Origin of the sequence: Bifidobacterium italicum (assembly GCF_002286915.1) — a bacterium.
GTDB classification, from domain to species: Bacteria; Actinomycetota; Actinomycetes; order Actinomycetales; family Bifidobacteriaceae; genus Bifidobacterium; species Bifidobacterium italicum.
In genome coordinates this window covers 1-57671 of the sequence record NZ_MVOG01000002.1, presented here as the reverse complement: position 1 = coordinate 57671, position 57671 = coordinate 1, and the positions used below count along the sequence as shown (strand labels likewise).

The window sequence follows — 57671 nt, the reverse complement described above, 5'->3', positions numbered from 1 at the left end:
GCCGCAATACGGCACGCAAACGCTGCCTGCGGGCGCCGACCTCGGCGTGCGCGCCGAATCGCTCGGATTCGCGTACGGGGAGGACGACGCCAAGCCGGCGTTGCATGACGTCACGTTGACGATGCCGGCGCGCTCGCTGACGGCGATCGTCGGCGAATCAGGATCGGGAAAATCAACGTTGGCGGCGCTCGTCGCCGGCGAACTCGAAGGATATACGGGCTCGCTGCGGTTCGTCGACGGCGGCGCGACGGTCGAGCTGCGCGACTGCAGCGAGGACGCATTGATGCGCGCCGTCTCGATCGTCGGCGCCCGCAGCCATCTGTTCGCCGGCACGCTGCGCGACAACCTGCTGATGGCGAAGCCGGACGCGACCGACGAGGAACTGCGGCGCGCGCTCGCGGACGCCCACATCCTCGATTTCATCGACGCGCAACCCGACGGATTGGACATGCGGATCGAACAGGACGCGGCGAACCTCTCCGGCGGACAGCGCCAGCGTATCGCCGTCGCGCGCGCACTGCTGCGTGACACGCCGATCATGATCTTCGACGAGGCGACGAGTTCGGTGGACGCGGACAGCGAACGGCTCATCATGGAGACGGTGCACAAGCTCGCCGAACACAAGACGGTGCTGCTCATCACGCACAGGCTCGCCGACGCCGTCGCCGCCGACGACATCGTCGTGTTCGCCAACGGCAGCTGCGTGGAGCATGGCACCCATGATGAGCTCATTGCCGCCGACGGCGTGTATGCGACGATGTTCCGCGCGCAGCAGGACGTCGAACAGGTCGGCAAGCGCAAGGAACACGCCGGCATCCGGTACGCGCGGAACTTGACGGCGCCGTCGCGTGCTGCGGAATCCGACGGTCCCGACGACCTCGCGGCGGCGACGCAGGCGGCGAAGAAGGACGCGCCGCACGAGGAGATGTCGACGATGCGTCTCATCGGGCGGCTGCTCGGTCAGGTCGGCTCGCTGCGGCCTCTGATGATCGTCGCCTGCATCTTCGGCACGCTCGGGCACCTCGTCGCGACCTTCCTGCCGGTATTCGGCACGATGGCGCTGTTCGCGGCCTTCGGCAGGCCGGTGTGGGGGATGAGCGCCGGGTGGGCGCTCGCATTGATGGTCGTCTGCGCGTTCATCCGCGGCGCGATGCGCTACTGCGAACAGTACATGAACCACAATCTGGCGTTCCGGTTGCTCGCATTGTTCCGCGCGAAGATGTTCGCGGCGCTGCGCAGGCTCGCGCCGGCGAAGCTCGCCGGCAAAGGCAAGGGCGACCTCGTCTCGATGGTCACGACCGACGTGGAACTGCTCGAGATCTTCTTCGCACATACGATCTCGCCGACCGTCATCGCAATCTCCACGACGCTCATCTACACGGTCGCGCTGTTGTGCCTCAGCCCGTGGTTCGCGCTGCTGCTCGTCGTGGCGCATCTGCTCATCGGAGTCGTCGTGCCGAAGCTGTTCGCCGGGGCGCTGCACGGCGTCGGCGGCCGCATCCGCAAGGAATCAGCCAGATTGGACGACATGGTGCTCGACGACATGCACGGCCTGGAACAGATCATCCGCTTCGGCCGAGGCGAAGCGCGGCTGTCTCGGATCGAACGCAGTTCGCGTGCGCTGGGGGCGCAGCGCGTCGAGCTCAGCGCGCGCAACGCGACCTACGGCGGACTCGACCACGTCATCATCGTGCTCGTCTCGGCGGCCGCGGCGTTCCTGACGCTCGCATTGGCGCTGACGACGAACGCCGATATGACTACCGCAGTGACGGCGCTCGTGCTCGTCGTCAGTTCGTTCGGGCCGACGCTCGCATTGAGCGCGCTGCCGGCTAGCCTGACGCAGACCTTCGCGTCGGCGCGGCATCTGTTCGCACTGATGGATGAGACGCCTGCGGTCGTCGAACGCGGCACGCTCGCGCCACAGTACGACGGCGTGCGGATGGATGACGTGACCTTCGCGTATGACAGTGCCGCGTCGCCGGTGCTCGACGACGTGACGCTCGACGTGCCGGTGTCGGGCATCCTCGGTCTGCAGGGACCGAGCGGACGCGGCAAGTCGACGATGCTCAAGCTGCTGATGCGTTACTGGGATCCGCAATCGGGCGTCGTCACGCTTTCTGGGGACACGCTGCCGACCGTCGACGCGCATGCGCGACGCAGGCTGCAGACGATGATGAGCCAGGAGACCTATCTGTTCGACGGCACGATCGCCGACAATCTGCGGATCGCGGCGCCGGAGGCGAGCGATGGCGAAATTCGCGAAGCGTTGCGCAAAGCGTCCGTGCTCCGGCTCATCGACACGTTGCCGCAGGGCGTCGATACGCCAGTCGGCGAACTCGGCGGACGGCTTTCCGAAGGCGAACGCCAACGCATAGGCCTCGCGCGCATGTTCCTGCGCGACGCGCGGCTCTATCTGTTCGACGAACCGACGAGCCGGCTCGATTCGCTCAACGAGGCATACATCCTGCAGTCGATCAACGGCTTGGTCGAGGAGAGCGGCGCCGCCGTCGTGCTCGTCTCGCATAGGGAATCGACGATGAAGATCGCCGACGAGGTGCGGGTGATGTGAGGACGTGCCTCACCGAACGGTGAAAAGCGCTGAGGGCGGCCCGTGCAACGCACGGGCCGCCCTCAGCGGTATTGGCTGCAATCACAGACTCAGGAAATACTCGTGGATGCGGGTGTCGTCGGTGATCTCGGGATGGAAGGCGGTCGCGAGGATGTTGCCCTGCTGCAGCGCGACGGCGTTGTCGCCGGTGCTCGCCATGACATGGGCCTTCGGACCCATCTCGGCCACGAAGGGGCCGCGGATGAACACAAGCGGGAAATCGCTGATGACACCGCTGGAATCGCCATTGGCGGCGAAGGTCTGCACATCCTCGGTCGTGGCGAACGACCCGAGCTGACGGCCGTACGCGTTACGACGGACGGTCGCGTCGAGCACGCCGAAATAGACGTTCGGGTCGTTGTCGAGCCGTTCGGCGAGCAGGATCATGCCGGCGCAGGTGCCGAAGGTCGGCTTGCCGGCCGCGATATGCGCGGCGATCGGGTCGAACAGACCGGTGGAACGCAGCAGCTTGCCCTGCGTCGTGCTCTCGCCGCCGGGAAGGATGACGCGGTCGATCGAATCGTCGAAATCCTCGGCCGCGCGCAGCAGCTTCCACGGCGCGCCGAGACGATCGAGCATCGCGGCGTGTTCGGCGAAAGCGCCCTGCACGGCGAGGATGCCGGTGACGCCATGCGCCACGGCATCGACGTCGTCGGAATGCTCTTTGGAGATGTAGGAAACGTCAACAACCATGGAGGACGCCCGTCACTCGCCGCGGGCGGCCATGATCGTTTCGATCTCGTCCTCGTTGATGCCCACCATCGCCTCGCCGAGGTTCTCGGACAGGCGGGCGAGCAGGTCGGCGTCCTGCCAGTTCGCGGTCGCCTGCACGATCGCGGCGGCGCGCTTCGCCGGGTCGCCGGACTTGAAGATGCCGGAGCCGACGAAGACGCCTTCGGCGCCGAGCTCCATCATCAGCGCGGCGTCGGCCGGGGTCGCGACGCCGCCGGCGGCGAAGTTGACGACCGGCAGACGGCCGTTGTCATGCACGAACTTCGCGAGCTCATACGGCACAGCGAGCTGCTTGGCGTACTCGTAGACCTCGTCGTCGCGCAGCGAGACGAGCTCGCGGATCTGCTTGTTCATCGTGCGCATATGGCGGACGGCCTGGATGACGTCGCCGGTGCCCGGCTCGCCCTTCGTGCGGATCATCGAGGCGCCCTCCTCGATGCGGCGCAGCGCCTCGCCGAGGTTCTTCGCGCCGCAGACGAAGGGGACGGCGAACTCGTTCTTGTCGATGTGGTAAACGTCGTCGGCGGGAGAGAGGACCTCGGACTCGTCGATGTAGTCGATCTCGATGGCCTGCAGGATGCGCGCCTCGGCGATGTGGCCGATGCGCGCCTTCGCCATGACGGGAATCGAAACGGCCTCCTGGATGCCCTTGATCATCGCGGGATCGCTCATGCGGCTCACGCCGCCGGCCGCGCGGATGTCTGCCGGAATGCGCTCGAGCGCCATGACGGCGCACGCGCCCGCGTCCTCGGCGATGCGCGCCTGCTCGGGCGTCGTGACGTCCATGATGACGCCGCCCTTGAGCATCTGTGCGAGGTTCTTGTTGAGTTCGTTTCTCGTGGTTTCCATCGATGACCTTCTTGGGTTGTAGATGCATGGTACGCCGTCGAAGGTGCGCGGATGTGCGCGGACTACGGCGTGGGAATCCTCTTCGGCGTGCGCTGGCGCGCGGCCTCTCTCGAGAGATAGCACATGAATGTGCATGAGTCGGGGCAGTGTTCAGCAGATGAACAGGTGCATGGGTGCGTGTGTGCGAATGGGCGCACAAGTGCATAACTCGATATTTCGGTTGGAATATCGAGTTATGCACTGACGGGTGAGGGGAGAGATGGTCTGAGTGCGAAGGGAATGATCGAAAATCATTGATTTTGTGAGTAATTGGCATGATTGGCATGTGCCATGTCCGCAAATGTGCGTATTGATGGAGCCGGTATGCATGCCACGCCGGCACATGAACGCATAGGTCGGGAATACAGGACATCTTTTGGGTTATGCGAAGCGAGGCAGCCGGGGAATATGCAGACATGAGTAGGCGGGGAAGGCGGGAAAGGGGTGCGGCCCCGGAGGGGCTGCACCTATCGGGTCAACGTCGGGTGAACCATCTTCTCATCTGATCGCTCATGACGATTGTGAAGAGCAGCACCGTAATCCAGTTTTTATCTGCATACGATGCGAGCACAACCACGATGATGATTGTGATGACATCATCCGTCGCTGGACCCTTTCCTCGTTATATTGGTTGTGCTGAATTGGGAATCGGTTCACTTCGGAATCTTGTGGCGCGCACTTGAAGCTTCATTCCGTTGGATTCTTGATTCAGTGGGATATCTCCTTTTCGGTATCCCGTTCGATGTCGACCGGCCGCCGCGTTCTTGCTGGAGCGCGGCGGCGGTTGTTTTTATCAATCTTGGCATATACATATAAACGCATGAATCTGGGGTGCTGGGCATCTTCTGATGCGTGCGGATATCCACATCGTTGTGCACATATGGTGTGGGGATCGGCGAAGGAATCCACATTCCCACAGAGGGATGGAAACGGTTTGTATGGGGAAATCTCCGGACGTACGGTGGGCGGGCCCATAAGGGTTAGGCAAAGTCGGAAGACCTTGGAAGGAGAGGGGATGGGAATCACCACATTCGGCGCCAATGAAGAATATGCGGATGATGGATATCCGTGGGATGCCGTTCCCATGGATTCGCCGGTGGATGAAGGTCTTGTGCAGCGCGGATACGGGAATCGGCGGTCGTATCCGATGCTGCGCGCCAATCTGCGGGAGCGTACTTCGCAGATGATGCGCCGCTGCAAGGACGCTGATCTTCCATACGCGTACTGCAAATCGACGGCGTTGAGATTGCTCGGGGTGGAGACGCCCGAAGATCTGGCGGGGCCGGGCAACGCTTGGGACAATGCGGCGCCGCGCAAACCGGGACGGCAATCGAATCGGCGGCCGAACGCGGATGCGCTGCACGTCATCGTCCGTAAGGCGTCCGAACGGCGCACGTTGCCGGGTGTGCGCATGCATGTGTGGAACGGGCTGGCCGATGATTGCGTGCAGATACTTGCGAACGGCATATGCTGCCTGACGCCTGCGGCCGCGTGGGCGTCGGTTGCGATGGACGCGACGATGCTGCAGCTCATCCAGATCGCGGAGTCGATGGAACGCTACGGGTTGGCGACGCTCGACGAACTGCGCGTATTCGTGGAGGCGCGGCGTTTCCACGGCAAGCATCGGTGCCGGGTTGCGCTCGCAATCGCGAAACCCGGCAGCGCGTCGGTCAAGGAGACCGAACTGCGGGTGCGGCTGGAATTGCGCGGTCTTCCGGAGTTCGCGATCAACTTCGCGGTGCCGGGCGCCGCATACGATTCACGCGTGGAGCAGACGGTGGACCTTGCGCTCGAGCGGTATCGCGTCGGGCTGGAATACCAAGGGGATCAGCATCGTTCGGACTATAGGCAGTACCGGCGTGACCGTGACAAGCTCGGCGCGTTGGCCGCGTTGGGCTGGCGGGTGTTCGAGGTGACGCAGGATGATTTGAATTCCGAGGAAGCAATGGATCGGCTCGCGATGCGCATCATGTGCGTGATTGCGTCGCAGGCCGGCGGTCAGCCGCAGATCACGCGGTTGACCTATGCGCGGATCGCGGATCCGCGGCGCGCGGGGAGGAAGGGTGTGTGAGTGCATATCTATGGGTGTGTGAGTGCATATCTCAATATTATTTTGACTGACATATTGAAATATGCACAGGTTGGGATGGGTGAGTGGGCTGTGAGAGTTTTGGTCAAGGTGAGAAGCTCACAAATAGACACAGAATGAGCGCGTGGATTGTTCAAGATGCACCATATTTGCTCATGAATCCCTGACGTGGATGGAATAGGAAGGCATACCTGTTGCATATGTCGAGATTGCGGAGGAAATACCGAGTTATGCAAAGAAGGTGAGCGACAAGAGGGGGAAGAAGGGTATCAGAATGGTTTTTAGGAAATGAAGATGCACATAGCTCAGAATGAAGATTGAAATACTGAGTTATGCGCGGTATAGGTGAAAGGAATTAAGATGTAGGAAACCGGAGGGTGCATAAATCAGGTTCAGGCATGAAGTATTGAGTTATGCAAGGATTGGGAATGTGGGGCAGTATGAAACAAGAAGCGCGGAGGTGACATGGCTGGCATACTGCCGCAAATACTGAAATCAGGATTGAAGTGTTGAGTTATGCAAGGTATGGGCGAAGAGGAATTGAGGGATGGTGGGTTGAGACTGCGCATAGCTCGGAATCAGGTTGGAAATACTGAGCTATGCAGAGTAGGAGATGGGGAGATGGGGGGTATTGGCAATCAAGGCTGCGCATAACTCTGGATTAAGATGGGAATATTGAGTTATGCAGGAAAACCAAGGAGATGCCCTAGGTGCAGTAAGGTGGACTGCATGAGCATTCCGTTGATTCTTGCCTCCAAGTCCCAGCCGCGCCGTGATGTGCTGTTCAACGCAGGCATCTGCCCGACGATCCGCGTGTCGCATGTCGACGAGGACGCCGTGCTCGAACGCAGGGCTCAGGACCAGGGCGTGAGCGTGGATGAACTGCCGATCGCCGACAAGGTGTGCACGTTGTCCCGTGCGAAGGCGATGGCCGTCTATGAGATCTACCGCAACGTCGTGCGCACGGCCTCGGAGGCCACAGGCGAACGCGTCATCGGCCGTCCGCTCGAAGTGGCCTCGGAGCAGATGGTGGTCGACGCGGGGTCGCCGGCCGCCGAATACACGGCCGAAGCCATCGCTTCGGCGCAGACACGCGATTTCTCCGGCGTCGACATCCCGACCGAATGCGAGCCGATCGATACGACCGGCGGTCTCGCCGACCGCAAGGTCGGCCCGCTCATCCTCGGCTGCGACTCGATGTTCCTGCTCGACGGCCATGCGTACGGCAAGCCGCACACCGAAGCGGTCGCGCGCGAACGACTGCGGGCGATGAGCGGCGCGACCGGCGAACTGTGGACCGGGCACACGTTGATCGATTTCGCGACCGGGCGCGTCGAAACTGCGGCGAGCATGGCGACGCTGACGTTCTGCGAGTTCACCGAGACGATGATCGACCGTTACATCGCCTCTGGCGAGCCGCTCGAGGTGGCCGGCTCGTTCACTCTGGACGGTCTCGGCGGCGCGTTCATCGATTCGATCACCGGCGCGCCGAGCGGCATCATCGGTCTGAGCCTGCCGCTGGCGCGCGAACTCGTCGAACGCATGGGCATCGAATGGACCGACCTGTGGAACGTGTCGCGCGACGAACGATTCCAGGAATCCTCGGCGAAAGCTCCGAAGACGAACGTGCGCCAGCCGGGCGACGGCTGGGTCGAATGCGCATGCGGAAGGCGGCATTGGGGGACCAACGGCGCCGCCGGGGTGCTGCTCGCGCGCCGCGACGCGGCAACCGGCAACGTCACGCACATCGTCATGCAGCATCGCGCCGAATGGAGCGCCGAAGGCGGCACGTGGGGCATCCCCGGCGGCGCGATCGCCGACGGCGAGTCGACGCTCGAGGGCGCGCTGCGTGAGGCCAACGAGGAGGCGAACATCACGCCGGAGGACATCGAGGTCGTCGGCTCCTACTGCGAGGACCACGGGCCATGGTCCTACACGACGGTGTTCGCGTTCGAGAAACCGGGGCATGCCGTGCATCCGAAGGCGAACGACGACGAAAGCATGGAGATCGAGTGGATCGCGATCGACGAGGTGCCCGACCATAGGCTGCTCACGGCGATGCGCACCGACTGGCCGCGGTTCCGCGCACGACTCGACGCGCTCGCCATCGAATACCAAGGACGCTGATGGCCGCCCCGGCGATGACGGGGCCGGCGATTTGCGTTCGGGGACGGGAACGCGTAGACGTAATGGCATGACACGCAGACGCTCCCAGCATTTCGGCCGCAAGTACCTCAACGGCGCCGGCCTGTTCGAACGTATGCTCATCCTGCTCGTCATCCTCGTCGTCATCGGCGTGACGATCGGACTCGTGCTGCCGCGAGTCAGCCCGAGGTTCGCCGAGATGACCGGCAGATACCGTGCGACGGGCACGGCCGCGCAGACGCTCGCCTCGCTCACCGTCGACGACCATCCGTCGTCGCGCGGCTACGACCGCGAGAAATTCGGCTACCGGCAGACCGACGCCGACGGCAACGGCTGCGACGTGCGCGACGACGTGCTGGGCCGCGACCTCGACGACGTGCGTTACACGAAACGCGGCGGCTGCAAGGTCCAGTCGGGCGTCCTCGAAGACCCGTACACCGGCGACGAGATCCGTTTCCGACGTGGCAAGGACACGAGCGCCGCCGTGCAGATCGACCATGTCGTGGCATTGCAGAACGCCTGGCAGTCGGGTGCGAGCGCCTGGAGCGTGAAGAAACGCTACGAATTCGGCAACGACATGTACAACCTCATCGCCGTGGACGGCGCGGCGAACCAGGAGAAATCCTCGGCCTCGGCCGCCTACTGGCTGCCGGAGAACAGCGGGTACCGCTGCGCATACGTCGCGCGGCAGATCGGCGTCAAGGACAAGTACGGGCTGACGGTCACCACGCAGGAGAAACGCGCGATGCTCGCCGTGCTGCACAGCTGCCCCGGGCAGGCGGTGCCTGAGGAATGACGACGACGATTGAGCGAGCCGCGAACAGACGTCGATTCGTTATGTTGGCCCTCTAGGACTGCTTGATAGGACGAGACGACGAGGAGCGGCGATGGCACGGCGAAGCGAAACGAAACCGGATGGCACGGCGGATGGCGTTCAGGAGCCGGTGGACATCGATACGCTCGGACTCGACGCGGAGGCCGCGCAGGACATCGCCATCGCGCGCAAGGACGAAGGCAGGCCGGAGAAGGCGACGCATGCGCTCGCCAGCATGCTCGGGCCGGCCTTCGTCGCGGCCGTCGCCTACGTCGACCCCGGCAACGTCGCCGCGAACCTCACCTCGGGCGCGAAATACGGATACATGCTCGTCTGGGTGCTCGTCGTCGCGAACTGCATGAGCGTGCTCATCCAGTATCAGGCGGCGAAGCTCGGCGTCGTGACCGGCAAAAGCCTGCCGCAGATCCTCGGCGAGCGCATGGGCGCCGCGGGGCGCTTCCTGTTCTTCATGCAGGCCGAGGTGATCGCGATCGCCACCGATCTGGCCGAGGTGATCGGCGGCGCGATCGCGCTCAACCTGCTGTTCGGCATACCGATGCTGCTCGGCGGGTGCATCATCGGCGCCGTCTCCACATTGCTGCTGTTCCTGCAAGGCGGCGAAACGCACAAGATCTTCGAGCGGCTCGTCATCGGACTGCTGCTCGTCATCACCTTCGGTTTCATCGCCGGACTGTTCATGGATCCGCCGAACCCCCTCGCGGTGGCCGAAGGACTCGTGCCGCGCTTCTCGGACGGCGCCTCGGTGCTGATGGCCGCGTCGATGCTCGGCGCGACGGTCATGCCGCATGCGATCTACCTGCATTCGACGCTCGTGAACGACCACTTCGGTACAGGCGTCGACCGGCCGAGCGTGCCCGAGATGATGCACGGCAGCCGCATCGACGTCGTGTGGGCGCTCGCTATCGCCGGCAGCGTGAACATCGCATTGCTCGTCATCGCGGCGAATTCATTGCACGGCATGGGCGGCACCGACACGATCGAAGGCGCGCAGCATGCGATCACGCAGGTGCTCGGACCAGCCGTCGGCACGATCTTCTCGATCGGACTGCTCGCGTCCTCGCTGTCCTCCACGTCGGTCGGCACCTATGCGGGCTCCGAGATCATGAAGGGGCTGCTGCGGGTGAAGGTGCCGATGTGGGCGTGCCGCATCGTGACGCTCGTGCCGGCGCTCGTCGTGCTCGCCTTCGCGAACAATCCGACCGAGGCGCTGATCATCGGTCAGGTCGTGCTTTCGATCGGCATCCCCTTCGCGATCATCCCGCTGATGCGCTACACCCATGACCGCGAGATCATGGGCAAATACGCCGACGGCACGGTCAAGCACATCGTCTGCCTCGCCGTATGCGCCGTGATCGTGCTGCTCAATCTGGTGCTCATCGTCCTCACGGCGATGGGCAAGGCGTAGTAGCGGCCTGAGGTCAAGTTATCCTTGTGGGCGGCCCGACCTTTGCGGAGGAAATGGAAGTAGGAGCCGGATTCCCTGTGCATCATGGGGGCCGGCTCCTGCGCTATGCGGATACGGCCTTGCCGTCCTTCTCACGGCGCAGCGCGCGGCGGACCGCGTCGCGGGTGGAGCCGGCGTCCTCGCCCTTGACGCCGAAGACGACGAGCAGGATCATGACGAAGTTGATGATCGCGCTGATGCGCAGCGCCCATTCGATGCCGATGATGTTAGCGGCGATCTCGGTGCGTCCGGAGGACATCTGCGCCGCGGCGATCGAGTACATCGTCAGGATCATGACCGGCGAGCCGATCGCGCCGGCGATCTGCCGCACCGTGTTCGTGACCGCGGAACCCGCGGAGACCTCGGCCGGCCTGAGGCAGTTGAGCGACCATGTGGTGACCGGCATCATGACGAAGCCCATGCCGATCTGCCGGATGAACTGGCAGATCGAGATATACCAGATCCAGGTGTGCATGCCGATCATGCTCATCATCACGGTGCCGAGGCACAGCAGCATCGTGCCGGCCATCGCGACCGGACGCGCGCCGAACCGGTCGAGCGCGCGGCCGCCGAAGAACTGGGCGATCGCCTGCGCGATGGCGCCGGGCAGCATGACGAGACCGCTGATCGTGGCCGTGTAGCCGCGGCAGTTCTGGATGTACAACGGAATGAGCACGACGAGCGAGCTGAACGCGAAGAAGCTCAGCGACGCGATGAGCGTACCGACCGAGAAATGCGCGTTGCGCAGCACCGACAGGTCAAGAAGCGCCGGCCGGCTCGCGTTGCCGGCCTTGAAACGCTGCTCGCTATGGATCTGGCGCAGCACGAACCAGATGATGCCGGCGACGCCGACGACCATCGGCAGCCAGACGACCGGAGCCGCAAGCGGATAGGCTTGGATGTTCGTGAAGCCGAACATGAGGGCGCCGAAGCCGATGATCGACAATCCCACCGAGAAGAAATCCGCATGCGCCGTCTTGTCGGACGCCCCGAAGTTATGCAGTCCGCAGGCTGCGAGCACGATCGAGATGCAGCCGATGACGGTGAGCGTCAGGAAGATCGAGCGCCATCCGTTCATATCGGTCTGCAGACCGCCGAGCGTCGGGCCGATCGCCGGAGCCACGGCCATCGCCATGCCGACGACGCCCATCGCCATGCCGCGCCGGTCCAACGGGAAGATCGAGAAGACGGTGATCTGCAGCACCGGCCACATGACGCCGGTGCCGGCCGCCTCGAGGAAACGCCCGAACAGCGCGAGCGGGAAGGTCGGGCTGAGCCACGCGAGCACCGATCCGACCGTGAACACGACCATCGACGTGATGACGATCTGCCGTGTGGAGAAACGCCGCGTCAGATACGCGGTCAGCGGCACCATGACGCCCATCGTCAGCTGGAAGATCGACGTCATCCATTGGCCGAGAGTCACCGAGATGCCGAAGTCGTCGACGAGTGTCGGCAACGCGGCGCTCAGCTGCAACTGGGTGAAGTTGCCGACGAACGTGATGAAGGTCAGGATGGCGAGCGAGACGAACGCCGGACGCGTCAGATGGCCTCCCCGGTACGCGTGTTCGCGGGTGAGGACGGCGGACAGACCGGCGATCCCGCGGTGCGCGGCCGTATCCGGTTCCGGTTCGTGGTGCACCTCGCGCGTGTACGGACGTCCGGGGCGGATGGCCGGTGCGCCTCCTCCGTCGCCGGGTTGTTCGTGCTGTGGGTGCTCCTGTTGTCCGTGTGCTGCCATGCGTTCCTGGGTTCTCGTCGGATGCGGCGCTCGCGCCGCGGTTTGCTCAGTCTTCTGCGGTGGTGTCGTCTTCGATGGTCGTGATCGTCGTCGAGGCCGTGATGTCGTCGACGACCGGGGTCTCACCGGTGGGGGTGTCGTCGGCCGACAGCGCATCGTCCTGATGCTGCGGGCTGTATTCGGCGACGTTGAGCACGGCGATGCCGTCAGCGGTGCGTACGAAGACGTTCGCGCGGCCGCCGATTTCCTCGATGCCCTCGAGCAGGTGCGAGATCGGCTCCGTATCGAGCACCGGCAGCACCTGCGCGACGCCCTTCTCATCGATGACGCGCAGCGTCTCGTCGAGTTCGCCGGTGGCGAGGATCTCGTCGATGCGGCGTTCGAACTGGTGGAGCTCGTCGTCCTCGATGGTGTCGTCGCTCTCGTCCTGCGTGGTCACGGCGTCGATCTCGCCGGTCTGGATGTCGTCCTGCGCGTTCGACGTGACGATCGTCGTCTCCTCGATCACGTCGTCGGCCCCATCCTCGACGTGTTTCGTATGTTCTGCCATCGTGGCCTCCTTCGAATCGGCATCCGCCGGCATGCGTGGAACGCAGGCTCGCGGGCTGCGGAGGTCGCGCGGTGCGTGATCTCGCATGGACGCGTGGAATCGGCGGGATGCTCGGCGTGGTTGAGATACCTCGTCTCAATATTAGACGGAAGGCATTCCCTATTCACTGTTCGAGAAACGGCGACGGGGCGGCTTCGTCGCCGGATCCGGCGCTGAACATGGTTCGCGTTATGATGAATGTTCGTATGCGCGGGGACTCGTGATCCGTGCCGTGATGCGACGTCGTTTACGCATCAGATGACCATGTCATTATCATCAGAGGGAGAATGATGAGCGGAACGCAGAGCGACGCGCAGCTGGCTCAGCAGGTCGACCGTCAGTCCGCCAAGGTCCTGCAATGGCGGTTCGTCATGAACCTTGCGCTCATGGTGTTCGATGCGCTTGTGTTCTTCTGCGTGAATCTGGGCGTCATGGCGATGTACAAGGAGATGTACGTCTTCACGACGCGCCTGCAGTGGAACGTCACGATCAACCCGTATCTGTACGCGGCGGTGTGCGCGGTCATCTGGGTGTTCTGCGCACGCGTCGCCGGCGTCTACCATCGTCATGTGTTCGCCGACGGCTACCAGCTCAACGTCCTGCTGCTCAAAGCGACCTGCATCAGCTGGATCAGCATCTGCGCCGTCAACTACATCATGCAGACGACCATCTCATTGGCCGACGTCACCGTGACCTGCCTGTGCGTCTGGGTCGTCGAGATGATCGTGCGCATGATCGCGAGGATGTTCCTGACGGTGCGCCACCGCAAAGGCGAATACGCCTATCCGACCGTCATCGTCGGCTCGCCGGAGGGAATCGGCCAGATCCTCAAGTTCCTCAACCAGCGCAAGCAGCTCAACTACAAGCCGGTGCGCGTCTGCCCGATCCGCGTGAACCCGGCCACCGGTCTCATCGAAGCCGATCCGGACCGCAACCTCCTCAAGGCCGAGGTGGAGGAGTCGTGGGGCGAGTTCATCCAGCCGATCACCTACGGCGACGACCTCGCCGCGCGCATCGCGCAGACCGGCGCGCAGACCGTCATGGTGACCGACGTGCTCGACCGCTTCTCCGACAACCTGAGCACCTTTGCCGTGCAGATGGAGGCCCTCAATCTGGAGATCGCGCTGATCACGTCGGCGCTCGACATCGCCGAACATGCGACGCAGATGCGCAACATCCAGGGCATGAGCATCATGACGATCAGCCTGCCGCAGTATTCGCCGGCGTCGCGCATCAAGAAGCGTATCTTCGATCTGGTCGTCTCGTCGATCGCGATCATCCTGTCGTCGCCGATCATGCTCATCGTCGCATTGGCGATCAAGCTCGAGGACGGCGGACCGATCTTCTACAAGCAGGAACGCATCGGCCTGCATGGCAAACCGTTCTACATCCATAAGTTCCGTTCGATGCGCGTGGACGCCGACAAGCACCTCAAGGAGGTGCTCGAGGCGAACGGCCAGGAGATGGGCGCACGCTACAAGCTCAAGCACGATCCGCGCATCACGAAGGTCGGCAATTTCATCCGCAAGACGAGCCTCGACGAGTTGCCGCAGTTCTTCGACGTGTTCGCCGGGTCGATGAGCGTCGTCGGACCGCGTCCGCAGCGCGACTTCGAAGTCGAGGAATACGATCAGGTCTACGCGACGCGCCTGCTTGTCAAGCCGGGCATCACCGGGCCTTGGCAGGTCTCGGGCCGCAACGACCTGAACGAGGAGGAAAGCCGCCAGCTCGATGTGAGCTATGTGCAGGACTGGAGCGTCCTCGGCGACGTCGTCTACATCCTGCGCACGATCGGCATCGTCGTGCATCCGCATGGCGCGTACTGAGCACAGCATTCAACCAATCAACCAAACCAACCGAAACTAGAAGAATCGAGAATGAGATGAAAATTGCGGTCGCCGGAACCGGTTACGTAGGCTTGTCCGTGGCGTTGCTGCTCGCGCAGCACAACGAGGTGCATGCGTTGGACATCGTGCCGGAGAAGGTCGAGATGCTCAATGAGTGCACGAGCCCGATCGTGGATGTGGAGATCACGCGCTTCCTCGACGGCAAGCGCGACGGCACGATGTCGCTCGACTTCCAGGCGACGACCGATCCGGCCATGGCCTACACCGGCGCCGACTACGCGGTCGTCGCGACGCCGACGAACTACGACCCGAAGAAGAACTACTTCGACACCTCAAGCGTCGAGGCGGCGATCAAGGCGATCCGCGAATACGATCCGGACTGCTGGATCGTCATCAAGTCGACGATCCCGGTCGGATACACGGCGCAGCTGCGCGAGAAGACCGGCGACGAGAAGATCATCTTCTCGCCGGAGTTCCTGCGCGAAGGCCATGCGCTGTACGACAACCTGCACCCGTCGCGCATCGTCGTCGGTGCGCCGATGGACGATCCGCAGGCCGTCGAGGCGGCGCACGTCTTCGCGAACCTGCTCGCGCAGGGTGCGGCGCCGGAGGAACATGAGCGCGTGAACGCCGACGGCACGACTGGTATTCCTGAACTCGTCTGCGGCACGACCGAGGCGGAGGCGATCAAACTGTTCGCCAACACCTTCCTGGCGCTGCGCGTCGCCTACTTCAACGAGCTCGACACCTACGCCGAGTCCCGCGGCCTCAACACGGCCGAGATCATCCGCGGCGTCTGCCTCGACCCGCGCATCGGCGGCCACTACAACAACCCGTCCTTCGGATACGGCGGCTACTGCCTGCCGAAGGATTCGAAGCAGCTGCTCGCGAACTACGCGGACGTGCCGCAGAACCTCATCGAGGCGATCGTCGCGTCCAACGGCACGCGCAAGGACTTCATCGCCGAGCAGATCCTGTCGAAGATCGAAGGAGCCGAGAAGCCGACCGTCGGCATCTACCGCCTGACGATGAAGTCCGGCTCGGACAACTTCCGCCAGTCGAGCATCCAGGGCATCATGAAGCGCATCAAGGCGAAGGGCGTCCCGGTCGTCGTCTACGAGCCGACATTGGAAGACGAGGAGTTCTTCGGCAGCCCGGTCACGCATGATCTCGACGCGTTCAAGGACGAGGCGACGATCATTGTCGCCAATCGTTGGAACGACGAACTCAACGATGTGACGGACAAGGTCTACACGCGCGACCTGTTCAAGCGCGACTGAGCATCATCTGTCATCCGATGGGCGTTGGCCGTCCCGCGAGGCGGCCAACGCCCATCATGATATCGGGGCATGGGAAGGAGCACGATGGGAAAGATCGGCACGAAACTGCAGTACGTGCGCAGCGCGACGCGCCTGTACGGGCCACGGATGGGGATGACGAGCCTGCTGCATCATCTGGCGCATCGTAATATCGGGGCATATTATGAAAAGCTCGTCGAGGCGTCATGGAACCGCTTCATGAAGGACATCCCCTTCGATGCCGACGCGATCGCCACACTGCCTGCGACCAATGACGGACCCATATGGGTCATGTGGTGGCAGGGTCTGGACGGATCCGAGCCGCCGGTCGTCCGCGCCTGCATCGACAGCATCAAGCGACATGCCAACGGCCGTGAGGTCCGCCTCATCACGAAGGACACGATTGATCGGTACGCGTCGCTGGATCCATCGATCATGCGCAAGGTGCACGAGGGCGCGATCACGCTCACGACGCTGTCCGACATCGTCCGCTTCGCCGTGCTGAAGGAGCACGGCGGCATGTGGATGGACGCGACGATGTACCTGACGGCCGACCTTTCCGATGACATCAGGCGGTATGCGTTCTATTCGATTCCGAATCATCAGACGGCGCCCACACGCAACTGGACCGGCTACTTCATGGGAGGCAAGCCGGGCAATCCGCTGTTCGCCTATATGCTGCAGGCCTTTACCACGCTGTATGCGTTGACGGATCACATCCCCGACTATTTCATGATCGACGTCATGATGTCGGCGGCCTACACGCACATCCCGCAGGTGCGCTCGATGATCGACGCGCAGCCGGTCAACAACCTGCACCGGCTGTATCTGGCGGACAAACTCGCCGATGCGACGGTCGAACTGCCGTCCGACACCTATGCGTACAAGCTGTCCTATAAGAACACGCGGCAAATCCCCGCCGCGCACACGGTGTACGGGGAGGTGCTCGACGGTACGTTGTGAGGCGCGCGGACGAAACGAGGTGGCTGCGTTTGCTAGGTCGGGGAAGCCGGTGCAGTGAGCCATCCGAGTTTCGTGTGCTACGATGGCCATTCGTGATCGTCGCCGATGGTGGTCTGCGACCATGCCGCGGCGCCAAGCTCATGGCGATATGCAGACCGCATACCATGCATTGATTACACTGATGACCTACAGGACGAATACGTCATCGGTGCGCGCAGCAGTGCTAGGTGCTCCCGAAAGGAATCCAGGATGCCTCAGACGAATGTTTCAGTCATCATTCCCACGTTGAACGCGGGAACGATGATTGACGAGCTGCTGACCAGTTTGGAGCATCAGCGCAGGGCGCCCGATGAGATCATCGTCGTGGATTCCTCCTCCGACGACGACACGCGGGAACTGGTGCGCCGCCATCCCGAGGTGCGGCTCATCGTCATCGACCGCAAGGACTTCAACCATGGCGGCACGAGGGACATGGCCCTGCGTGCAAGCACCGGCGATTTCGTGCTGTTCCTCACGCAGGATGCGCTTCCCGAAAGCGACCGCTACATCGATGCCGTGCTGGCGCCGTTCGAGGAGGAACATGTCGCGCTCGTCTACGGCCGGCAGATACCGCGTGCCGACGCGCGCGCGGCGGAGACGCTCGTCCGGCAGTACACCTACGGTCCGCATTCCTTCACCATCACGCCGCAGGACGTGCAACGGCTGGGCATCAACGCGTTCCGTGCATCCGATGTGTGCGCCGCATACCGGCGTACGGCGTATCTGGAGGTCGGGGGATTCGAGAACCCGGTGCTGACGAACGAGGACATGTTCATCGCCGCCCGGCTGCTGCATGCCGGTTGGAACGTCGTCTACGAGGCGCAGGCCGCGGTCGTCCATTCACACAACTTCACCTGGCGTCAGCAGTACAAGCGCAATTATCTTCAGGGCGTGGAGATGGAGAAGCACCGCGACATCCTCGGATCGGCGCCGATCGCCGGCGAGGGGTTCGCGATGGTGCGCCATACGATGAACGGCCTGTTCAGGCAGGGCAGGATCGTCGACATGGGGTCGTTCTTCATCGATTGCGTGTTCCGCTACGTCGGCAACCGCAAAGGCAAGATCGACGCCAAGCGCGCGGCCCGGCGCGCATGAGGGGGACCACGATGCAGGATAGGCGATCCACCCATATGTACATCGTCTCCCATAAGGACTTCACCCCGCCGGATGCGGACGGCTATACGCCGATCCTCGCCGGCGCCGCGAACAACACCGCCTCGATTGCGGTGCGCGACGACACCGGCGACAACATCTCGGCGCTCAATCCCGAGTTCTGCGAACTGACGGCGCAGTACTGGGTGTGGAAGAACGCGGATCTGGGCAACGACAATGTGGGATTCGTGCATTACCGCCGCTACTTCTACACCGACCACCGCAAAACGCAGATCGTCCCCGCCTCGGTGTTCTCGCAGGATCTGGAACGCCATGACGTCATCCTGCCCGAACCGTGGGTGCTGACGAAGACGATCGGCACGCAGTTCGCGCAGTTCCACAACATCGACGACCTCAAGACGGTGCGCGCGATCGTGAACAGGCGCACCCCCGAGTTCGTCCCCGCCTTCGACGCGCTGATGGATCGGCATGACCTGAGCTGCTACAACATGTTCGTCATGTCCGCAGCGCGTTTCGACGCCTACATGACCTGGCTGTTCGGCATCCTCGACGAAGCGCGCGCGACGCTCGACGTCTCGGGATACGATGCCTACAACAGGCGTCTGTTCGGCTTCCTCTCCGAGCGTCTGCTCAACGTCTGGGTGGACGCCCAGCAGCTGGACGTCAAACGATACCCGGTGTACATGCCGGACGAGTCGGCGTGGAAGGCTAATCTGAGATCGCGCGTCAAGTCGATCATGTACCTGCATCATCTGTGACGTTGCACGGCATGGCCGCCCTGACCGATCCGTTTTCCGAACCGTCTTCATGGAACCGCTTTCATAGAATCGAGGAACCGCCGCCGATGCGTTGCGCTGGAATCGTCTCCTTCAATCCCGACCTTGAACGGCTGCGGGCGAACCTGCGCGCCACCGCGCCGCAGGTGCGTCGGGTGTTCGTCTACGAGAACGGCTCCGGGAACGCGAAGGACGTGCGTGCGCTGTGCGAAGGCGAATTCGACAACGTGCAGGTGATCGCCGACACGGAGAACCGCGGCATCGCGTTCGCGCTCAACCAGCTGCTCGCGGCCGCACATGACGGCGGCTACGCGCACATCCTGATGCTCGATCAGGACAGCGTGCCGACGGAAGGCATGTGCGACGAACTCGAACGGCATCTGACCGGCGACGTGGCGATGGTCAGCCCGTTCATCCTCGACCGCAACCGCATGACGATGGCCGAATACCGGGCTATGACGATGCCTGCGCTCGAACGGCTCACGCATGCGGCCAAACACGGCGCGATCACCTCCGGGACGCTCAACGACGTCGAGGCGGCGCTCGCCGTCGGCGGTTTCGACGACGCGCTGTTCATCGATTACGTGGACTTCGACTTCAACGAACGGCTGCTGCTCAACGGCTATGCGATCGTCAAGGACAACCGCGCCTGCCTGATCCACGAGAAGGGCAAATCGGAGAGGACCCCGATCAGGGTGCCGCGCCGGGGAGCCGGCGGCACAATCGTGTGGCAACCGGTGTACAAGCTCGGCTATGGCCCCTCGCGCTGCTACTATCAGGCGCGCAACCGCATCATCTTCTGGAAGAAGTACCATCGGTGGACCGGTCTGGAGGGGCTCACGGAGATTCCTATGCTGATGGTGCTGTCATTGGTGTTCGAAGGCCATCGTTTCGCCAAGCTGCGCGCCTATCTGCGCGGCATCCGCGACGGTGCGCATATGCATGTCGAGGAGTATCGCAAATGACGGACGGCAGCGTCATGGCAGATCCGGACGTTCAGGCGGGCACGCCGGCGGTATCGGTCGTCATACCGATCTACAACCAGCAGGAATACATCGGCGAATGCCTCGAATCGCTGCTCAGGCAGACCTTCACCGATTTCGAAGTGCTCGCCGTCGACGACGGATCGACGGACAAGACGGCCGATATCATCACGCAGTTCGCGAACCGTGATCCGCGCGTCCGTCTCATCGGGCAGCCCAACGGCGGCGTCTCCTCGGCGCGCAACACGGGGCTTACGCATGCGCGCGGCGCATGGATATGCTTCATCGACCCCGACGACTACGTCGCGGACGGGTATCTGCGGACGTTGTACGACGTGTGCGAGGGCACGAAGGACACGCCCGACATCGTGATGAGCACCTGCATCGCCTGCGACGGGGAGCATAAGGCGCGTCAGCGCTTCTTCCCAGAATCGTTCACCGCGAGCACGAGGGAGGAGAAGCAGCCGCTGTTCCATCAGCTGCTCGACGGATCGTATCTGCAGAGCAAGGGATTCGTGACGGCCATCGGCGTGCCGTGGGGCAAACTGTACCGTCATGCGTTCATCACCGGCAACGGCCTGCGCTTCGATCCGCAGCTGTCGCGCATGGAGGACAACCTGTTCAACATCCAGGCCTTCCATGCCGCGCGCCGGATCGTGTATCTGGATTACGCCGGCTACTATTACCGCGTCAGCGACCTGATGGCGCATACCTACGGCGGCATCCTGCAGGGCACCTTCCACCATGCGATCGACGTCAGCGCCTCGATGCTCGACGCATACGGATTGCTCGATGACGAGGCGATGTACCGGGCGTGGAACGCCGAACAGGTGAACCTCTATTTCCAGGAGCTCAAAGCGGCCGCCGCGAGCCAGCCGCATCGGCTGCGTGATGTGCGCCGCGCCTGTGCTCAGTGCATGCGCACGCTGCGCCCGCGTATGCACAGCGTCGACAGGCATGCGTTGTCCCGTGGCGAACGTCTGCGGTATGCGGCGCTGACCGATCCTGTGATGAACGGCGCGATGGCGGCGTTGCTCTGGCTGAAGTCGCTGCGGGGCTGATCTTCCGCCTTGTTCGCTAAGACAACGCCCATCGTATGATGGTGCCCATGTCGATATTGCACAATCTTCCTGACCGGCTCTCCAAGATCGCGTCCGCCGCGAAGAACTGCACGAAGCTGCTGGGACCCGGCATCGCGGCATGGGGCGTGCTGTATCACTGCACGCATTGGTGCAAGGACCGCTACTATGCGATGTTCAACGACGCGCTGTGGCGCAAGGAGATGGCGGACATCCCCTTCGACGCGGCGGCGATGGCGTCGTTGCCGAAGACGAACGACGGCCCGATCTGGGTGGCTTGGTGGCAGGGGATCGACGACCGCACGCCGCCTGTCGTGCGCGCCTGCATCGACAGCATCGTCAGGCATGCGAACGGGCGCGAGGTCATCGTCATCACGAAGGACAACTACAGCGAATACGCGCAGATCGACCCCGTGCTGGTGCGCCGCCGCGAAGCCGGGACGTTGACGATCAACGCGTTCTGCAACGCGCTGCGCGTCATGCTGCTGTACCGTCACGGGGGAGTGTGGCTCGACTCCACGCTGTATCTGACCGGTGACCTGTCCAAGGATTTCGGCAAGTACCCGTTCTATTCGATCAGAGGGAAGCGCGCCGAGTACCCGTGGACGACCTACTGTCTGGCCTCGGTGCCCGGCAACCCGTTCATGAAGTACATCTACGACTGCTTCGTCAAGGTGTTCTCCGTCATCGACGCCGTTCCCGAGTACTTCCTGTTTGACTCGTTCATCTACAACGCCTACACCCATATCCCGCAGGTCAAGGCGATGATCGACGCCGTCCCCGCGAACAACAGCGCCAGTTTCGACATGTCCGAGCAGCTCAATCTGGTCAAGGCGAAGCCGACGCTTCCGGCGGACACCTACATCAACAAGCTGACGTACAAGCTGCACTACGACACGCAGGTGGGCGGCGCGCCCACGCTGTTCCGCCATGTGCTCGACGGGGACGTGTGAGATGGCGGTGACGACGACGACAACGGCGGAGCCGCGCTTCGGCTTCGTGATCCTGCACTACCTCGTCGACGAGGAGACGGTCAAATGCGTCGAATCCATCCGCAGGCACTGCGCGCAGGCGGACGGACGGTACACGATCGTCATCGTCGACAACGATTCGGCGAACGGCAGCTATGAGCGTCTGCTGCGACGCTACGGGCAGGATGGCGACGTCGTGCTGCTGCACAACGACGCCAATGAGGGATTCGCGCGCGGCAACAACAGGGGCTACGGGTATTGCCGCACGCAGCTGGGCTGCGACTACATCGTCACGTTGAACAACGACGTGGTGCTCGCGGACGACGGCCTGATGCGCCGGGCGGTGGCGGATTACGCGGCGACCGGCTGCGCGGTGATCGGTCCGGACATCATCTCGGGCAAGGACGGCGGCCATCAGAACCCGATGTCCGCGGTCGTCGATTCGCCGCAGCAGATCCGCGCGCTGCGCAAGCACATCCGCCGGAACCTGCTGCTGCTGCGCACGCATCTGTACGGCGTGTTCGAACGGCTCAAGGGCGGCGCGGGCCGTGGGCATGACGCCGATGGCGCAACTCCCTCGACGCAGGAACATGCGGGACAGCGCGCATGCGTGCCGGTGAAGCTGCACGGATCGTGCCTGATATTCACACCGGCGTTCCTCGAAGCCTTCGAGGAGCCGTTCGACCCGGGCACCTTCCTGTACATGGAGGAGGACATCCTCGTGCTGCGCTGCCGGCGGCAGGGACTGACGCTGTACTACGATCCTCGCATCGTCGTGCGCCACGCCGAGGACGCGTCGACGGAGGCGCAGGTCAACCACGACCCGCGGCGCAAGCAGATCAATTATCTGCGGCACCATCGCGACTCGTTGCGCGTCGTCGAACGTTACGTCTGAGCCGTGGACCGGCTTCACACGACATCCAAGAGAAATCGATATGGCTTCACAGACCAAACTCCCGTCGCTGACGCGCAACGCGTTGCTCAATTCGATGCGCACCGTGTCCAGCCTGCTGTTCCCGTTGATCACCTTCCCCTACGTGTCCCGCATCCTGGGGGCGGAGAACATCGGCAAGATCAATTACTCACAGTCGATCGTGTCGTATTTCGCGCTGTTCGCCGGCCTCGGCATCACGAACTACGCGATTCGCGAAGGCGCGAAGATCAAGCGCGATCAGGAAAGCCTGACGCGATTCGCCCAGCAGATCTTCACGATCAACATCATCTCCTCGGCGATCGCCTATGTGGCCTTCTTCGTGACGGTCGCCGTCATCCCGAGTCTGCACGCGTACATGGTGCTGCTGTTCATCCAGTGCCTGACGATCGGCTTCACGACGCTGGGCGTCGAATGGCTGTACTCGATCTTCGAGGACTACCTCTACATCTCGGTGCGCACGATCCTCGTGCAGGTCGTCTCGCTGATCCTCATGTTCGCGCTCGTGCACAAGCCCTCCGACTACATCATCTACGCGGCGATCAGCGTGTTCGCCACATCGGCGGCGAACATCTGGGGATTCTTCTATTCGCGCCGGTACGCGAGGCTCGCGCTGACCCGCGCGCCGCGGATCCGGCGCCATTTCAACCCGATCATGACGCTGTTCATGAACAACGTGGCGACGGCCATCTACAGCAACGCCGGCACGACCTTCGTCGGCGCGATGCTCGGCGACGTGCAGGTCGGCCTGTACAGCGTGGCGATGAAGGTGTACGTCATCATCCGGCAGGCCATCAATTCGCTGACGGGCGTCTCGATGCCGCGCCTGTCGTATCTGTCCTCGAACGATCCGAAAGGCTATCTGCGGCTGCTCAACAAGCTGTTCAACGCGGTCATCGTCGTCTGTCTGCCGGCCGCGGTGCTGGTGTTCGCGCTCAGCAGGCCGATCGTGCTGATCATCAGCGGCCCGAAGTACATCGAGTCCGTGCCGATGCTCGAGATCATCGCCTTCGCGCTCGCGTTCACGGCGCCGGGCGTGTTCCTGATGAACGGCATCCTGATTCCGCTGCGCAGGGAGAAGAAGGTCGTCGTCTCGACGGCGAGCGGCGCGGCGATCAACATCGTCATCTACGCGTTGGGCATCCGCGCCTTCGGCGCGCCGGCGGCTTGCGTCAGCATCGTCGTCGCGGAGTGCACGGTGTTCGCGCTGGCGTTGTGCTTCTCATGGGATCAGGTGCGGCAGCTGCGGCTGGGCGGATCGATCATGCACGCCGTAGCGGGATGCCTGCTCGTCCTGCTGTGCAACGCGGTGTTCGCGCGCACCGTGCGCTTTGACAACATCTTCGTGGATTTTGCGGTGCGGGGAACGACATATGCGGTCGTGTACGCGGCGACGCTGCTGGCGTTGCGCGACGAGAGCGCGCTGTTCTTCCTGAGGAAGCTGCTGCGGAAGAGGGGCTGAAGATAGCCCATGATTGTTAGGATGAAAGCCATGACTGATGCGTTTGAACCCAAGAACATCATCGTGACCGGAGGCTGCGGCTTCATCGGGTCGAATTTCGTGCACTACGTCGTGAACAACCATCCCGAGACGCATGTGACGGTGCTCGACGCGCTGACCTATGCCGGCAATCTCGAGAACATCAAGCCGCTGCTCGGCGACCAGGTGGAGTTCGTGCACGGCGACATCTGCGACGCGCAGTTGCTCGACGAGCTCGTGCCGGGCCACGACGCGATCGTGCACTACGCGGCCGAATCGCACAACGACAATTCGATCGCGAACCCGGAGCCCTTCCTCAGGACGAACGTCGAGGGCACGTTCCGCCTGCTCGAGGCGGCGCGCAAATACGACGTGCGCTTCCACCACGTGAGCACCGACGAGGTGTATGGCGATCTCGCGCTCGACGATCCGGCGAAGTTCACCGAGGAGACGCCGTACCATCCGTCGAGCCCGTATTCGTCGACGAAGGCGAGCTCGGACCTGCTCGTGCGCGCATGGCACCGCACCTACGGGCTGCGCACGACGATCTCGAACTGCTCGAACAACTACGGCCCGTACCAGCACGTCGAGAAGTTCATCCCGCGCCAGATCACGAACATCATCGAAGGCATCCGCCCGAAGCTGTACGGCGACGGCCTCAACGTGCGCGACTGGATCCACACCGAGGACCATTCGAGCGCGGTGTGGACGATCCTGACGACCGGGCGCCTCGGCGAGACCTATCTGATCGGCGCGAACGGCGAACGCAACAACCTGACGGTGCTCAAGGACATCCTGCGGGTCATGGGCCAGCCGGAGGACGCCTTCGACTGGGTCAAGGACCGCCCGGGCCACGACCGCCGCTACGCGATCGACTCGACGAAGCTGCAGACCAAACTCGGCTGGCGTCCGACGCACACCGATTTCGAATCCGGACTGCGCCAGACCGTGCAGTGGTACGTCGATAACCCGCAGTGGTGGGAGCCGGCGAAGGCCGCCACCGAGGCGAAGTACAAGGCCCAGGGCCAGTGATAGCCGATGGTGGGCCCCGTCGGCGTGGATGGGGTCCATCTCGGGTCGAGACGGCAACCGTCAACAACAGCGTGGAAGGAACATGATGGAATTCGAAAAGGAACTCAAGGTCACGACGACGAACATCCCCGGACTGCTCGTCCTCGATCTGCCGGTGCACGGCGACAACCGCGGCTGGTTCAAGGAGAACTGGCAGAAGGCGAAGATGACGGCGCTCGGCCTGCCCGAGGACTTCGAACCGGTGCAGAACAACATCAGCTTCAACGCCAAGCGCGGCGTGACGCGCGGCATCCACGCCGAGCCGTGGGACAAGTTCATCTCCCTCGCCACCGGCGAGATCTTTGGCGCATGGGTCGACCTGCGTCCCGGCGATTCCTTCGGGCAGGTCTTCACGACGCGCCTCGACCCGTCGCGCGCGATCTTCGTGCCCCGCGGCGTCGGCAACAGCTTTCAGGCGCTCGAGGACGGCACCGCCTACACCTATCTCGTCAATGCGCACTGGTCGCTCGAGATGAAGAAGACCTACACCTTCGTCAACCTCGCCGATCCGGAGCTGGGCATCCAGTGGCCGATCCCGCTTGAGGAATCGGAACGCAGCGAGGCCGACCTGCACCATCCGATGTTGAGAGACGCCAAGCCGATGGAGCCGAAGCGCACGTTGGTGACCGGCGCCAACGGCCAGCTCGGCCATGCGATCCGCGCCTACGTCGAGGCGCACGGCCTCAAGGGCTACGAATTCACCGACATCGACGAATTCGACTTCTCCGATCCGGACGCCTACGCGCAGATCGACTGGAGCCTCTACGGCGCGATCATCAACGCCGGCGCATACACGGCCGTGGACAAGGCCGAGACCCCCGAAGGCCGCACGCTTGCTTGGAAGGCGAACGCCGAAGGCCCGGCGCTGCTCGCGAAGACGGCGCAGCGCCACCATCTGACGCTCGTCCATGTCAGCTCCGACTACGTGTTCGATGGCACGACCGAACTGCACCGTGAGGACGAGCCCTTCGCGCCGCTCGGCGTCTACGGGCAGTCGAAGGCGGCCGGCGACATCGCCGTGGCGACGGCCGACAAGCACTACATCCTGCGGTCGAGCTGGGTGATCGGCGACGGCCACAACTTCGTCAGGACGATGATGGGGCTGTCCGACCGCGTCGCCGACGACGGCGATGCGCTGAACGAGGTGACGGTCGTCGACGACCAGTTCGGCCGCCTCACCTTCACCGACGACATGGCGAAGGCGATCTTCTTCCTGCTCGACACGGATGCGCCCTACGGCACCTACAATCTGACCGGTTCGGGCGATCCGGTCAGCTGGGCGGCGATCGCCAAGGAGGTGTTCGCCGAGACGAACGGCAACGGCGAGCGTGTGCGCCCGATCAGCACGGCGGAGTACTTCGCGAACGCGAAGGCGCCGGTCAGCCCGCGCCCGACCCACAGCGCGCTCGATCTCGCGAAGATCGAGACGGCCGGATACGAGACGACCGACTGGCGTACGTCGCTGCACGACTACGTGCATGCGGCGAATGCCTGAAAGGACGCATGATGAAGGGCATCATCCTCGCCGGCGGATCCGGCACGCGACTGTACCCGCTGACGACGGTCACGTCGAAGCAGCTGCTGCCGGTCTACGACAAGCCGATGATCTTCTACCCGCTGAGCACGCTGATGCTCGCCGGCATCCGCGACATCCTGATCATCTCGACGCCGAAGGACCTGCCGAACTTCGAACGGCTGCTCGGCGACGGCTCCCAATACGGCGTCTCGCTGCACTACAAGGTGCAGCCGAGCCCCGACGGCCTCGCCCAGGCCTTCCTGCTCGGCGAGGAGTTCATCGGCGGCGACGCCTGCGCGCTCGTGCTCGGCGACAACATCTTCTACGGCAACGGTCTGGGCCGTCAGCTGCGGCGCGCCGCCACGCTCGAACACGGTGCGACCGTCTTCGGCTACTACGTCGACGATCCGGAACGCTACGGCGTCGTCGAATTCGACAAGGACCACAAAGCCGTCAGCATCGTCGAGAAGCCTGAGCATCCGGCCTCGAACTACGCGGTGACCGGACTGTATTTCTACGACGACCGCGTCGTCGACTTCGCGAAGCAGGTGCGTCCTTCGCCGCGCGGCGAGCTGGAGATCACCGACCTCAACCGCATGTACCTCGACGACGGCAGCCTGCATGTGCAGACGCTCGGCCGCGGTTATGCATGGCTCGACACCGGCACGATGGACAGCCTCTTCGAGGCGGGCGAGTTCGTCCGCACGATCCAGCGCGCGCAGAACATGCCGATCTCGGTCATCGAGGAGATCGCCTACGAGAACGGGTGGATCACGAAGGAGCAGCTCGTCGAAGCCGGCCGCAAGTACGGCAAGAGCCCCTACGGGCAGCATCTGCTCGACGTGGCCGACGACAAGATCATGGTCGGTCACGACGACTGAGGTGATGCGCTGACTTCGGCGAGTTCGCCGCGCATGGCTACAATGGCATACCGGCGTGTGCGCGCCTTTTGCGTGGCGCGCCGGCGACATGCCGTCCGTGGGTCAGACGTGGGCGGCGTCAATGCGTTTTCGCATGTTGAGAATGACCACCGAGAGGAATCGTGATGCCCACACATGACGACGAGCATGATATCGAAGCCGTGCAGGACGGCATGACGACGCCGGGCGTCGGCGGCGCCGCGCCGGCGGACGACGCCACGATGGACGACACCGCAGAGCGCACCGACGGCGCGGATACGGCGGCGGCCGAAGCCGGCGGGGACGACAAGGACAAGCCGGCATGGTACCGGCGCGTGCGTTGGTGGGGATGGGTCCTCATCGCGATCGCCGCGGTCGTCGTCGCGTTCATCGGCACGGTCGGCACGCAGGCGCTGCTCGTCAAGCATCACGAGGAGGCGGCGATCGCCGTCGTCAAGGACGCCGTCAAAAACAATCGTCTCAACGACCTCGACGGCGTCGTCGCCGACGTGCAGAAGCAGACGCGCGCCGCGAGGGACATCACGAACGGCGGATTGTGGTCGTTCACCGAGAAGATCCCCGGCATCAAAGGCAGCATGCGCGTCGTGCGGATGATGACCGACGTCGTCGACGAGATGGCGCAGGACACGGCGCCGAAATTCGTCGACGTCGCGCAGCGGATCGACGTCAAATCGATCTACAAGAACGGTCGCATCAACGTCGAGCCCATTATGCAGTCGCTGCCGGAGCTCGACACGGCCGCACAGTCGCTGCAGCGGTACACCGAGGAATTCGACAGGATACCCGAACCGGGCATCGGCGTCGTCGCGAACGCGCTCAACAGCAGCCGCGGCATGCTCGACAAGGCCAATCGGTATCTGCAGGCTGGCATCTACGAATATGCGCCGAAACTGCCCGAATGGCTCGGCTACGACGGCAAGCAGACCTACGCGATTCTCGCGATGACTCCCGGCGAGATGCGCGCGAGCGGCGGCTTGGTCGGTGCGGTCGGCACCGTCACGATCGACGACGGCAAGATTGAGATCGGCGATTTCCAGAGCAGTGCCGCATTCCCCGGATATAAAGTCACGGCGCGCAACCTGTCCGAAGACGAAGCCCGCCTGTACAAGGACGAAGGTCCGATGCGCCTGAACTACGATGCGCGCGACATCGCGAATTCGCCGGATAACGTGCGCGTCGCGCAATACTTCAAAGACATCTGGGATCAGACGGATATGGGCAAGCACACCGAACTCAACGGCGTCATCCTTGCCGATCCGCTGATGGTGCAGAGCCTCGTCAAAGTCCTCGGGGACGTGAAGCTCGCCAACGGAACGGTGCTGACCGGCACGAACACCGCCGACTTCCTGCTGAACACGGCATACAAGGAGTACGCGCCCGAGGACACCGACGCGATGTTCGGCACCGTGGCGAAGGCCTGCGTCAAGCGGCTTATGGGCGATCTGAGCGCGGGGAAGATGGTGGGCCTCGTCTCCGAGATGCTGACGCTCGCACATGACCGGCATCTGTCCGTCTACTCCTTCGACCCGACGTTGCAGCAGATCCTCTGGGAGCGTGGATTGACGTCCACGGTGCCGCTCGACGAGGCCAAGCCGGAGATCGGCATCTACGTCACCGAGAACAACCCGTCGAAGATGGGCTGGTACATCAAGCGCTCCACGAAGATCACGCAACTCGACTGCGGTGAGGAAGGCGCGGCGAAGTACCATGTGGAGTACACGATCCGGAACACGATGACGGATGAGGAATCGAAGACGCTGCCGGACTACATCACCGGCATCAGGTCCGAGTATCCCGACAGCCACGGCACGAGCTTCGAGAAGATCGTGTTCATGCCGCCGGCGGGAGGCTCGATGAGCAACTTCGAGGTCACCGGCAACGGCGCGGATCCGGTCGCCGACTCGCTCAACTTCAGGCTCATCTACACGACGATGACGCAGGTGCAGCCGGAAAGCACCGTCACCTACTCCTTCGATGTGACGGTGTCGCCGGATGCGACGCAGAAGCTCGGCATCGACGAGACGCCGACGACATCGGCGAAGCCGGACGTCACCTACACGAAGCTGTGCCGCGTGCAGTGATGACGACACAGTGACAGTGCCGCTGCGCCATATATGTTGACGGCGCGGATGGGGCGGAACGAATATTCGTTCCGCCCCTGTTTCCTTATTTGCCAGTGTTGATCGCTGGCGGCCTCCCGGCAATGCGCGACACTTCGATTTTTAAAAATACGATATATGGTATATAGTTTAAGGGCAAGCAATCAAAATCACGACGTAAGGAAGTTCGAATATGTCGGTTTTACAAGGTTTTGAGCCTGTCAATCCTGCCAGCACCGCAGGCAGCGCCGTCCTCACAGTGACGCCCCGGTACATGCGGTTCAACAAGAACACGGTGCAGGAATTGGATGCTCCCAGCTATGTGCAGATCCTGACGAACCCCCATACCAAGCAGGTCGCCATCCGTGAATGCGCGGAGACGGACCCCAACGCCATCGAATTCGTCACGCCGAACCGCAAGACCGTGTCGGTGACGCTGAACAGCCCGGTCGTGCTCAACGCCGTGCTCCGGTTCTTCGATTTCCCCGAAGTCGCCGATGATGAGGTCGCCTTCGCGCAGCTCAAGGGCACGCCGTTCCCGGATGACAAGACGGTCATCTTCGATGTGCGCGATTGCCGTCAGGGCGTCATGAAGAAGCGCGGCCGCAAAAAGGGCGTCGATTACAACGCGACGGGGCAGGATTCAACCCCTAGGCACGCCGCCTGATTGTTTTCCGGCCCGTCAATGCCTTCAATAGCCATTGAGGCCCCATGGCATATGCCATGGGGCCTCAATGTTGTTCCGGCGACCGGAGCCGGCGGAACGGATGCTCTTGGGAGCCGGCGCCGGATCAGTACCAGTGGTTCGCCTGCCAGAACGCGTACGCGCCCTGGATCGAGCCGTAGCGGCCCTTGCAGTAATCCCAGAACCACTTGAGCTGCGTCTGGTAGTTCGTCGCCCAGTCGGCGCCATGCGAGGCCATCTTGCTGCCCGGCAGCGCCTGCGCCAGACCGTAGGCGCCGGAGGACGGGTTCGTGGCCGTGACCGACCAGCCGGACTCGTGGGAGATGATGAAGACGGTAGCCGTGAAATCGGCTTCGGTGCCGCCGTTCGCGAGCAGGTAGTCATGCGCCCACTGCTGCATCTCGCCGACCGGGGCGGTCGTGCCGATGCTGTTGTTCGACGCCGGCTTCGACGCGTTGTCCGAATCCGACGAGGAGCCGGCCGACGTATCCGTCGTGGGCTGCGGCTGCGCCGCCGGCTGCGGGTCCGCGGTGCCGACGAGGATGACCTTCTCGACCGGGGCCTTCTTCACCCAAGAGGCGAAGGTGTTCGTCGAGATGACCTTGTCGCCGCTGCGTTCGACGAGGTTCGTCCTCTCGAGGATGCCCTCCTGGCCTTCGGTCTCGACCTTCTCGGTGCCCTTCGGCAGCGACGACGTCTCCTTCTTGACGGTGTTGAACGGGATCTTCGATTCCTCGGTCTCCATCTTCGCGCCGGCGCGGTTGATCGTGATCGTCGTCGATTCATCGACCTTCGTCTTCAGTGACGGTTCGACGGTGTCGCCGCTCTCGAGCGTGATGTCGCCGGCGTCGAGCACCGACTTCACGTCGGTGAAGTTCGTGCCGAGCACGGTGCGCGTCTTGCCGTTGATCGTGACGTTCACGTAGGTCGGCTCGCCATCGAGCGCGTCACGTGCGTTGCCACGGGAGGCCGCATGCTCATCGGAGATCGAGTAGGCGGTCGGCTGTGCGGTGGGGGTGGCGCTGGCATGGGAATAGATGCTTCGCGTGGCCGCACCTCCAGCCACGACCAGACCCACGGCTGCGCACACGGAGGCGATGCGGATCCACTGCCTCCTGGTGAGCGAACGAAGCGTCGGTTGGTCTGCTTTGTGATGGGTAGCCATTGTGCTCCTCAACGTACGTCCGATAATCCTCGGCGGTATTCGCGGCCCCGATCAGGCAAAGGGCGTCGCGGTGCGCGCGGTCTCATATGACCGCCGCCGGAATACACACTGAACAACAGTATATCGCACGCCTTTCGGCGCGGCTCGGGAATGCCGATATCTTCACAGTTCGGACATCGGCTTCCATGATTCGTCGGCGTAGCCGCGGGGGACGGCCGCGGATGCGCCGACGGCGGAACGCCGAAGTCGGGGCGGACAAGGAACGCCCGCCCCGACATGAGGTCGGGACGGGCGCGACGTCCGTGGGAACGGTCGGATTACTTGTCCTCGTTCTCCTCGAGGATCTCATGCGGATCCTCATCGTTCTTCTGCGCCTCCTCGAGCGCGGCCTGCACGTCGAGCTTCTTCGCCTGATCGATGATGTCGTCGAGATCCGGCGCGCGCAGCGCACCCGGCTCCTGATAGATGATGTGGCCATCCTTGACGATCATCAGCGTCGGCACGGCCTGGACGTTCGCCTGCGCGGCGAGGTCCTGGTTCTTGTCGATGTCGATCTTGCCGAAGAAGACATCCGGGTTCGCCTCGCTCGCCTTCTCGAAGATCGGGCCGAAGGCGCGGCACGGGCCGCACCAGGTGGCGAAGAAGTCGAAGAACGCGATCTGATGGTCCTTGACTGCCTGCGGGAAGGTCTCGGTGGTGATTTCCTGAACTGCCATGGTGGTCTCCTTAATGACGTTCGTATTCGATGCGGCTGCTATGCACAACCGCATCGCCTCCTCCAGCATTCCACAAACGCGCGCGAACGCCCCCGAATCAGCCAGCGGGGTAATCGCGGGCGATCCGGCGCGCGTCGGATACCGTCACCCCGCGTTGCGGGGCGGCTCCGACACGCCGCTTCCATGCGGACCCCGCGCGCATCGATAATGGGTACATGCCAGTTCTGAATGACGAAGTGCCGGACGACGACGATTACGACGCGGGGCGTCGCCGAGGCGAGTTCGACCACATCACACCCGAGGACTTCACCCGGGCGCGTGGTTCGGGGCGCGTCACGCCCCCCGGATGGATCGACGAACGCGAACTCGGCCGCGTGCGCCGCGAGATGCCGGTCGCATACGTGGAGGTCGTGCCGGTGCGCGTCGACGACTTCGGCCGCGTGACGAGCATCGGCTCGCTGCTGCGCGTCTCCGACGGCGGCACGGTCGTCGAACGCACGCTCATCGCGGGCCGCGTGCTCTACCATGAGACGATCCGCGAGGCGATCGCGCGCAACGTTGCGAAGGACCTCGGCGACATCGCGCTGCCGGTGCTGCCGCAGGGACTGACGCCGTTCACCGTCGCCGAGTTCTTCCCGACGCCCGGCGTCTCGCCGTACCACGACGAGCGGCAGCACGCGATCGCGTTGTGCTACATCGTGCCGATCGCCGGCGATTGCAAACCCCAGGACGAGACGCTCGACGTCGAATGGGTCGATCCGCGCTCGGACGCCTTCGACGAATTCCTCGGGCAGATGAGCGACGGCCACGACTATATTGTGCGGCAGGCGCTCGCATGGGCGGGGCTGTGACGCGATCGTGACGGCACCGGCGGCGGGCGTGCACGACATGGCGGACGCGGACAAGGAGACGCAAGGATGACGCTGACGATCGAAAACCACATCTACAGGGACGGCGAGGGGATGCCGCTCGTCCTCGTGCACGGATTCCCGGTCGACCACAGGATGTGGGACCGCTGCGCGACGGCGTTGATGGAGACGACGGACGCGCAGGAGCTCGCACAGTTCCCGATCTGGGCGCCCGACATGCCGGGGGCCGGTGCGTCGCCGGTCCCGACGCCGCAGGACAGCGGCGAGATCGCCGCCGATGGGGCGTATCCGCAGGCGCTGGACCTGATCGCCGACGCCTACGTCGAGCTGCTGCACGCGGCCGGCTATGGGCAGGCGATTTGGGCGGGGCTGTCGATGGGCGGATACGTCGTCCTCGACATCCAGCGGCGGCATCCCGAGACGGTCGCCGGCATCGCGCTGCTCGACACGAAAGGCGACGCCGACAGCGAAAAGGCGCGCGAGAACCGTGTGCAGATCGCGCGTGAATGCGTCGAACGGCACACGACCGAACCGGTCATGTTCTTCACCGACGTGCACCCCGGCGATTCGAGCGTCAAGCGTTCGCAGGCCTACATCAAGCAGTTCGGCGCATGGATCCGCGAACAGCAGCCGGCGGGCGTCGCATGGCGCGAACTGATGGCGGCCGGGCGCCCCGACCTCAACGACCAGTTCGCGCGGATCGAGGCGCCGGCGGCCGTCATCTGCGGGCTCGACGATCCGTCGAGCAGCCCGAAGGTCATGCGGCCGATCGCGGACGCGATGACGCACGCCGACGTCGTCGTCACCGAGATCGAGGATTGCGGGCACTTCAGTGCGTGGGAACGGCCGCAGATCGTGGCGGACGCGCTGCTCGACCTCATCGCGCGCGTGCCGCGCGCCGTCGACGAGAACAGGTAGGCCGACGACGAAGGTCGCGGGCCGTGCATGCGGGCGTTGACTGCGGCCTACGGCGGAATATCGGCCGGCGGCGCAGACCGTATCGCGCAACGCGTAGCCTTCGCGGCGCCGTCATACGGCGGCGTGGCCTACAGTGGAGGGGAGGGGGCTTGCCGGCCGGCTGCGGAGGTGACGTCCCCGACGGAGAAGACGACGACCGGAGACGGTCCCGAGGAGATGATGCCGATGTTCTCATCGCTCGCATTGACGCAGGCGCTGCCGTACCTGCCGCTCGCACAGGGCGACATCGATTACGGCGTGGAACGACGCGCCGACCCGCGACTCATCGACGACGTGCTGCGCGAAGCGGGCACGAGCGTCGTGCTCACGCGCGCGGGACTGCTCGCAGTGCCCTTCGGGCAGCGCGCGCTCGTACGGCAGTCGGCCGCGCATATGCGGCTCGCGACATTGCCCGGACGATACGTCGCCGACGCGCTGCCGCACCATCCCGAGGTCAAGGCGATCTACCTCGGCTCCTACGCGGGAGCGACGCCGAAGCACGTCGTCGCGCTCGACCTGACCGACGTCGCGCACGAGACGCCCGGAGACGGCGCCGCGCGGCACGTCGACGACGACTTCGACGACATGGGCGACGCGCACGCCGCGCATGACGGCATCTTCGCATCGGCGGTCGCGCGCTTCGACTGGGTCGATCTGCGCGGATTCGCGCCGCGCGCGTCGGCGCGGGAGATCGGGCAGGCGACGACGATGCTCGCCCTGTCGAACTGGTTCGCCTACCAACGGCACTGCCCGCACTGCGGATATCCGGTCGAGCAGGCGATGAGCGGATGGGCGCAGCGGTGCACGAACGCCGACGATGACTTCAGGCTGCTGTTCCCGCGCGTGGAGCCGGCCGTCATCATGACGGTCGTCGACGCGCAGGACCGGCTGCTCATCCAGCACAACAAGGCGTGGAAGAACCCGTTGCTGTACTCGGTGTCCGCCGGATTCGTCGAGGCGGGAGAGAACCTCGAACACGCGTGCAGGCGCGAAACGTTCGAGGAGACGGGCATCCGCGTCGGCGAGGTCAAATATCTGGGATCGCAGCCGTGGCCGTACAAGATCTCGCTGATGATGGGGTTCAAGGGACAGGCGCTCAACACCGACGTGAGGGTGGACGGCGAGGAGGTCGCCGACGCGCGATGGGTGACGCGCGACGAATACACCGAGCTGCTCGTGACCGGACAGGTCGAGGCGCCGGGCAACGCGACGATCGCGCGCGTCATGATCGAGGAATGGTACGGCCGGCAGATCTGAACGAGGGCGCCGGCGGCCGTCGGCAGCGGCGCAAGCTGGCATAATGGCGTCAACGGCGTCCGTGTCGCCGCCATACGGCCGACGCGGACCACGGGAGCGCGAACAGCGCAGGAAATCCACAACAACTCAAGGAAATGAGGCAATCATGGCACAGGAGGAACAGGCGGACAGGCTCGACATCCCGCGGCATCTGCAGTACAGCGAGGACCATGTGTGGGTGGACGACTCGGTCGAACCGGCCGTCATCGGCATCACCGAATACGCGGCCGAACGCATGGGCGACATCGTGTTCGTCGACCTGCCGCAGGTCGGCACGCGCGTGGAGGCCGGCGATGAGCTCATGCAGATCGAATCGGCGAAGGCCGTCGAACCGGTCATCAGCCCCGTCGCCGGCACCGTGAAATACGTCAACCACGAAGCCGAGGACGACGCCGCGATCATCAACGACGACCCCTACGGCGAAGGCTGGCTCGTCAAGATCGAGCTCGACGACGACGTCCCCGAGCTGCTGAGCGCGGACGAATACGCGGCCGTCATCAGGAAATAATAACGGCGGCGTCCGGCCATGGCGCACGCATGCGGACGCATATATACATAGGGAATGAAGGAAGCTGACATGAGCGATCCGGAAGCATCGGAACGACGGCTGCGGGCGACGAAACGGCTGCTTGACCGCGCGCTGAACGAAATCGAGCGCGAAGGTCGCACCGGCGTGCGCCGTGTACGCGGCACGGCAACGCCCGACGCCGAACTCGTCGAGGATGACGCCACGCTCGCGGCGCTTACGGCGCAGGAGGACGGCGACGCCGCACCGGCCGCCGTCGCGCTGCGCACGACGTCGGCGGCGACGGCGACCGATGACATGCCGACGGTCGCCGTGCCGCTCGGCGAGATCGCGTCCGGCGTGTCGCGCCGACGCTTCGTGCGTCGACGTCGGCTGCATATGACGAACCCGGTCAAGGCGCTCGCGCGCAAGGTCGTCATCGCCGCGTTCGGCGTGTGGATCAAGGTCTCGACGTCGCTCGTGCGGCGTCTCAACTGGTTCCCGAGCGTCAAGTCGTACGTCGGATACGGCACCGAGGAGTATTCGCGCCTCGTCTGCCGCACGATCTACGCGCCGACGCGCGCCAAGCCGCATACGCCGATGCGCGGCATCCACGCGATGCTCGAAGTGCCGGCGGCGCATGAACGCGTGCGCATCGACATCGACGACGTGCCGCTCAAGACGGTGCAGGTCGGCACGATGGAGGTCTACGATCCGATGGACCCCTCGCGCAGCCAGACGATGGACTACTCGATCTCCGACTCGGCGGGCTACCTCGACCTGCTCGCCGAACACCGGCTGCGGCCGGGCATCCACACGATCAGCTGCATGGTGCCGCGCCGGCCGCCGGTCGAAGCGGAGCTGTTCACGATCCCGAGCGACACGAAGGTCGGCGTCATCTCCGACGTGGACGACACGATCATGGTCACGCAGGTGCCGACCGTGTGGAAGGCCGCCTACAACATGCTGCTGCTGTCGCCGCACAAGCGCGCGTCGGTGCCGGGCATGGCGGTGATGTACAACAAGATTCGCGCGATGTTCCCGAATGCGCCGTTCTTCTATCTTTCTACGTCGCCGTGGAACGTAGAAAGCCAGATCCGCGGATTCATCACCGACTACGGGTTCCCGGACGGCCCGCTGCTGCTGCGCGACCTCGACCCCAGACCGAAGACCTTCGTACCCTCCGGCGTGCAGCACAAGCTCGAATACGCCGAACAGCTGATGGAGGACTTCCCGGACATGAAGTTCATCCTGATCGGCGACGACGGGCAGAAGGATCCGACGACGTACGCGCAGATCGTGCGCCGGTATCCGGGACGCGTGCTCGCGATCGGCATCCGGCAGCTGTCGCCGCGTGAGGCGGGCGGCGGACTCGTGTCGATGACCGGCTTCGCGACGACGCAGCCGGTGCCGGACACCGACGTGCCGGTGTTCACCGGCGCGACCGGCGCGAACATGATGAAGACGATGCTGCCGTACCTCGAGCAGTTCGTCTGACGGTGTGGGGCGTTGCCGCGCACAACATGCGCGCGGCAACGCCCCACCGGGCACGGGGCGGTGTTCTTGATGCCGTTGTACGCACGTATCCGCACGCCGGGTGAGCGGGGCTCGGAACCGGCAGGCGCATCTCATATGTCTTTCCGGTATGCCGTGGAGGATTGCGGCGGTCGGTGTGTGAAGAGGGCGTGGTGAGCGGAATGGGGTTTATGGGTGGGGTGGAGGCGGTATTTGCGTTGAGGGGGAGCATCATCGTGGTTGGGGTCGGGTATGGGGTGTTTGGGGTGTTGGAAAATGGCGGAAACTGGTGGGCGTACTTGGTCCGGGCCGCGATGTTGCTCCCCCTCAGCGCAGATGCGCTCGTCTGGCGGTATGGTTGACGACTACCTGATCACCTACGCGTACATCTTGCGCTCAACGTGGGTGGACGCCGCATGGAGACCCACGCCGGGCGCGGTGATGGATGCCGGCGCGCGCCCTGGCTCCATGGTTCTCCTAGATCTTGGCCGGACGGGGCGCATGCGTGCGTATAATCGGCGCATGACCAACGAGCAGAACGCGCAGGCGGCCATCCCGGCGCCGCAGGCCGCGCGGATCGACAGCGAACGCAACTTCCACGACGACGTCTTCGTCGACCCCTACGAGTGGATGAGGGACAAGGAGTCGCCGCGTCTCAAGCAGTACGTGGCCGACGAGAACGCATACACCGAATCGCGCATGGCGCATCTGGGACCGTTGCGCGACCGGCTCTTCGAGGAATTCCGTTCGCATGTCCAGGAGACCGACATGTCGGTGCCGACGCGCATGGACGGCTATTGGTACTACGCGCGTACGCAGGAGGGCAAGCAGTACGCGGTGCAGTGCCGCCTGCCGGTGTGCGACGAGGACGACTGGAACCCGCCGGAAATCGATGCGACGCAGCGTCCGGGGGAGCTCGAGGGCGAACAGGTCATCCTCGACGCGAACGTCGAGGCGCAAAGCCATGACTTCTACCGCATCGGCGGCATGGATATCAGCAAGGACGGCCGCTGGTTGCTGCTCGGCGTCGACACGAACGGCGACGAACGATACGATTTCACGATCCGCGAGATCGCGACCGGGCGCGAGCTGCCTGAACGCTTCGAAGGCATCGCGGCCGCCTGCTTCACTCCGGACGCGCGCTACGTGTTCTACACGGTGCTCGACGAGGCGCAGCGGCCGTGGCTCATCCGCCGGCATAAGGTGGGCACCGATGTCGCCGACGATGTGGACGTCTACCGTGAGGAGGACGAACGCTTCTGGACCGGCATCGGTGTGTCCTTCGACGAACGGCATCTGGTGATCGGCACCGGCTCGAAGACGACGAGCGAGGTGCTGATGCTGCCGGTGAGCGACCCGGAGGGCGAGTTCACGCCGTTCATTCCGCGCCGGGAGGGTGTCGAGTACGACGTGAGCTTCGCGACCTTCGAAGGCGCCGGCGAGCGCGGCGAGGACGTGCCGGTCGCCGTCGTCTACCACAACGCGACGAACCCGAACTTCGAGATCGACGTCATCGACATGCGCGCGCACGCCGCGCCGTACGCGCTCGGCGACGGTACGATGATCGCATGCGGATCGCCGTACGGCTGCGAACTCGGCGACGCCGTCATCGAGGGGGCGTCGGCGATGCCGGTCGGCACGCCGTTCGACGACCCGCGCAACCCGCAGCTGCTGCGCGGCGTGCGCGGTCTGGCGATCGACGGCATCGCGCTGCATCGGCATTTCGTCGCATTGTCCTACCGCGCCGACGGTCTGCCTCGTCTCGCCGTCATGGGCAAGGACGCCGCAGCCGACGACTTCCTCCACGGCAGGCCGTGGCGCTTCGAGGCGGTCACGCCGCCGGCGCTCGACGGCGACTGGACGCCGCGGGACGTGCCGGCGCCGGCGTTGGACGGCTTCGACGGCGAGGCGGGACGGCTCTATTCGATCGGCACGACCGGCAATCCCTCGTATGACGCGCCGCGCATGCGCTACCTGTTCACGAGCTACACGCGTCCCGGCGAGCTGCACGAGCTCGACACGCGCGACGGCGCCGATGTGCTGCTCAAGGAGGCGACGGTGCTCGGCGGCTACGATCCGCGCGATTATGCGGAACGCCGCGTCTGGGTGACGGCGCGCGACGGTGAACGCATCCCCGTCTCCCTCGTCTACCGGCGTGACGCGATGCGCGGGCGTATGCCGATGTTCGTCATCGGCTACGGCGCCTATGAGATCAGTTCCGATCCGGGGTTCTCGATCGCGCGGCTGAGCCTGCTCGACCGCGGCGTGCTGTATGCGGTGCCGCATGTGCGCGGCGGCGGCGAGATGGGCCGCGCATGGTATGAGAATGGCCGTCGTCTGCGCAAGAAGCACACATTCGAGGATTTCGTCGACGTGACCGCCGCGCTGCAGGACTGCGGTCTCGCCGACCCGGCGCGCACCGTCGCGAACGGCGGATCGGCGGGCGGCCTGCTGATGGGCGCCGTCGCGAACATGGCGCCGGAACGCTACGCCGGCATCGAGGCGGATGTGCCGTTCGTCGACGCGCTGACGACGATGCTCGACCCGTCGCTGCCGTTGACGGTGACCGAATGGGACGAGTGGGGCGATCCGCTGCACGACGCCGAGGCCTACCGCTACATGCGCGACTATTCGCCGTACGAGAACGCGCCGATGCCGGAGCCGGCCGCCGATGGAGCGGCACATGCCGTGTGGCGCGACGGAGAGGCCGTGGCGCGCTATCCGAAGATCTTCGTGACGACGTCGATGAACGATTCGCGCGTCCTCGTCGTCGAACCGCTCAAATGGGTCGCGCGGCTGCAGGCTGCGGGGCTCGATGCGCTCATCAGGATCGAGGTCGAGGCCGGGCACGGCGGCGGCACCGGACGCTACAAGCAGTGGCGCGACGTCTGCTATGAGAACGCATGGTGTCTGGAGGCGATGGGCGCCGAGGAGCTGCTCGAATCGGCCGTGCGATGACGTGGACAGTGCCGGCGCGACGGCCGCCGGCACGACGTCTCAATCGGGATTCCACTATATGGAATCGAACGGCGGCGCTGTCCACGGAATGAACGGTGCCGCATGCGCGCCGTCCGCGCGCGTGTACGCTCGCATGTCATGAACGAACACAAGCAGTACACGATCGCCGTCATCCCCGGCGACGGCATCGGCAAGGAAGTCACCCCGTGGGCACAGCAGGCGCTGGAGAAGGCGGCCGCGGACGTGGCGGCATTCAACTATGTGCCCTTCGATCTGGGCGCCGAGCGCTATCTGCGCGACGGCGAGATCCTGCCGGACGAGGACCTCGAGGCCATCAAGAAGACCGACGCGATCCTGCTGGGCGCGGTCGGTGATCCGCGCGTCAAGGCAGGCGTCCTCGAACGCGGGCTGCTGCTCAAGCTGCGTTTCGCGCTCGACCAGTATGTGAACCTGCGCCCGTCGAAGCTGTATCAGGGCGTCACGTCGCCGCTCGCCGAGCCGGGCGACATCGACTTCGTCGTCGTGCGCGAAGGCACCGAAGGCCTGTACTGCGGTGCCGGCGGCGCGATCCGCAAGGGCACCGAGCACGAAGTGGCCACCGAGGTCTCGATCAACACGGCTTACGGCGTCGAACGCGTCGTGCGCTATGCGTTCGAACTGGCGATGAAGCGCCGTAAGCATGTGACGCTCGTGCACAAGAAGAACGTGCTCGTCAACGCCGGCGACATGTGGCAGCGCATCGTCGACAAGGTCGGCGAGGAGTATCCGGAGGTCACGCACGACTACAACCACATCGACGCGGCCACGATCTACCTCGTCAACGATCCGCAGCGTTTCGACGTCATCCTCACCGACAACCTCTTCGGCGACATCCTCACCGATGAAGCGGGCGCCGTCGTCGGCGGCGTCGGCTATTCGGCGTCCGGCTGCATCAACGCGATCGACGAGTATCCGTCGATGTTCGAGCCGATCCACGGTTCGGCGCCGGACATCGCCGGCAAGGGCATCGCGAACCCGACGGCCGCGATCCTGTCGGCCGCGATGCTGCTGCGGCATCTCGGATTCGACGACGCCGCGGCGCGCATCGACGCGGCGGTCGAAGCGGATATCGCCGAGCTCGGTTCGACGGCGCGTTCGACCGATGAGGTCGGCCGTGACATCCTCGCGCGCATCTGAACGCCTGCGGGACGTTTGGATGATATGGCCGGCGGTGTTTGCGCGATGCGTAAACGCCGCCGGCCGTTCTTCGGCACTCGGCTGTAGAATGAGCGCCGTATGTGCAACGAACCGCGCGAGCGGTTCCCGGTAACGAAACCACGGCACGGCCACGTGCCGTACGAAAGAGGTAATCATGTGCTGCAACTGTGAAGAAGCGTCGATGAACTACAGCAACGGCTTCCAGACCTATGCGCGTCCGACGGCGGGCCCGTACATCGCGACGACCCATGTTCCGAGCGAGTACGGCCCGGTCTACGTCGCCTGAGCGCGCCGCCTACCACGCTTCGACGGACGTCCGCATCCATATGCGGCCGTCCGTTTTTCGTTGCCAGAGCAGCCTCGCGAGCGGGTGCGGCGGGGTATGGGGTGTACACGGATACCGCCGTTAGGTGAGGTGGGCGGATGTCGACGCGTTGCGATCGTTATGGGTGCAGTTCGTGGCGGTGGCGTTCGCTGCGGGTGCGGTTGCGATCGTTATGGGTGCAGGTTGTGGCGGTGGCGTTCGCTGCGGGTGCGGTTGCGATCGTTATGGGTGCAGGTTGTGGCGGTGGCGTTCGCTGCGGGTGCGGTTGCGATCGTTATGGGTGCAGTTCGTGGCGGTGACGGTCGCTGAGGCGGCGGCGCTCGTGGAAGAGGCAGTCGTGAGCATCACGGGAGGGGCGGAGGCGGGCGGCTGAGATGGATGCGGCGCGCGCGGATGCGCGATGCGTTACGCTGAAAGTCGGGAAACGTGCAGCCGATTCCCATCGGGGGCGGCTATCGTTGGCTCCAGAGCCAACGGCAATGGCATGTGCGCGCCGCGCATGTGCATGAGGAATCGAGGAACCGATGACACAACCACAGACCAATCCGGACAATCCAACCAACCCGACCGATCCGGACAACCTGAACGATGCGAGCGCCGATCTGCAGGCCGACCCACAGACGGTGGCCTTCGAGCAGACGAGCGTGACCGACCCGGCAACCGGCGACACGGTCACCGAAACGATCGCGACCGAGGACGTCGCGGACGCGACCGTCACGGAGGCGATTTCCGACGCGTCGTCTTCCGCTGCGACCGCTTTCGACATGGCGCCGGACGGCGCGCAGGCCACTTTTGGCAATCCGTCCGCCTACGGCGCGCCGACCACGACCGACACGCCGACTTCGGCCACGACCGATACATCGACCGCGGCCTATGCGCAGACGTCGGCGCAGACCGTCGACTCGATGGGCAACCCGTATACGGCGGCGCCGACGTCGAGCCCGTATGGGCAGCCGTCAACCGATGCCTTCACCGACCACACGATGCCGGCGGACGCCTACTCCACGCCGACCTACGCGGCGTCAGGCTATGCCGCGCCGGGCTCCGCGCAGCAGCCTGCCTATGGTGCGCCGAACGGCGCGCAGCCGGCCTATGCGGCGCCGACTACCTACTACGTCGCGCGCAACAAGATCCTCGCGGGTCTGCTCGCGCTCTTCTTCGGCATGTTCGGCATCCACAACTTCTACCTCGGCTACACCGGCCGCGGCATCGCGCAGCTGCTGCTGACGGTGCTCGGCTGGATCGTGCTCGGTCTGGGACCGCTCGCCGCGCTGATCTGGTCGTGGATCGAAGGCGTACGCATCCTCACCTCCGATTACGGCACGCCCGAGCATCGCGACGCGCGCGGCGTCGAACTGATGGACTGACGGGATGCGGTCATGACCGGCCGTTCCGGTTCCGTCAAAGTGCCCGGCGGCAAGCTCGTCCGTGTGACGCTTGCCGCCGGCGCTTGTCTCGACGGCGATTTCTTCGCCGACGGCGATGCGCACGGCGTCATCGACGCCGTCGAAAACGTCCTCGTCGATGCCGCCCGCGAACTCGATATGACGCTCGCTGATGCCGCGTCGGCCGACGGCGCTGCGACTCGACCTGACGGACAAGGCGGGGGACCTGCTCACGATGCCGCGTCGGCCGACGGCGGTGCGATGGCTGGCGTCGCCGCGCCGGATGACGGATCCGTTCCGACGGCCGATACCGCCGATGACGTTGATTCCGTTGATTCCGACCTGCGTACGCGCGCGGACGAGACCCATGCCGAAGAGGATGACGGGGACCTTCGCGATGCCGGTCCGCGTACGCGCGCGACGGAGAACGCCCAACCGGCAGCGTTCGGTCGTCCCCGGGGCCCCGCCGGTCCGCGTACGCGCGCGACGGAGAACGCGGTGGAGGCATGGTACCGGCGCACGGTGCGGCGCATCGACGATGTGCTCGGCGGCCGACTCATCGGCGCGAACGCCGACGCGATCGCGTTGGCGACGCTGCGCGCGGCGGCCGGGGACGATGCCGCTGCGCGCGCCTTCGAGGAGCGCCATACGGCGCGGGTGCGCCGCTCGTGGCGGGCCGCGCAGCATCCGCGGACGCCGTCGCCGATATGCATCGCCGCCGACGAGATCCGTTCGCGCTGGGCGGCACTGCGGCCGCATGTCGTCGTCGACCGGCCGCGGATGCCCGAGGAGCAGATGGCGCTCGAACCACAATGGGCGCGGCAGGTGGCCGACGGCGAGCGCCCGCCGACGATCCGCATCTGGCACTGGGCGGCGCCGGCCGTCGTCTGCGGCCGCTACCAGTCGATCGAGGATGAGGTGGACGTGGCGGCGGCGCGCGCGCGAGGCGTGCACATCGTGCGCCGCGGCACCGGCGGCGGCGCGATGTTCATCGAACCGGCCGACACGATCACCTATTCGCTGTACGCGCCGCTGTGGTTCGCCGACGGGCTTGACGCCGTGCAGGCCTATCAGCTGTGCGACGCGTGGCTGCTCGCGGCGCTCGCCGAGTGCGGCGTGCGCGCATGCTATGCGGGGCTCAACGACATCGCCGCCGTGCATGACGACGGTGGCGGCGCGACCGCCGTCGGCGGCAAGATCGGCGGCGCGGCGCAGATGCGCGTATCCGCGCGCGACGGCGCCCCCGGCTGCCTGCTGCACCACGTCACGCTCGCGTATGCGATCGACGCGGCCGCGATGGGCGGCATCCTCATCACCGATCCGGAGAAGATGTCGGACAAGGCCGTGAAATCGGCGCGTCGGCGCGTCGAGCCGATGACGGCGCAGACGACGATGACGCGCGAGGAGGTCGTCGCGACGATGGCGCAGGTCGCGGCGGCGTTCGGCTCGCAGACGCCTATGCGGGCATAGCAGGACCAATGCCGCAGGATCGTCTCCGCGCTCGAGGAACGTGATCGCTCCCTGTTTCCGTAATCGTTCCTGAACCGCATCGTCTGCGCGCTCCGGAAGGCGACGGCCATCGGCGGCGGCGCGGTCGGTGCGTCGGTCGCGTCCGTGTTCGCGGACGGCGGCGGTTTGACGGCGTCGCGGCGCCGCTTGTACAGGCCGATGCCGCTTCCGCGTTCAGAGTAGCGGACGCGGCGTCGCCGACGCCGTCCGTGATCGGGTATGCCGCGGCGCGGACGGCGGCATGTCGCGGGATACGCCGGGCATGACGTGCTGCACAAGGGCGCCGACGCATGCGGCGGCGGACGACCGCCGTCGCGCTCGGGCTGGCGGCGGCGATGCGACGACGGTACAATGGACGGCGGCGCGCGCCGCGCGGCCGCGTGAAACAACCGTGAAACGAGGTGGTCATGTCATCGGACGAGACGTACGGGGAGGGCAATCCGCTGCTGCAGACGGCGTTGTTCAGGCACGTCTCCGCCGAGCAGGCCAAGGAGCTGCTGCCGGCGCTGCATCATGAGACCGTGCGCAAGGGCGACTGCATCTTCCGCGAAGGGGACACCGACCAGCGGATGTACGTCATCGAGAGCGGACGCGTCAAGCTGACGCGCAAGTCGATCGACGACCGTGTGCAGCTGCTCAGCATCCAGGCGCGCGGCGAGGTGCTCGGCGAGATCCCGGTCTTCGACCCCGACGGCGGCCCGCGCACGGCGTCGGCGATCGCGATGATGAACGACACGCGCCTCGTCTGGCTCGAGCATGACGCGCTGTTCCGGTGGCTCGACAAGTATCCGCGCGTCGCCGTCGACATGCTGCAGGTGCTCGCGCACCGCATGCGCGCGAACAACGAACGCATCGCCGACCTCGTGTTCATGGACGTGCCGGCCAGGCTCGCGAAGACGCTGCTCAACCTCGCGTCGCGTTTCGGCAAGCCGGTCGAGGCCGGCCTGCAGGTGCCGCACGACCTCACGCAGGAGGAGATGGCACAGCTCGTCGGCTCGTCGAGGGAGACGGTGAACAAGGCGCTGATGGACTTCGCGAACCGCGGATGGATCGCGCGCGAGGGGCGCACGATCGTCATCTACCAGCCGGGCAAGCTCATCCGCAGATCGCAGCGCTGAACGGATTCGCGTCCATACGGGGCGCGGCGATGCTGGCGATGCGCTGTGAACAACGTGTGAAATCGCTGGATGCGTGTCGCGCGAAGGGCGCGGAATGTGGCCGAAGCCACGTTTGGCGCCCATGGCGTCGGTAGAGCCGACAACATAGAATGGTGCGCATGCCGAAGAAGAAGAAAACCCTGAGTGGAGTGCGCATTCTCGCGCTCGCGCTGGCGTTCATCACGCTGTGCGTCGCCGGCGGCGCGACGACGTGCCTGCTGTTCCTCCCCGCGGTCATGGGGGCGAACAACGTGGCGCGGGCGGTCTCCCCGTCGATGGAGGTCGAAGGCATCGACTTCGACGTGACGAACCTGCCGCAGAAATCGACGATGTACGCGAACGACGGCAAGACCGTCATCGCGGAGTTCTACGCGCAGAACCGCGAGGTCGTGCCGCTCAAGGACATCTCGAAGCCGATGATGCAGGCCGTCGTGGCCCGCGAGGACAAGCGTTTCTGGGAGCACTCGGGCGTCGACGTGCAGGGCGTCATGCGCGCCTTCGTGCAGACGTACATGAGGAAGGGCGACCAGCAGGGCGGATCGAGCCTCACGCAGCAGTACGTGAAGAACGTGCTCGCGACGAAGGCGCGCGAAAGCGACGACCCGATCGGCGAATACCACGCGACCGAGGACACGATCGCCCGCAAGCTGCGCGAGATGCTGCTGTCGGTGCAGATGGAGAAGAAGTACTCGAAGCAGGAGATCCTGCAGGGCTACCTGAACATCGCACAGTTCGGTTCGAACTCGCTCTACGGCGTGCAGGCGGCCGCCGAACGCTACTTCAACACGACCGCCGACAAGCTCAACGTCGTCCAGGCGGCGACGATCGCGATGGTCACGAAGAACCCGTCGAAGTACGATCCGTCGATCCCCGAGAACCAGGAGGAGGCGCAGAAGCAGCGCAACATCGTGCTCAAGCTGATGCTCGACCAGAAGTTCATCACGCAGCAGGAGTACGAGGAGGCCGTCAACACGCCGCTCAAGGACACGCTGCAGCTGACCGACGTGAGCCGCGGATGCATGGCCGCGAAGTACAACACCGGCTTCTTCTGCGACTACGTCGTGCATAAGATCGAGAACTCGCCCGAGTTCGGCAAGACGGCCGAGGACCGCGAGAAGCTGCTGCAGGAGGGCGGCCTCAAGATCGTCACGACGCTCGACCTGGACGCGAGCAACGCGATGATGGAGACGGCGAACCAGACGATCCCGGCGAACGATCCCTCCGGCATGGAGATCGTCATGGCCTCGGTCAAGCCGGGAACCGGCGAAGTGCTCGGTTTCGGACTCAACCGCACCTACGACGCGACCGACGCGGCCGCGACCGATCCGACGAGATCGTCGATGAACTACGCCGTCGACCAGGTCGACGGCGGCGGTCAGGGCTTCCCGATCGGCTCGTCGTGGAAGCCGATCAACCTCGTCGCGTGGATGCAGCAGGGACGTTCGATCAACGAGATGCTCGTCGCGCCGACCGACTTCCTGACGAACCGCTTCAACTGCAGCGGCTACGCCGGCGGCACCGACAACTGGCACGTGACGAACGCGTTGACGAACGGCACCGTCTCGCCGGAAAGCCCGTTCCTCGGCCTCGTCCACTCGCACAACACGACGATGGCGGCGATGGGCGCGCAGATCGGCCTGTGCGCGGTCGCCGACGCGGCGAAGGCCGTCGGCTACCACAACGCGAAGATCGGCCAGGAGGACGTCTACTCGGACATCTCGATGCACCCGGCGCTGCTCATCGGCGGCACGACCTCGGTCTCGCCGCTGACGATGGCGAACGTCTACGCGACGTACGCGGCCGACGGCGTGCAGTGCACGCCGATCGCGATCAAGTCGGTCGAGAACACCGACGGCGAACAGCTCGACGTGCCGAAGGCGAACTGCCATCAGGCGGTCGACAGGGACATCATCCAGACGCTCGCGTACACGATGAACCAGGGCGTGACACGCCCCGACGGCGCGGCCGGTTCGGCGAAGCTCGCCAACAACCGCAAGACCTTCGCGAAGACCGGTACGAACGAGAACATGTACGTGACGACCGGCGGCTTCATCCCGAAGCAGATCGCGACCTTCGTGCTCGTCGGCGACGCGCAGGACCCGACGAACCACCCGATTGAGAACATCGCGATCAACGGCAACTACCACGGCTACTGGGACGGTTCGACGATCGCGGCCCCGGCCTTCAGCCAGTCCGTGAGCAAGTACGCGGAGAAGAAGAACCTGCCGATGGACAACGACTACGGCCAACCGGTCGACAAATACATGCGCTCGACCGGGCGCACGACCGGTTCGACAGGCTCGACCGGCACGCAGCAGAGCGGCCAGAGCGGCCAGACGCAGCAGCAGGGCACGACGACCACACGGTAGTCGGCCACGGACCGCGGCCGCGCGCTCCGGTCCGAACGGCGACGCGAGGGGCGCCCTTCCGGCATGGAGGGGCGCCCCTCGTCGTCGTTGCGGCCTCGTTTCCCGCATCGCCGGCGGGGCGTGCGGGCCGCGACGTCCGCACGCGCATGTGCTACAGTGCGCGGTATGGGAAAAGCAAAGAAGCAGAAACGAATCCCGGCAAAGCGCGCATCGGCGCGTCCGATCCTGTTCGAACCGATCACGATCCGCGGCACAAGCGCGCGCAACCGCATCTGGCTGCCGCCGATGTGCATGTACTCGGTGACGGCATGCGACGGCAGGCCGGCCGATTTCCACTACCAGCATTACGTGTCCCGGGCGCTCGGCGGCTTCGGGCTCATCATCGTCGAGGCGACGGCCGTCACGCCCGAGGGACGCATCTCGCCATGCGATCTCGGTCTGTGGGAGGACGGGCAGATCGACGCCTACCGGTGGATCGTCGACGGCATGAAGCGCGCCGGCGCGACGCCGGCGATCCAGCTGGGCCATGCGGGACGCAAGGCGTCGACCGGCTGCTTCGGCATCGGCGTGCCGGGGGAGAGCCTCGCCCCCGACGAAGGCGGCTGGCGCACCGTCGCGCCGTCGGCGATCGCCTACGGTGACTTCCCCGAGCCGCGCGCGCTCGGCGTCGACGAGATCCATGCCATCGAGGACCGCTTCCGCGACGCCGCCTGGCGTGCGCAGGAGGCCGGGTTCGAGGCGATCGAGATCCATGCGGCCCACGGCTACCTATTGTCCGAGTTCCTCGACCCGTTGACGAACATGCGCGACGACGAGTACGGCGGATCGCCCGAGAACCGCGCGCGCATGCTCGTCGAGACCGTGGACAAGGTGCGTGCCGTCGTGCGCGACGACATGCCGGTGTTCGTGCGCATTTCGGCGACCGACTGGGCCGAGGGCGGATTCGGCGCCGACGACGCCGTCGCTCTCGCGAGGACGCTCAAGGACCACGGCGTCGACCTGATCGACGTCTCGACCGGCGGCGTACTGCCGTGGGTGACGATCCCGGCGGCCCCCGGCTACCAGGTGCCGTTCGCCGACCGCGTGCGCAACGAGGCCGGCATCGCGACGACGGCGGTCGGTCTGATCACAAAGCCGCGTCAGGCGCTCAGGATCCTCACGCATGGGCAGGCCGACGCCGTCGAGATCGGCCGGGCGGCCCTGCGTGAGCCGTACTGGCCGCTGCGCGCCGCCGCGAAACTCGGCATGGCGCGCGACGACATCGACTATCCGCCGCAGATCGTCCGCGGCGCGTGGCGCGACGGCGAAAACTGGTGAGCTAGGCGTCTCTACGGCCGTATCTTCAGCCTATCTGCGTTGAGGGAGGGCTTCTTCGGCGATATGGCCAAGTATCAGGGCCTGAAACCCGCATGATACCGTGGCGCTACTTGCCTCAATCCAAGATGATGCTCTCCCTCAACACAGATAGGTGCACAAACGGTGCCTAACGGCGCGTGAACGGCGTATGGGCGGTCTCCCGACGGGGATGCGGGGCCCTCCCATACGCTTAAGGCAGCAATCAGGCGTCGACGCCGACGGCGTCGGCCACGTTCGCGAAGCCGTCGCGGCGCAGCAGCTCGGCGAGTCCGCGCTTGAGCACGGTGATCTGCTGCGGGCCGCGGTACATCAGCGATGAGATGAACATGACGAGCGACGAGCCGGCGCGGATCTTCTCATACGCCTGCTTCGGCGTGAAGACGCCGCCGATGCCGGCGATCGCGAAACGGTCGCCGTAGTCGCGGTGGACGCGGCGGATCAGCTCGGTGCTGCCGACGGTGCACGGACCGCCCGACAGGCCGCCGAGCCACGACGGCGGGATGTCGAGTCCGGTGCGGTCCTTCTGCAGGTTCGCGATCGACAGGCCCTGCACGTTGTGGTCGGCGAGCACGTCGACGAGCTCGCGGAACTCCTCCCAAGTCTTGTTGAGAGGCATCTTGACGAGCGTCGGCTGCGGGCGCTCGATCTTGTCGAGCTCGGTGAACAGGCGGTCGAGCGCCTCCGGGTCCTCGTTGAACGGCTCGCCGACCGTCGTGTTCGGGCACGAGATGTTCACCTCGACCATCGCGGTGCGGCCGGCCGCGCGACGCATCGAGACGCAGTAGTCCTCGATGCCTTCGTTGATGCCGCCGACGAGGTCGTCGTTCGTGCGTGCGATCGACACCGACATCTGCATCGTGCGCGTGCGGCGCCACGCCTGTTCGGTCTTCGCGATGATCTTGTCGGAGCCCTCGTTCGCCAGCCCCACATGCACCATCATCGAATCGTATTCGGGCAGACGGTGGAACCACGGGCGCGGATTGCCGGCGCACGGGCGCGCCGTCGTCGAGCCGACCGTCTCGAAGCCGAAGCCGGCGTTGTCGAGCAGCGTCGCCATCTCGCAGTCCTTGTCGAGACCGGCGGACAGGCCGAAGGGGTTGGCGAAGTCGACGCCCATGACCGAGGTCTCGAGGATCGGGTCGGTGTAGTCGAGCATCTGGCGCAGCAGCCACATCAGCGGCGCGATGTTGCGCGTGGCCTTGCAGAACCCGATCATCTGGGCGTGCGACTTGTCCGGCGGCTTGTTGAAGACGAAATGAGGTTTGATGACGTGCTTGTACGCGCAGGTGAACAGGTCGGTCGTCGCCTTGTTGATCGCGTCGTGCAAGCTGTTTTCGGAAACGTAAGCCATCGTTCCATTGTGCCATGTCGGGCGCCGGAACGCACATGCGAACGGCGGGGCCGCCCCGCCGCCCCGCCGTTCGCATGTGCGGTTTTGCCGATGGCTGCACGATATGCGGGGACGGGGCGCGCTGACTACAGTCGGTACGGACATCAGACGGCGGTCGGGCGCCGGTGCGCCATGCGGTAAAGTCGGGTGCAGACGGCCGGCGGCGGCCGACGGACGGGAGGCGGATATGACGGGTCGTGTATGCGTGGTCATGCCGACGTACAACGAACGCGCGAACCTCGAGCCGACGCTCAGCGGCGTCTTCGAGCGCAACCCGGACGTCGACGTGCTCATCGTCGACGACAACTCGCCCGACGGCACCGGCAGGCTCGCCGACGTCATCGCGAAGGCCACGCATATGACGCCCGGACTGAGCGTCGAGGTCAAAAGCAACGACATCGCGCACGACGTCGCGTTCTGCAAGGGCGACGATGACGCGGCGCTGCTGTCCGATGCGAACGTGAGCACCGCCGACCTCAAGATCGCGAACCGCGTCAACGCGACGACGACCGGATCGAGGTTGCATGTGCTGCACCGTGCCGGCAAGCTCGGCCTCGGCTCCGCGTACGTCGACGGATTCAACTGGGCGCTCGCGCGCGGCTACGACGTGATCTGCGAGATGGACATGGACGGCTCCCACCGACCCGACGACCTGCGGCGCATCCTGCAGCGCATCCGCGACGACGAGCGCGTCGACCTCGTGCTCGGCTCGAGGCGCGTCCCCGGCGGCACGACGCAGAACTGGCCGTGGTACCGCGACGTCATCTCCCGTGCAGGCTCCTCCTACGCGCGTTTCATGCTAGGGCTCAAGGTGCGCGACATGACGAGCGGCTTCCGTGCCTACCGCGCGCGCATCCTGCGCAGGATCGACCTCGACGGCATCGACGACAACGGCTACGTGTTCCAGATCGACATGACGCGGCGCGTCGTGGCGGCCGGCGGCGTCGTCGTCGAGGTGCCGATCGTGTTCCCGGAACGCGCGCTCGGCGTCTCGAAGATGGACGGCTCGATCGTGCACGAGGCGATGCGCAAGGTGACCCAATGGGGGCTTTCGCGCATGCACCGGCAGCTGCACGATCCGCGCGAGCGCGAGTTCGAGCGCCGCGCCGCGCATCGTCAGATCGCCGACGCGCCCGATGACGACTTCAACGACGACCTCGAGGCCGAGGCCGAGAACATCGACTGACGAGGACGCCCGCTGACGGGGTCGCTGGATGACGCGGCCTCCGATTGCGCCGACGCCTGCCGATGCGGATGCCTGCCGACGCGGACGTCGGCCGGACGGACGCGGGCTCGTGTCGTGCCGCCATGGCGTGCGCGGCGCGACGCCTGCATGTGCGCCATGGCGGTCATGCCGATGATCACGGGGCCATGTGCGGATCGGGCATCGGCAGGGTGTCGGCCGCACTGCGGCCGTATGGGCCGTCCGGATGCCGCACGGGCCGTCCGGATGCCATCCGGATGCGGCGAAGGGCGGCGCGCACGCCTGCGTCCGTCCTGCATACGAGTGCAAAAGATCGGTTTATGTGCGGTTCTGTTTGGAAAACACGCCGAAATGTTTGTTTCGAGTTGTCTGTTGCAATGAAATGTGCGATAATGTTCATATGATTTCCTCACAACGACAGCATCTGATCCTGAGTCGGCTGCGTACGCGCGGCGCGGTGCGCATCACCGCGCTCTCCAAGGAGCTCGGCGTCTCGGCGATGACGATCCGCAGGGACATCGCCGAACTCGCGGACAAGGGCCTGCTGCGGCGCGTGCACGGCGGCGCCGTGTCGACGAGCACGCTGCTGAGCGAGCCGCTGTTCTCGGTCAAGTCGCAGATGGACATCGGACTCAAGGACGCGATCGCGCAGCAGGCGATCGACTACGTCTCGCCGGGCGACGTCATCGCGATCGGCGGCGGCACGACCGCCTACGTCTTCGCGCAGCACCTGCTCGAGTCGCAGCGCTCGAACGGCATCACGATCCTGACGAACTCGATCCCGGTCGCAGAACTCGTGCAGGCCCTCGAGTCGAAGGACGTCGAGGTCATCGTCACCGGCGGCGTCATCACGCGGTCGAACTCGCTCGTCGGGCCGATCGCCGACAAGGTCATCGCGTCGCTGCGCGTGAACACCGTGTTCCTCGGCACCCACTCGGTGTCGATCCCGCGCGGCTTCCTGATGCCGAACTCGCTCGAGGCGGCGACCGACATGGCGATGATGGACATCGCCGACCGCACGATCATCCTCACCGACCACACGAAGTGGAGCAGCACATCGCTGTCGCTGTTCGCGCGCTTCGACCAGGTGGATACCGTCATCACCGACGACGGCCTCGACACGGATTCGGCGACGAAGACGCGCGACCTCGTCAAGGAACTCGTACTCGCCCACGACAGGGCATCCGACGAAACAGAAAGCGAATGACGACGATGTCGCAATATGCACAATACGAACCCGGCGACTACGCGAAGGAGCACATCCGCATCACGCCGACGACGCTCGCCGACGGCCGCGACTTCTTCTATCTCGACGACGAGCCGGAGTTCGTCTCCGGCGAGCGCACGCGCCGCCTCGACGACCCGCGCGAGTTGCCGTACCGCTTCGCGCCGCATCTGGACGCCGACGGCGTCGAGGTGCGCTACCAGGCGCCGCAGATGCGCCGCGACCCGCTCACCGGCGACTGGATCCCGATGGCGACGGCGCGCATGAACCGCCCGATCACGGCCGGCGCCGGCGCGACGGCGAAGGGCAACCCGCTCGCCGCGCGCAAGCCCGGCGACCCGTACCAGGACGGCGAGGTCCCGGACACCGACTACGACGTCGTCATCTTCGAGAACCGCTTCCCGTCGATGGTGCAGGTGCCCGGCGTGTCCGACGAGGCGGGCTGCGTCGACGGCAACCCGCTGTGGCAGGTGCGTCCGGCGGCCGGACGCTGCGAGGTCATCTGCTTCGACCCGGACGAGGACGGCCTGCCCGCCGACCTGCCGGTGTCGCGCCTGCGCACCGTCGTCGAGGCGTGGGCCTTCCGCACGGCCGAGCTGAGCACGATCGACGGCATCGAGCAGATCTTCCCGTTCGAGAACCACGGCGAGGAGATCGGCGTCTCGCTCGCGCACCCGCACGGCCAGATCTACGCCTACCCGTTCATCGCGCCGAAGCTCGAGACCGAGCTGGAACACACCGAAGCCTACTTCGAGCGCACGGGCGGCAACCTGCTGCACGACCTGATGGCCGCCGAGATCGACGCGCGGCACCGCGTCGTCATGCGCAACCACAGCTGGGTCGCCTACGTGCCGGCCGCTGCGCGCTGGCCGCTCGAGGTGCACGTCGCGCCGCTGCGCGACGGCGTCCTCACGCTCGACGAGCTCGACGACCAGGAACGCTGGGACCTCGCGCAGATGTACTCGACGCTGCTCAAGCGCGGCAACCGCTTCTTCGACAAGGGTGACGGCAAGGGCATGGACCTGCCGTACATCGCAGCCTGGCATCAGGCGCCGGTGCGCGACGCGCGCCGCGACCACTACCGGCTCAACCTGCAGTTCTTCTCGTTCCGCCGCGCAGCGAACAAGATCAAGTACCTCGCCGGTTCCGAATCGGGCATGGCCGCGTGGGTCTCGGACACGACCCCCGAGCTCATCGCGGCGCGCTTCCACGAGCTCGGCCCGGTCGACATCGCCGACGAAGGCTGAGCGGCGTCGCCGCCGCGGCGATCACCAATCAGACATCACCAATACAGACATCGCAACCCGCGTCGCCGATGATGGCGGCGCGACGACAGACACGGAAGAACAACACTTATGGCACAGGTGGAATTCATCGAAGCGATGGGCGACGACGACGGCGCGCGCAAGGCGGCCGCGCTGTTCCGCGCACGCTACGGCAACGAGCCGGACGGCGTCTGGGCGGCGCCCGGACGCGTCAACCTCATCGGCGAACACACGGACTACAACGGCGGCCTCTGCCTGCCGATCGCGCTGCCGCACCGCACCTACGTGGCGCTCGCCGCGCGCGATGACACGACGGCGCGCGTCGTCTCCGACGTCGCGCCCGAGACGGTCGTCGAAGCCGACCTCGACGGCCTCGAGGCCGGCGGCGTCGACGGATGGGCGGCCTACCCGGTCGGCGTCGCGTGGGCGTTGCGCCGGGCCGGCTTCGAGCAGGTGCGCGGCTTCGACGCTGCCTTCGCCTCCTGCGTGCCGCTCGGCTCGGGGCTGAGCTCGTCGGCGGCGATGACCTGCTCGACGGCGCTCGCGCTCGACGACGTGCACGCGCTCGGCTTCGGCGGCGACGACGCCGGCCGCGTCACATTGATCGACGCTGCGATCAGCGCGGAGAACGACATGGCCGGCGCTTCGACCGGCGGACTCGACCAGAACGCGTCGATGCGCTGCGCCGAGGGCCGAGCGCTGCGCCTCGACTGCCGTCCCGGACTGGGCGCGCTCGAGAACGTCAAGCAGGAGCCCTTCGATCTGGGATGTTACGGCCTCGAGCTGCTCGTGCTCGACACGCGCGCGCCGCACCAGCTCAACGACGGCCAGTACGAGGCGCGCCGCACGATGTGCGAACAGGCGGCGGCGATCCTCGGCGTGGCGAACCTGCGCGAGGTCGCCGACGCCGTCAACGCCGCCGACGATCCGCAGCAGGCGCTCGCGGACGTGCTCGCGCGGCTCGACGACGGGACGATGCGCCGTCGCGTGCGGCACGTCGTCACCGAGATCGGACGCGTCGACCGTTTCGTCGACGCCTTCGCGCGCGGCGATATGCGGCAGGCGGGCGCGTTGTTCGACGCGTCACACGATTCACTGCGCGACGACTACGAGGTGACGGTGCCCGAGCTCGACACGGCTGTCGACGTCGCGCGCGCCGAGGGCGCGTACGGCGCGCGCATGACCGGCGGCGGCTTCGGCGGTTCGATCATCGCGCTCGTCGACGCCGGGGCCAGTGAACGGATCGCGCAGGCGATCGCCGACGAGTTCGGCCGCCGCGGCTTCCGCGCGCCGCGCGCGTTGCCGGCCCATGCGGCAGCCGCGGCGCAGCGCGTGCACTGAGCGCGCATCGCCTTCCCCGATCACGACGGCGTCCCCGCCGCGTCCCTCGACGCGGCGGGGACGCCGTCGTCGATGCCGACGGCCGCATGCGGGGACGACGGCGAAACGTAAAGGTTTGGGAAGACGGCGTGCGGATGCGCGCCGCTGCGGTTATGCTCGAAACGGACAAAAGACGGCAGCGACGTCCGCGGGGCGGACGCGGCACGGCGGGAGGGTGAACGCGCTATGGCTGACAGGTGGGACGACGGCAACCACGACGGACATGACGGCGACCACGACGACTGGGACATGTGGGAGGACATGCACGCCGACGCGGATGCGGACGGCGCCGATGCGGCCGCCGTGCAGGCGGAGGGGGATGCGCCGGAAGGGACGCCGGAGACTGGCGCGGACGGCGGTACCGATTTCGGCGACATCATCGACCCGCACGAGCCCGGCGCGCCGAGGCCGACGCCGGAGCAGCTCGCCGCCAAACGCAAGAAGGACAACCGCAGGTTCTTCGCGATGCTCGCCGCGATGAGCGCGCTGCTGCTCATCGGCGTCGGCCTGATCCTGTATCCGACGGTCGCCGACGCCTGGAACCGCCACGTCGCGTCGCGCGCCGTCGCGGGATACATCGAGAAGGTCGCCGACACCTCGAAGGAGGACCGCGACAAGGAGCTCGCGCGCGCGAAGGAATACAACGAATCGCTCATCGGGCAGGGCACTTCCAGGTTCCTGCCGACGCCGGAGGAGAAGAAGGCCTACGAGTCGATCCTCGACGTGAGCGGCACCGGCATCATGGACTATGTGACGATCCCGAAGATCAAGGCGCGCCTGCCGATCTACCACGGCACCGACGAGACGGTGCTGCAGATCGCGGCCGGCCATCTCGAAGGCTCGAGCCTGCCGATCGGCGGCCCGTCGACGCACACGGTGCTCACCGGACACACCGGCCTGCCGAGCGCGATGCTGTTCACCGGCCTCGACACGCTCGGCAAGGGCGACAGGTTCACGATCGCCGTCTACGACGAGGTGCTCACCTACGAGGTCGAGGCGACGCACACGGTGCTGCCGAACGAGGTCAAGGACCTCGCGATCCAGAAGGACCGCGATCTGGCGAGCCTCGTGACCTGCACGCCGTAC

Annotated in this window: 45 protein-coding genes (1 of these 45 running past the window's edge); 37 read left to right on the top strand and 8 right to left on the bottom strand. The window is 65.2% G+C overall.

Annotated features, from left to right (window positions below; translation table 11 throughout):
* Window positions 1-2569: the 3' portion of an ABC transporter ATP-binding protein/permease gene (locus tag B1400_RS00305; RefSeq protein ID WP_095612517.1), read on the top strand. It extends 1025 nt beyond the left edge of the window; the window shows 2569 of its 3594 coding nt (coding positions 1026-3594); the start codon falls outside the window, past its left edge; its stop codon occupies window positions 2567-2569.
* 81 nt (window positions 2570-2650) lie between these two features.
* Here B1400_RS00305 and pdxT read toward each other — a convergent pair whose 3' ends face one another.
* Both pdxT and pdxS read right to left on the bottom strand, forming a co-directional pair.
* Window positions 2651-3301: a pyridoxal 5'-phosphate synthase glutaminase subunit PdxT gene (gene pdxT / locus B1400_RS00300; protein ID WP_095612516.1), complete on the bottom strand. Its 651-nt coding sequence runs from the start codon at window positions 3299-3301 to the stop codon at window positions 2651-2653.
* Between the two features lie 12 nt (window positions 3302-3313).
* Entirely contained in the window at window positions 3314-4189 is an 876-nt protein-coding gene (pdxS, locus tag B1400_RS00295; protein WP_095612515.1) for a pyridoxal 5'-phosphate synthase lyase subunit PdxS, read from the bottom strand.
* Window positions 4190-5108: 919 nt separating this feature from the next.
* Here pdxS and B1400_RS00290 point away from each other — a divergent pair.
* The 4 genes from B1400_RS00290 to B1400_RS00275 all read left to right on the top strand — a co-directional run bounded on the left by B1400_RS00290 (window position 5109) and on the right by B1400_RS00275 (window position 10702).
* Complete coding sequence (locus B1400_RS00290; RefSeq protein ID WP_162288138.1) at window positions 5109-6299, top strand: hypothetical protein; 1191 nt, start codon at window positions 5109-5111, stop codon at window positions 6297-6299.
* Window positions 6300-7046: 747 nt separating this feature from the next.
* On the top strand, window positions 7047-8444 hold the full coding sequence (locus B1400_RS00285) for a Maf family protein (protein ID WP_095612513.1): 1398 nt from the start codon (window positions 7047-7049) through the stop codon (window positions 8442-8444).
* Window positions 8445-8511: 67 nt separating this feature from the next.
* Window positions 8512-9258: an HNH endonuclease family protein gene (locus tag B1400_RS00280; RefSeq protein WP_095612512.1), complete on the top strand. Its 747-nt coding sequence runs from the start codon at window positions 8512-8514 to the stop codon at window positions 9256-9258.
* Between the two features lie 91 nt (window positions 9259-9349).
* On the top strand, window positions 9350-10702 hold the full coding sequence (locus B1400_RS00275) for an Nramp family divalent metal transporter (RefSeq protein WP_095612511.1): 1353 nt from the start codon (window positions 9350-9352) through the stop codon (window positions 10700-10702).
* Window positions 10703-10805: 103 nt separating this feature from the next.
* Here the strand turns inward: B1400_RS00275 and B1400_RS00270 are convergent, their stop codons facing one another.
* On the bottom strand, window positions 10806-12482 hold the full coding sequence (locus tag B1400_RS00270; protein ID WP_095612510.1) for an MDR family MFS transporter: 1677 nt from the start codon (window positions 12480-12482) through the stop codon (window positions 10806-10808).
* Window positions 12483-12528: 46 nt separating this feature from the next.
* Window positions 12529-13032 (bottom strand): hypothetical protein, encoded by a 504-nt coding sequence (locus B1400_RS00265; RefSeq protein WP_407641051.1) that lies wholly within the window; start codon window positions 13030-13032, stop codon window positions 12529-12531.
* 329 nt (window positions 13033-13361) lie between these two features.
* On the opposite strand from B1400_RS00265, the gene B1400_RS00260 reads away from it, so the two are divergent.
* From B1400_RS00260 to B1400_RS00190, 15 genes are all read left to right on the top strand, one after another.
* Complete coding sequence (locus B1400_RS00260) at window positions 13362-14897, top strand: sugar transferase (RefSeq protein ID WP_095612509.1); 1536 nt, start codon at window positions 13362-13364, stop codon at window positions 14895-14897.
* A 56-nt stretch (window positions 14898-14953) separates the two neighbouring features.
* Window positions 14954-16198 carry a nucleotide sugar dehydrogenase gene (locus B1400_RS00255; protein ID WP_095612508.1) on the top strand — a complete coding sequence of 415 codons (1245 nt, stop codon included), beginning with the start codon at window positions 14954-14956 and terminating at the stop codon, window positions 16196-16198.
* Window positions 16199-16282: 84 nt separating this feature from the next.
* Window positions 16283-17179 carry a capsular polysaccharide synthesis protein gene (locus B1400_RS00250; RefSeq protein ID WP_157909594.1) on the top strand — a complete coding sequence of 299 codons (897 nt, stop codon included), beginning with the start codon at window positions 16283-16285 and terminating at the stop codon, window positions 17177-17179.
* A 249-nt stretch (window positions 17180-17428) separates the two neighbouring features.
* Entirely contained in the window at window positions 17429-18313 is an 885-nt protein-coding gene (locus B1400_RS00245; RefSeq protein ID WP_095612506.1) for a glycosyltransferase, read from the top strand.
* Window positions 18314-18324: 11 nt separating this feature from the next.
* Window positions 18325-19089 (top strand): DUF4422 domain-containing protein, encoded by a 765-nt coding sequence (locus tag B1400_RS00240; RefSeq protein ID WP_095612542.1) that lies wholly within the window; start codon window positions 18325-18327, stop codon window positions 19087-19089.
* Between the two features lie 86 nt (window positions 19090-19175).
* Entirely contained in the window at window positions 19176-20072 is an 897-nt protein-coding gene (locus tag B1400_RS00235; RefSeq protein ID WP_095612505.1) for a glycosyltransferase, read from the top strand.
* Window positions 20069-21151, top strand: coding sequence for a glycosyltransferase family 2 protein (locus B1400_RS00230; protein WP_095612504.1), 1083 nt, complete (start codon window positions 20069-20071; stop codon window positions 21149-21151). The genes B1400_RS00235 and B1400_RS00230 overlap by 4 nt, the downstream gene beginning before the upstream one ends.
* A gap of 47 nt (window positions 21152-21198) precedes the next feature.
* On the top strand, window positions 21199-22122 hold the full coding sequence (locus tag B1400_RS00225; RefSeq protein ID WP_157909593.1) for a capsular polysaccharide synthesis protein: 924 nt from the start codon (window positions 21199-21201) through the stop codon (window positions 22120-22122).
* Window positions 22123-22129: 7 nt separating this feature from the next.
* Window positions 22130-23035, top strand: a complete 906-nt coding sequence (locus B1400_RS00220) for a glycosyltransferase (RefSeq protein WP_235607225.1) — start codon at window positions 22130-22132, stop codon at window positions 23033-23035.
* 40 nt (window positions 23036-23075) lie between these two features.
* Window positions 23076-24533 carry a flippase gene (locus B1400_RS00215; protein ID WP_095612501.1) on the top strand — a complete coding sequence of 486 codons (1458 nt, stop codon included), beginning with the start codon at window positions 23076-23078 and terminating at the stop codon, window positions 24531-24533.
* 30 nt (window positions 24534-24563) lie between these two features.
* The gene (gene rfbB, locus B1400_RS00210; RefSeq protein ID WP_095612500.1) at window positions 24564-25583 is read left to right on the top strand and encodes a dTDP-glucose 4,6-dehydratase; all 1020 of its coding nucleotides are present in this window, start codon (window positions 24564-24566) and stop codon (window positions 25581-25583) included.
* An 85-nt stretch (window positions 25584-25668) separates the two neighbouring features.
* A complete protein-coding gene (locus B1400_RS00205; RefSeq protein ID WP_095612499.1) occupies window positions 25669-27117 on the top strand; it encodes a sugar nucleotide-binding protein in 1449 nt (482 codons plus the stop codon).
* Window positions 27118-27128: 11 nt separating this feature from the next.
* Window positions 27129-28019: a glucose-1-phosphate thymidylyltransferase RfbA gene (gene rfbA / locus B1400_RS00200; RefSeq protein ID WP_095612498.1), complete on the top strand. Its 891-nt coding sequence runs from the start codon at window positions 27129-27131 to the stop codon at window positions 28017-28019.
* Window positions 28020-28183: 164 nt separating this feature from the next.
* Window positions 28184-30139, top strand: a complete 1956-nt coding sequence (locus B1400_RS00195; protein ID WP_095612497.1) for a DUF4012 domain-containing protein — start codon at window positions 28184-28186, stop codon at window positions 30137-30139.
* A gap of 292 nt (window positions 30140-30431) precedes the next feature.
* Window positions 30432-30824 carry a hypothetical protein gene (locus tag B1400_RS00190; RefSeq protein WP_235607224.1) on the top strand — a complete coding sequence of 131 codons (393 nt, stop codon included), beginning with the start codon at window positions 30432-30434 and terminating at the stop codon, window positions 30822-30824.
* A 124-nt stretch (window positions 30825-30948) separates the two neighbouring features.
* On the opposite strand, the gene B1400_RS00185 is transcribed toward B1400_RS00190, so the two are convergent.
* Both B1400_RS00185 and B1400_RS00180 read right to left on the bottom strand, forming a co-directional pair.
* A complete protein-coding gene (locus tag B1400_RS00185; protein ID WP_095612495.1) occupies window positions 30949-32007 on the bottom strand; it encodes an aggregation-promoting factor C-terminal-like domain-containing protein in 1059 nt (352 codons plus the stop codon).
* A 317-nt stretch (window positions 32008-32324) separates the two neighbouring features.
* Window positions 32325-32723, bottom strand: a complete 399-nt coding sequence (locus B1400_RS00180; RefSeq protein ID WP_095612494.1) for a thioredoxin family protein — start codon at window positions 32721-32723, stop codon at window positions 32325-32327.
* 215 nt (window positions 32724-32938) lie between these two features.
* On the opposite strand from B1400_RS00180, the gene B1400_RS00175 reads away from it, so the two are divergent.
* The 12 genes from B1400_RS00175 (at window position 32939) to B1400_RS00110 (ending at window position 50082) form a co-directional block, all read left to right on the top strand.
* Window positions 32939-33574, top strand: a complete 636-nt coding sequence (locus B1400_RS00175) for an NUDIX hydrolase family protein (RefSeq protein WP_095612493.1) — start codon at window positions 32939-32941, stop codon at window positions 33572-33574.
* Between the two features lie 66 nt (window positions 33575-33640).
* Window positions 33641-34510 carry an alpha/beta fold hydrolase gene (locus B1400_RS00170; RefSeq protein ID WP_095612492.1) on the top strand — a complete coding sequence of 290 codons (870 nt, stop codon included), beginning with the start codon at window positions 33641-33643 and terminating at the stop codon, window positions 34508-34510.
* Between the two features lie 225 nt (window positions 34511-34735).
* The gene (nudC, locus tag B1400_RS00165; protein ID WP_095612541.1) at window positions 34736-35806 is read left to right on the top strand and encodes an NAD(+) diphosphatase; all 1071 of its coding nucleotides are present in this window, start codon (window positions 34736-34738) and stop codon (window positions 35804-35806) included.
* Between the two features lie 145 nt (window positions 35807-35951).
* Window positions 35952-36353, top strand: a complete 402-nt coding sequence (gene gcvH / locus B1400_RS00160) for a glycine cleavage system protein GcvH (RefSeq protein WP_095612491.1) — start codon at window positions 35952-35954, stop codon at window positions 36351-36353.
* Window positions 36354-36422: 69 nt separating this feature from the next.
* Complete coding sequence (locus B1400_RS00155) at window positions 36423-37847, top strand: App1 family protein (protein WP_095612490.1); 1425 nt, start codon at window positions 36423-36425, stop codon at window positions 37845-37847.
* A 540-nt stretch (window positions 37848-38387) separates the two neighbouring features.
* A complete protein-coding gene (locus B1400_RS00145) occupies window positions 38388-40823 on the top strand; it encodes a S9 family peptidase (protein WP_095612488.1) in 2436 nt (811 codons plus the stop codon).
* Window positions 40824-40961: 138 nt separating this feature from the next.
* Window positions 40962-41999 carry a 3-isopropylmalate dehydrogenase gene (locus tag B1400_RS00140; protein ID WP_095612540.1) on the top strand — a complete coding sequence of 346 codons (1038 nt, stop codon included), beginning with the start codon at window positions 40962-40964 and terminating at the stop codon, window positions 41997-41999.
* A gap of 870 nt (window positions 42000-42869) precedes the next feature.
* Window positions 42870-43712, top strand: coding sequence for a TM2 domain-containing protein (locus tag B1400_RS00130; RefSeq protein WP_095612486.1), 843 nt, complete (start codon window positions 42870-42872; stop codon window positions 43710-43712).
* 12 nt (window positions 43713-43724) lie between these two features.
* Window positions 43725-45200 (top strand): lipoate--protein ligase family protein, encoded by a 1476-nt coding sequence (locus B1400_RS09855; protein WP_235607223.1) that lies wholly within the window; start codon window positions 43725-43727, stop codon window positions 45198-45200.
* 446 nt (window positions 45201-45646) lie between these two features.
* On the top strand, window positions 45647-46357 hold the full coding sequence (locus B1400_RS00120) for a Crp/Fnr family transcriptional regulator (protein ID WP_095612485.1): 711 nt from the start codon (window positions 45647-45649) through the stop codon (window positions 46355-46357).
* A gap of 149 nt (window positions 46358-46506) precedes the next feature.
* Window positions 46507-48765 carry a transglycosylase domain-containing protein gene (locus tag B1400_RS00115; RefSeq protein WP_407641050.1) on the top strand — a complete coding sequence of 753 codons (2259 nt, stop codon included), beginning with the start codon at window positions 46507-46509 and terminating at the stop codon, window positions 48763-48765.
* Window positions 48766-48930: 165 nt separating this feature from the next.
* Window positions 48931-50082 carry an NADH:flavin oxidoreductase/NADH oxidase gene (locus tag B1400_RS00110; protein WP_095612484.1) on the top strand — a complete coding sequence of 384 codons (1152 nt, stop codon included), beginning with the start codon at window positions 48931-48933 and terminating at the stop codon, window positions 50080-50082.
* A gap of 241 nt (window positions 50083-50323) precedes the next feature.
* Here the strand turns inward: B1400_RS00110 and B1400_RS00105 are convergent, their stop codons facing one another.
* Complete coding sequence (locus tag B1400_RS00105; protein ID WP_095612483.1) at window positions 50324-51472, bottom strand: quinone-dependent dihydroorotate dehydrogenase; 1149 nt, start codon at window positions 51470-51472, stop codon at window positions 50324-50326.
* 250 nt (window positions 51473-51722) lie between these two features.
* Here B1400_RS00105 and B1400_RS00100 point away from each other — a divergent pair, with 250 nt between their 5' ends.
* On the top strand, window positions 51723-52697 hold the full coding sequence (locus B1400_RS00100; RefSeq protein ID WP_235607222.1) for a polyprenol monophosphomannose synthase: 975 nt from the start codon (window positions 51723-51725) through the stop codon (window positions 52695-52697).
* A 175-nt stretch (window positions 52698-52872) separates the two neighbouring features.
* Here the strand turns inward: B1400_RS00100 and B1400_RS09385 are convergent, their stop codons facing one another.
* Window positions 52873-53115 carry a hypothetical protein gene (locus tag B1400_RS09385; RefSeq protein ID WP_133064563.1) on the bottom strand — a complete coding sequence of 81 codons (243 nt, stop codon included), beginning with the start codon at window positions 53113-53115 and terminating at the stop codon, window positions 52873-52875.
* Between B1400_RS09385 and B1400_RS00095 the strand changes: the two genes are divergently transcribed.
* From B1400_RS00095 to B1400_RS00080, 4 genes are all read left to right on the top strand, one after another.
* A complete protein-coding gene (locus B1400_RS00095) occupies window positions 53098-53922 on the top strand; it encodes a DeoR/GlpR family DNA-binding transcription regulator (RefSeq protein ID WP_201260172.1) in 825 nt (274 codons plus the stop codon). The genes B1400_RS09385 and B1400_RS00095 overlap by 18 nt on opposite strands.
* Window positions 53923-53927: 5 nt before the next feature.
* Window positions 53928-55187, top strand: a complete 1260-nt coding sequence (galT, locus tag B1400_RS00090) for a galactose-1-phosphate uridylyltransferase (protein WP_095612537.1) — start codon at window positions 53928-53930, stop codon at window positions 55185-55187.
* 108 nt (window positions 55188-55295) lie between these two features.
* Window positions 55296-56546: a galactokinase gene (gene galK / locus B1400_RS00085; protein WP_095612480.1), complete on the top strand. Its 1251-nt coding sequence runs from the start codon at window positions 55296-55298 to the stop codon at window positions 56544-56546.
* Between the two features lie 225 nt (window positions 56547-56771).
* On the top strand, window positions 56772-57671 hold a 900-nt coding region (locus B1400_RS00080), incomplete at its 3' end, for a class C sortase (protein WP_235607221.1).

What these genes read in the sequence shown, in the direction of transcription:
- pdxT (WP_095612516.1), bottom strand. Translation starts at nt 3,301, where the DNA reads ATGGTTGTTGACGTTTCCTACATCTCCAAAGAGCATTCCGACGACGTC.
- pdxS (WP_095612515.1), bottom strand. Translation starts at nt 4,189, where the DNA reads ATGGAAACCACGAGAAACGAACTCAACAAGAACCTCGCACAGATGCTC.
- B1400_RS00290 (WP_162288138.1), top strand. Translation starts at nt 5,109, where the DNA reads ATGGTGTGGGGATCGGCGAAGGAATCCACATTCCCACAGAGGGATGGA.
- B1400_RS00285 (WP_095612513.1), top strand. Translation starts at nt 7,047, where the DNA reads ATGAGCATTCCGTTGATTCTTGCCTCCAAGTCCCAGCCGCGCCGTGAT.
- B1400_RS00280 (WP_095612512.1), top strand. Translation starts at nt 8,512, where the DNA reads ATGACACGCAGACGCTCCCAGCATTTCGGCCGCAAGTACCTCAACGGC.
- B1400_RS00275 (WP_095612511.1), top strand. Translation starts at nt 9,350, where the DNA reads ATGGCACGGCGAAGCGAAACGAAACCGGATGGCACGGCGGATGGCGTT.
- B1400_RS00270 (WP_095612510.1), bottom strand. Translation starts at nt 12,482, where the DNA reads ATGGCAGCACACGGACAACAGGAGCACCCACAGCACGAACAACCCGGC.
- B1400_RS00265 (WP_407641051.1), bottom strand. Translation starts at nt 13,032, where the DNA reads ATGGCAGAACATACGAAACACGTCGAGGATGGGGCCGACGACGTGATC.
- B1400_RS00260 (WP_095612509.1), top strand. Translation starts at nt 13,362, where the DNA reads ATGAGCGGAACGCAGAGCGACGCGCAGCTGGCTCAGCAGGTCGACCGT.
- B1400_RS00255 (WP_095612508.1), top strand. Translation starts at nt 14,954, where the DNA reads ATGAAAATTGCGGTCGCCGGAACCGGTTACGTAGGCTTGTCCGTGGCG.
- B1400_RS00250 (WP_157909594.1), top strand. Translation starts at nt 16,283, where the DNA reads ATGGGAAAGATCGGCACGAAACTGCAGTACGTGCGCAGCGCGACGCGC.
- B1400_RS00245 (WP_095612506.1), top strand. Translation starts at nt 17,429, where the DNA reads ATGCCTCAGACGAATGTTTCAGTCATCATTCCCACGTTGAACGCGGGA.
- B1400_RS00240 (WP_095612542.1), top strand. Translation starts at nt 18,325, where the DNA reads ATGCAGGATAGGCGATCCACCCATATGTACATCGTCTCCCATAAGGAC.
- B1400_RS00235 (WP_095612505.1), top strand. Translation starts at nt 19,176, where the DNA reads ATGCGTTGCGCTGGAATCGTCTCCTTCAATCCCGACCTTGAACGGCTG.
- B1400_RS00230 (WP_095612504.1), top strand. Translation starts at nt 20,069, where the DNA reads ATGACGGACGGCAGCGTCATGGCAGATCCGGACGTTCAGGCGGGCACG.
- B1400_RS00225 (WP_157909593.1), top strand. Translation starts at nt 21,199, where the DNA reads ATGTCGATATTGCACAATCTTCCTGACCGGCTCTCCAAGATCGCGTCC.
- B1400_RS00215 (WP_095612501.1), top strand. Translation starts at nt 23,076, where the DNA reads ATGGCTTCACAGACCAAACTCCCGTCGCTGACGCGCAACGCGTTGCTC.
- rfbB (WP_095612500.1), top strand. Translation starts at nt 24,564, where the DNA reads ATGACTGATGCGTTTGAACCCAAGAACATCATCGTGACCGGAGGCTGC.
- B1400_RS00205 (WP_095612499.1), top strand. Translation starts at nt 25,669, where the DNA reads ATGGAATTCGAAAAGGAACTCAAGGTCACGACGACGAACATCCCCGGA.
- rfbA (WP_095612498.1), top strand. Translation starts at nt 27,129, where the DNA reads ATGAAGGGCATCATCCTCGCCGGCGGATCCGGCACGCGACTGTACCCG.
- B1400_RS00195 (WP_095612497.1), top strand. Translation starts at nt 28,184, where the DNA reads ATGCCCACACATGACGACGAGCATGATATCGAAGCCGTGCAGGACGGC.
- B1400_RS00190 (WP_235607224.1), top strand. Translation starts at nt 30,432, where the DNA reads ATGCGGTTCAACAAGAACACGGTGCAGGAATTGGATGCTCCCAGCTAT.
- B1400_RS00185 (WP_095612495.1), bottom strand. Translation starts at nt 32,007, where the DNA reads ATGGCTACCCATCACAAAGCAGACCAACCGACGCTTCGTTCGCTCACC.
- B1400_RS00180 (WP_095612494.1), bottom strand. Translation starts at nt 32,723, where the DNA reads ATGGCAGTTCAGGAAATCACCACCGAGACCTTCCCGCAGGCAGTCAAG.
- B1400_RS00175 (WP_095612493.1), top strand. Translation starts at nt 32,939, where the DNA reads ATGCCAGTTCTGAATGACGAAGTGCCGGACGACGACGATTACGACGCG.
- B1400_RS00170 (WP_095612492.1), top strand. Translation starts at nt 33,641, where the DNA reads ATGACGCTGACGATCGAAAACCACATCTACAGGGACGGCGAGGGGATG.
- nudC (WP_095612541.1), top strand. Translation starts at nt 34,736, where the DNA reads ATGTTCTCATCGCTCGCATTGACGCAGGCGCTGCCGTACCTGCCGCTC.
- gcvH (WP_095612491.1), top strand. Translation starts at nt 35,952, where the DNA reads ATGGCACAGGAGGAACAGGCGGACAGGCTCGACATCCCGCGGCATCTG.
- B1400_RS00155 (WP_095612490.1), top strand. Translation starts at nt 36,423, where the DNA reads ATGAGCGATCCGGAAGCATCGGAACGACGGCTGCGGGCGACGAAACGG.
- B1400_RS00145 (WP_095612488.1), top strand. Translation starts at nt 38,388, where the DNA reads ATGACCAACGAGCAGAACGCGCAGGCGGCCATCCCGGCGCCGCAGGCC.
- B1400_RS00140 (WP_095612540.1), top strand. Translation starts at nt 40,962, where the DNA reads ATGAACGAACACAAGCAGTACACGATCGCCGTCATCCCCGGCGACGGC.
- B1400_RS00130 (WP_095612486.1), top strand. Translation starts at nt 42,870, where the DNA reads ATGACACAACCACAGACCAATCCGGACAATCCAACCAACCCGACCGAT.
- B1400_RS09855 (WP_235607223.1), top strand. Translation starts at nt 43,725, where the DNA reads ATGACCGGCCGTTCCGGTTCCGTCAAAGTGCCCGGCGGCAAGCTCGTC.
- B1400_RS00120 (WP_095612485.1), top strand. Translation starts at nt 45,647, where the DNA reads ATGTCATCGGACGAGACGTACGGGGAGGGCAATCCGCTGCTGCAGACG.
- B1400_RS00115 (WP_407641050.1), top strand. Translation starts at nt 46,507, where the DNA reads ATGGTGCGCATGCCGAAGAAGAAGAAAACCCTGAGTGGAGTGCGCATT.
- B1400_RS00110 (WP_095612484.1), top strand. Translation starts at nt 48,931, where the DNA reads ATGGGAAAAGCAAAGAAGCAGAAACGAATCCCGGCAAAGCGCGCATCG.
- B1400_RS00105 (WP_095612483.1), bottom strand. Translation starts at nt 51,472, where the DNA reads ATGGCTTACGTTTCCGAAAACAGCTTGCACGACGCGATCAACAAGGCG.
- B1400_RS00100 (WP_235607222.1), top strand. Translation starts at nt 51,723, where the DNA reads ATGCCGACGTACAACGAACGCGCGAACCTCGAGCCGACGCTCAGCGGC.
- B1400_RS00095 (WP_201260172.1), top strand. Translation starts at nt 53,098, where the DNA reads ATGTGCGATAATGTTCATATGATTTCCTCACAACGACAGCATCTGATC.
- B1400_RS09385 (WP_133064563.1), bottom strand. Translation starts at nt 53,115, where the DNA reads ATGAACATTATCGCACATTTCATTGCAACAGACAACTCGAAACAAACA.
- galT (WP_095612537.1), top strand. Translation starts at nt 53,928, where the DNA reads ATGTCGCAATATGCACAATACGAACCCGGCGACTACGCGAAGGAGCAC.
- galK (WP_095612480.1), top strand. Translation starts at nt 55,296, where the DNA reads ATGGCACAGGTGGAATTCATCGAAGCGATGGGCGACGACGACGGCGCG.